A 57,671-nucleotide genomic window follows, 5' to 3' on the forward strand; every position below is an offset into this window, starting at 1 on the left:
AAGCGAAACCCATCACGCATCTGGCCCGCCGGAACGTGATGGGTTTCGCAAGTGCTCTACCCATCCTACGACCTCGCAGACACGCCTTCGCAGCCTCGCGGCGCGATTCGCCCGAGCTTTGCCTGATCACTCCACCCTCAAAAGCCAAGAGGGCGCAGGGAAGGCCGGGTGCTGACCTCGCACCCGCGGTCCGCTGCGCAAAAGGCACGCGCAGGAAGAACCGCACAGCAGCATACAGGTGGAGCCAATCACTCGGCCTTCCCTGCGCGATGGTCGGACGGCTTATGCCGTGCTCTCCCGGGAGCCGAGTTCCCTCTGGCCTCCCTCGCGCTCACGAAATTCGCCGGCGCCGCGCCGGTTGACGCAGATGCCGCCTCCGCAAGAACTTGGCCGTAGCAACGACGGCCGGGACCACACGGTTTTGCCGTACGCGCGGTCCGCCATGTTCGCCGCGGGATTCGACGACGTTGTGCACGTTGCCGCCGTCCCCTCGGCGAGACGAACCTGTCAGCGCCGTTCGTCCGCGCGAGGCCCGGGGCTCACGGAGAGCAATCCGCCCTACCCTCAAGCTCTCGCGCCCGACGCTGCCGCGTCCACCGCAAGCCCGGCTCGCGACAATGACGACCACATGATCGCCCCTCAAGGATGAGCCGGGATGGGCGATACGTACGCCATTTCCGAATTTCGGTAAAGCGGAATATTTTTGACGGAGTGGATTGACAGGCGGCGACACAGGCCGGCCCCGTAGCCCGGATGGAGCGGAGCGTAATCCGGGAATGCGCCGGCTGCCGGGCGAGCGGCCCCGGATTGCGCTCCGCTCCATCCGGGCTACGGCACAGCGGTTATGCTGCCATCCACGCATAAAAAAACACCCGGCGGTTTCCCGCCGGGTGTTCGCTACAGTCTGTCGACCGATCTTACCAGTTGCGCTGAGCGCGGAGGAGCAGGGTGACGGTGTCCTGATCCTTGAGCTCGTAAGTCGCAGCCGGCTTCGCAGTCGTGCCCGAGGGCGCGAGAGCAACAGCACCGGAGTACTTCTGGTCCAGATGGGTCCAGGTGAGGTCAGCCGAGAACGTCAGGTTCTTGACCGGAGTCCAGCGGGTGATGATACCCGCCTGGGCGACGGCGAAGTCGGGGTTACAGCCGGTGACACCAGCCAGGCCGCCGAAGACACCGCCGGCACCGCCTGCGCCGCAGATCGCGGTCTTGGCGAGCGAGCCGTACTGCGCCTGAGCGTAGGCACCGTAGATCGCCGTGTTCCAGTACGGATCCCAGTTGTGGGTGTAAGCGCCGCGGAAGCCCCAGGTCTTGACCGTCTCCTGCGAGCTGCCGGTGATGAACACCGTGTCAGGCGCGCTGGCGAAGCCGATGCTGCCGTAGGCACCCGCAAGACCCGAGCTGCCGAACATCGAGTAGGAGCTGCCCGCCAGGTTCTGGAAGTTGTAGCGGGTGGCACCGTCGGTGTAGACGCCCGAAATGTTGATCACGTCACCCGCACCGGTCGGGATGTTCTTGATCGACAGAGCGAGCTGAACCGCCCAACCCCACTTGTCGTCGGGGTGACCGGTCGCCTCGTTGGCGCCGTAGTAGGCAACGTGGTTGTCATGCGCAGCAACCGACGCCTGGAACAGACCCCAAGCCTGGTCGACACGAACCATGGCAACGAGGTTCGGCGAACGCGAGCCGCCGATGGCGTTGGAGCCGTAGGCGCCGCCAATGATGCCGGCCGCAGTCGCGCCCGTCATGTTGAGGTTGCCAGCCTGATAGTAGGCCGTCGCGTCTTCCGCCGAGAACGCCGCCGTCACGCCCTGACCGAAGTCAGCGGTGTAGGTGAACTGGGTGACACCGGTAACCGTGCCGCTGCCGCCGACGAGACCGTCGTAGTTGTTGCCGGGATAGTTGGTCCAGGGCGCGTCGAACTGCGACACGGCCTTACCCATCGTGAAGCCGGCGAACTGGATGAAGGCGTAGTACACGCCGAGCGAACCGCCCGAGGTGCCGCCGTCAGTCGGGTTGATCGACGAACCGACGAGCGACGGGGTCGCACCCGAGGTGTTGAGCGCCAGGGTGCTGCTGTAGGCGGTGGTGCCGGTCGCGCTGCCGGTGCCGGCGTAGTTGCCGGTGGTCCAGGAGAACACGCCGTCGAAGAAGGTACGGACGACGCCGTATTCCGTCGCGGTGCGCGTGTCGATGTTGAGATCTTCACGAGCGCGCATGGTGTAGTAGTTGGTCAGGCGGTTACGGGAACCGTTGTTGCTCGAGAACTGACCGTTGTAGACCGAGTTGGTGTTCAGCGCGACTTCAGCGCGCAGATAACCGCCCAGCTTGATGCAGGTGTCGGTGCCCGGGATGTAATAGAAGCCGGCGCCGTACAGCGAGCAGATCTTCACGTACTCGACCGCCTTGGCCTTCACGGGAAGGTCGGCAGCGAACGCACCGGAAGCGGCCATCAAGCCGGCTGCCGATCCGAGAAGAAGCGTCTTCGTAAACTTCATTAGTAAACCTCCAGGTCGGTTCAGGGGGCTCGGCTCCTCGCTGGAGGCCGCGTTACCCACATCAATTTCCGTTCAATTCAGGTCCGCACTGAAGGTCCGGACTGAAACGACAGTGAGGTGCCCCCCCTCCGTCGTGCTTCACGTATAGTTTATAAAAACAATCGTCTCAATTCATTGATGAGATGAAGCACTCGTTTCGAAGGAAGATGTTGCCGACGAGCAACAGCGCCTTTTGACGACTACTGAGTCATTGAAATCAAAAAGAAAAAGCCCTCAGGGGGCATCCCGAGGGCTTTCTTGGAGGTCTCACATTGCTAGCTGTCGATTTGGTCAAGAGCCGCAAACTTTGAGCCGCACGAGACATAACTCAATCAATTGATTTATGCAAGCGATAAACGATCGGATGATTTCTTAGGCACGATGTCGGCGCGAAATTGTTCTGCAACTTCCGCGCGCTATCAGCGAGACACCCGTCAAATATCCGGATAGAAGTACTACTTTGTCGCACCTACCTGATTTTTCCTTAGTGCTTGCTGATTCCGGGACCACATGAGCGAGAAGCGGCTCGATAGAGCGATTACGGACTTCATCTGGAACGTCGTCGAGATCCACTCCCAGCTGGAGGACATCCACACCAGCTGGGCGGCACTGTTGGGCATTACCGAGCCGCAGTGGCTGATCCTGATGGCCATCACGGAGCTGGACGAAGGACGCGGCGTCGCCGGAATCGACATCGCGAACAAGCTGCGGATCCACCCCGCGTTCGTGACCAACCAGACCAAGACCCTCGAGAAGGCCGGGTTCCTGTCGCGGCGACCGGCAGCAGACGATGCCCGTTTCGTCCTGATGGCTCTGACCGAAAAGGCGACGACGGAAATCGAGAAGCTTTCCAAGAGACGGCTCGCGCTGAACTCGACCATGTTCAACGAGCTCGACGAGAAGACCCTCGCCGATCTGAATGCCGCGCTCGCGACGATTGCCAAGAACGCCCGGCTCGCCGCACGATTGCTGGCTATCGACGTTTCGTGATCCGCAGGTCTGCCTGACACGGGCCAAGCGCGACGGATGATGAGAATCGTGCGCGCGCATCCGGAATGCGCTTCGGCACGATCTCCCGGGGTCTAGAGGTAAGTTATGGGATCGAGCCGATGGCCGGCACCGAGCTTGCTGTCGAGCCACTCGAAAATGAAATCATCCACCGCGATGAAGTTGTCGACTTCGCCCCTGGGGTAGGCGATGCGGTTCGGCACGACGACCGAGCAATCCGCTCCGGCCTGCCGATAACTGGCCTGCAGATCGAGTGCCTCTTGTTCCCGCACCATCGAGCGATCGCCAACGACGACGAGAAGCGGACAGGCGATCCGGCGCGGCGGCAACGGCGAATCCGCGGCGCTTGCGTCGTGGCCGGACTGGCCGGCGCCGGTCCACCAGCGAATCGCCGCCTGGCGCATGACCGGCGTTACAAGAGCGCCGTCGCACACGGCGGCCGATATCCGGCGATCCAGCAGCGCGAGGCTGGAGGCATGGCGGGCGCCCGTCCCCTCGCCGTAGATCGCGATCCGCTGCGAATCGACGTCCGGACGCGCATCCAGATAGTCCATCCAGCACTGAAGGATATGTTGCGGCTTTAGCAGCCGAGGCGCGGGCGATTTCTCGGCATCGACGAGCAGAAGCGACATCTTCCGGCGCAGCGAGGTGGGCAGAAGCCTGCTCATCAGCGAGGCCAGGGTGATGTTCTCGTCGGCGATGCAGATGACCGCAGGCGCGGAAGGGCCATGACGAAGCGCCGGCAGGAAGTAGCCGGTCAGCGCAGCATGATCGAAGCCTTCGAGCTCCACCCGCTCGATCGCCGGATCTGCCTCGTCCGAGAAGCTCCTCACACTAAGCTCAACCTTGTCCGCGAGGTCGCCAGTCGCAAGATCTCCCGGACAAGAAAGATTTCGTGCGACTTCGAATGCGGTCAGCGAACACATCCAGGCTTCGCGGGCAATCCGATCGGCACCGTTTGCACGCGCAAACTCGGCGGAGGTCCAATAATCTTCCGCGACCCTCAACCAGTCCGAAAGCCACAGCTGCCTGTGCGTCTCACGCGCAAGTTCCGCGACGGACAGGCTCTCGAAGAATTCGGACGCGCGCTTCCGCAAGCGTGCCAGACTTCCACCGGCGCCATCGCAGGAGCCGTGAGGCCAATGATCACCTTCCATTTCTTTCCCCGAACGGCGCTGTCAGCGATTGACCAGCACAGCGCCGTGCACGTCACTTCGCGTGGGCGGGGGCACCGGTGCAATCCGCATGTCGCCCCGACGAGCCGCCCTCAACATAGATTCCACGCCGGCTCCAGCTCAATCGTCACGTCTCAGCTCCGCTGCTGATACATAGTCTAAGGCCCCGCGCCACTCTGCCATTTCTGCGGCGCTGCGTTTGCAGTTTTTTGTTTCGATCAATGACCAAAGTTTGGATGCCGTTTCGATGACAGAACAGGCATAACCATCTCGATCCTCATCGTGATTTTCTTATGGCCGAGTGAAGCGCTCCGCCAATCACGATAGCGCCCAGTGATGCGGCTGATTGACGCTCGGCCGATGCAACCTGGCGAATTTCGGGAAAATTGGGAACACGACTCTCCGCTCATCGCCACAAGACTGGCGACGTGCGATCGCTTCCCCGGTGAGCGAGGAGAGATGTGACATACGACGTTCGAGGCGTTGCCGAATTAACTTGCATTAAGCAACGACAGCTTTCTCGAACCCTTGGCGGCTCAATTTGGCGTCACAATTGTGTCGCCAGCGGCGGAGCCGCTGCCCCCTGGCCCCGTCTCTTGTATGCATTATCCCAGTTGCCATCCGCGGCCACTTCGCCTTACATGCCCGCAACCCGCCCTGGAACCACGGCCGGGGCGCAAAAATCACCGACATCTCCAAGGGACGAAGCATGGCACGTAACATATTGATTCTAGGGGCTTCCTACGGTTCCCTGCTCGGCACGAAGCTGCTGATGGCCGGGCACAATGTGACCCTGGTCTGCCGTGCCAAGACCGCGGAGCTCATCAATCGCGACGGCACCGAGGTCCGCATCAAATTGCGTGACGAGGCGGTGCACCGGGCGATCTTCTCACGCAACCTGCCCGGCAAGCTCGACGCGGTGACGCCGGCCAATGTCGATCTATCGCGCTACGATATAGTTGGCCTTGCGATGCAGGAACCGCAGTACACCAACCACACCGTGCGCGTGCTCATGGTCAAGATCGCCGCAGCGAAGCTGCCGTGCCTGTCGATCATGAACATGCCGCCGCTGCCCTATCTGAAGCGGATTCCCGCCCTCGCCGACATGGACCTGGAGGAGGCCTATACTAATGCGCAGGTGTGGGAGCGATTCGAGCCGGGCCTCGTGACGCTGTGCTCGCCGGATCCGCAGGCCTTCCGCCCGCCGGAGGAAGCCGCGAACGTGCTTCATGTCGGGCTACCCACCAACTTCAAGGCATCGGCCTTCGCCGACGAGAAGCACAACAAGGTGTTGCGCGAGCTGGAGGCGGACATCGACGCCGTGACGCTCGACGGCCACGACGTGCCGGTGAAGCTGAAGGTGTTCGACTCGCTGTTCGTGCCGCTGGCGAAATGGTCGATGCTGCTCACCGGCAATTACCGCTGCATCACGCCGAACGAGCCGCAGTCGATCCGCGACGCCGTGCACGGCGATCTCGCGCGCTCGCAGACGATCTACGACCATGTCGACGCCATCGCCCGCCGCCTCGGCGCCGATCCGCAGGACCAGGTGCCGTTCGCGAAATACGCCAAGGCCGCCGAAAGCCTGCTGAAGCCGTCGTCGGCCGCGCGCGCGGTCGCGAGCGGCGCGCCCTTCATCGAGCGCGTCGATCTCCTGGTGAAGCTGATCTCGCATCAGCTCGGCGTGCCCAATCCCGAGATCGATCGCACGGTCGACACGGTGGATCAGAAGCTGAACGAGAAGATCGTGCAGGGCGGATCCGGCGCGCAGTAAGCGCGCCGCGCCAGACCGCGTGCCGGCGGTCACGCGCTGAGGAACGACTAAAGCCAGATCAGGCCGGTCACGGCGACGAGCGTGACCGCGCCGGCACGGGTGATCAGGTCCGGGCGCCCGAGCCGACGGGCGCCGCGGCCGAGCGCAGCCCCCAGCGTCACCCAGCTCGCTCCCGCCGTGACGATCAAAAGCGCGATCATGCCGAACCAGGGCAACAGCTCGAACAGTCCGGCCTGCAGCGGCAGCAGCAGGAAGGCGAACACCATCGCCTTGGGATTGAGCAGCGTGGCAAACAGCACCTGCCCGAACTGCACGGGCGCGCCGATGCGCAGCTCGTGCGCGCGGAAACGCCAGAGCACGACGGCAAGGCCAAGGATGTAGACGGTCACGGCCGCGCGGAGCACGACGGCCGCGACCGGGATATCGCTCAGGATCGGTCCGAGCGCCAGCCGCAGCAGGATGATCGCCAGCAAATAGCCGCACAGCTCCGCCGCCAGCAAATGCAGCGAGCGCGAGATGCCGACCCCCGCCCCCGATGTCGCGAGCAGCGTGTTGGTCGGGCCCGGCAAGGCCAGCATGAAGCAGGTGGCGGTGAAGAAGGCCAGAAAACTCATGCGCCGAGCTAGCAGGTCGCGACCGAACGCACCTTGATCTGCGTCATTGGACGCAAGCGGCGGGATCGCCGATGCCGGGCCTCACACGACACTGTTCCGGGTGTGGCGCAGACGTCACCGCAGCTCGATCACGCGATCGTGTCGCCGTCGCGCCGCTCCGGCGCGCAGCTGCAAATATCAACTGTGCGTGAGAGCAACGCACGTGATCGCGTCGCAAGACGGCTCAAAGCACGATGTTTCCGCACGAACGGAATGAAAGCGCGAAGAATCCTTCTCTCGCCGTGCGCGCAGACACCTTCCGCCGCCGCTACGTGATCCTTCATTTGCGCAAGGCCGCATGCACGCGTAGCGGGCGCATCGCCTTGCCTCGCGCAATGGCGTGAGCAAGATAGTTTTTCAGATCAGTTATTTACAACTGCTTTTTCAGGCATCGATCTGCGCTGCCTGGCGTTTGGGTTCCAGAAGAACAAGAGAAGAAGCAATGGACCAGGCGATGCTGAGCGTCGTCCGCGCGGTCGAGGCGGGTGCGACGACGATGAAGGGCGTCATCGACGCCACCGGCCTCTCCCGTCTCAAGATCGAACGCGCGCTGACCGCGCTGGAGAAGCAGAAGCTGCTGGTCCGCGACGGCCAGGGTTTTCGGGCCACCGGCCTGCCGAAGACGGCGCGGCCCGCCCGGGAATGCGGATCGTGCAATGCCTGCTGCGATATCCTCGAAGTCGCCGGCGTCGACAAGCCGGTGAACCAGCTCTGCCGGCATTGGCAGACAGGGACAGGATGCGCCATCTACGAGCGCCGCCCGCAGATGTGCCGGTCCTTTGTCTGCGCCTGGCTGCAGGGCCATCTCGACGACGACTGGTTCCCCGCGACATCGGGCATCGTGGTGCATTTCAGCCAGGATGCCGTCAACGTCACGGTCGACGACGATTGTCCCGATCGCTGGCGCGAGGAGCTGTACTTCAGCAAGCTCGCCGAATGGTCGCTGAACGGGATCAGGCGAATCGGAAATCGCGGCTACGCGACCCTGATCGTGTCCGGCAGCGAGCGGTTTTTGCTGCTCGGACGCACCGTTGTCCCCGAGCCGACGTCGTTCGGCACGGCGTTCCTGCCCCTCACCGCCGACACCTTCGCCTTCTGGCGGGCGAGATCGCCTGAACACCTGCAGCGCCTGCACGAGCGCATCGCCGAGATCGAGCGGATCCGGCAGGAATTCGGCTCCTGCACCATCCCTGCGAACGAGGACGACGATCCGCAGGCCCCCTACCGGCCCGCACTTCTACGGTTGTCCGGCCACGCCTGAACGCCGCCGTGGGCAACGCCGCCTGATTCGCGCCGGAGCGCTCGACGCGCCCCGGCCGGGTTGGTAAGCCCCTGTCCGCGAATGGAAGGGCTTGAGTCGAGGACATGACGGTTGCGATCGAGATGGGGCAGACCACGGCAGGCGCCGCGGCCGCCATGGACCTCGAGGAACTCCTGGCGACCCGTCTCCTGGTGCAGGGCAATTCCGGCTCCGGCAAGTCGCATCTGCTGCGGCGCCTGCTGGAGCAGAGCGCGCCCTGGGTGCAGCAGGCCATCATCGACCCCGAAGGCGACTTTGTCACGCTGGCCGAGCGGTTCGGCCATCTCGTGATCGACGCCGAGGATCACACCGAGCGCGGCCTGCAGGTCGCCGGCGAGCGCGCGCGGCTGCATCGCGTCTCCACCGTGCTCAATCTCGAAGGCCTCGACGCCGAGAACCAGATGCGGCGTGCCGCCGCCTTCCTCGGCGGGATGTTCGACGTCGACCGGGACCATTGGTATCCGATGCTGGTGGTGGTGGACGAGGCACAGCTGTTCGCGCCGGCGGTCGCCGGTGAAGTCTCGGACGAGGCGCGCAAGCTGTCGCTCGGCGCCATGACCAACTTGATGTGCCGCGGCCGCAAGCGCGGCCTTGCCGGCATCATCGCGACCCAGCGCCTTGCCAAGCTCGCCAAGAACGTCGCGGCGGAAGCCTCGAACTTCCTGATGGGCCGCACCTTCCTCGACATCGACATGGCGCGCGCCGCCGATCTGCTCGGCATGGAGCGGCGGCAGGCCGAAGCGTTCCGCGATCTCGAACGCGGCCAGTTCATGGCGCTCGGGCCTGCGTTGTCGCGCCGTCCGCTGCGCCTGAACATCGGCCCGACCGACACCTCCCCGCGCAACTCCACGCCGCGGCTGATGCCGATGCCGGAGGCGGCGACGGAAGAGATGCGCGCCGTGATCCTCGCCGCGCCGCCGCCCGACGCCAGCCGCCCGCAGCGCCGGCCAGCGCCGGACCTGCTCGAGCAGCTCCGCGCCGCGAAGGCCGCCGCGGTGCCGGAGGTTCGGCCCGAAGTGGTCGAGGTGCCGGTCAGCGCCGAGGAGCTCGCCGAGCGGCGCGAGCGCGTGGATCGCACCTTGCGCGCCGTGCTCGCCGAGCCCGACGCCGGCTTTCGCGCGATCGGCGTGCTGTATCAGGAATTCGTGGTCCGCTGCCGCATCGAAGGCCTCGGCTCCGCGGTGCCCGATCTCAACGAATTCCGCCGCATGCTGACGCATGCGCGCGCCGGGCTCGGCACGGAGCTCGCCGATGACGACGCCTGGCAGGAGGTGTCGCTGCGCGCCTCGATCCTGCCCGACGACATGCAGGGCGTGTTCATGATGATCGCGCGGGCGGCCAAGGAAGGCTGGCCCTGTCCCGGCGACGCCGCGATCGCCCGCGCCTACGGCTCGCACTCGCTGCGCCGCGCGCAACGGCTGCTCGGCTACATGGAGGAGCAGGGCCTGATCGTGGTCCAGCTCGACGGCGGCGGCCGCCGGTTCGTGACCCTGGTGGAGCTCGCCTGGGCGACCGCGCCGGGCGATCCCAATGGCGACGAGCAGCCGCCGGCCGAGCCGGTCGTGCGCGCGGCTTCGGCGTAATACGTCATGGCCGGGTCAAGCCCGGCCATGATTTGGAGAGGTCAGCGCACTGCGTCAGGCGGCTTCGGAGCCGCCGAGATAGGCGTCGCGTACCCTGGGATCGTCCTTCAGCGCGCGCGCCGGACCCGACAGCACGATCTTGCCGGTCTGCAGCACATAGGCCTCGTGCGCGATCTCGAGCGCGAGGCTGGCGTTCTGCTCGACCATGAACACCGAGACGCCCTCCTGGTTGATGGTGCGGATCAGCTCCAGCACCCGGTCGACATAGAGCGGCGACAGGCCCATGGTCGGCTCGTCCATCACGATCATCCGGGGACGGCTCATCAGCGCCCGCGCCATCGCCACCATCTGCTGCTCGCCGCCGGAGAGCGAGCCCGCGCGTTGCGACAGCCGCTGGCCGAGTTTTGGAAACAGCGTCAGCATCCTGTCGAGATCCTGCGCCACCGCCTCGCGGTCGCTGCGCACGAACGCGCCCATCAGGATGTTTTCGCGCACACTCATGTCCGCGAACAGGCGCCGCGCCTCCGGCACCGAGGCGATGCCGCGGCGGACGATCTGCGGCGTCGTCAGCCCCAGCAACGAAGCACCGTCGAACGTGACCTCGCCGGCACGCGGCTTCACCAGCCCCAAAATGATCTTCATCGTCGTCGACTTGCCGCTGGCATTGCCGCCGAGCAGGCAGACGATGTGGCCGCGCGCGACGGTGATCGACAGGTCGAAATGCACCTGGGCCTGGCCGTAGAAGGTGTTGACGCCGGACAGCGCCAGCAGCGGTTCGGGCGAAGAATTCGTCATGCCGCGCTCTCCTGCTCCGCCGTGCCTGACAGCCCGTGGCCGAGATAGGCCTCGATCACCTTGGGATCGGTCCGGACCTCTTCGCCCGGCCCTTCCGCAATCTTCTTGCCCTCGTCCATGACGATGACGCGGTCGGACAGGCGCATCACCATCTCCAGCTTGTGCTCGATCAGGAGGATGGTCAGCCCCTCGGCCTTCAGCTCGGCGACGAGCGCCTGCATCTCCGCCGTCTCGGTCGGGTTCATGCCGGCGGTGGGCTCGTCGAGCAGCAGGAGGCGCGGCTTGAGCGCGAGCGCGCGCGCGATCTCGACACGGCGGCGGTTGGCGTAGGACAGGCTGTAGGCCGGCTGGTCGATGCGCGGCAGCAGCCGCTCGCCGAAGCGGGCGAGGATAACTTTCACTTCCTGGCGCAGCCGCTCCTCCTCGGCCTTGACGCTCGAGGGGCGCAGCAGCGCGAGGCCCAATTCGAGCAGCGGGCCGATCACCGGCACGGCCGGCTTCACCGCCCGCAGCCGCGTGTGCGCGCCGATCAGGACGTTGTCCATCACGCTGAGATTGCCGAACACGCGGCCGAGCTGGAACGTGCGCGCGATGCCTTCGGCGGCAAGACGCTCCGGCGACAGGCCGGTGATGTCCTGACCCTCGAAGTGGACAGTGCCGGCATCGGGCCGGTCGAGCCCCGTCACGAGATTGAACAGCGTGGTCTTGCCGGCGCCGTTCGGGCCGATGATGCTGATGAGCTCGCCTTTGGCGAGATCGAGGTCGATGGCATCGACCGCGGTGAGGCCGCCGAAGCGGCGCGTCAGCCCGCGCAGCGACAGCATGGATGTGTGCTGCTCCGCCATCAGATCGTCCCCAGCAGGCCCTGCGGCCTGAACCGCACGAGCAGCAGCAGCACGATGCCGTAGATCAGGATGCGGTACTCGGCCGCGATCCGGAACACCTCGGGCAGGCCGACCAGCGCCACCGCCCCGACGATGGCGCCGACCACGTTGCCGAGGCCGCCGAGGATGACGACCGTCAGCGCCAGGATGGATTGTTGCGTGTTGAAGGTCTCGTGGTTGATGTAGGAATAGAGATGCGCGGCGATGCCGCCGCTGACGCCGGCCGCGAAGCCGCCGAAGATGAAGGCGAGCGACTTGTAGCGGTTCAGGCTGAGGCCATAGGCGCGCGCGGCGATGTCATCGTCGCGGATGGCGCGAAAGCTGCGGCCGAGATGCGATGTGAGCAGCCGCCCCTGCAGCAGCGCCAGCACGGCCATCACCGCAAAGCTGAACCAGTAGATCGAGGACGGGCTGATCAGATCATAGCCGAACAGCGACAGCGGCGGGATGCCGGAGATGCCGATCGGGCCGCGCGTCACGCTTTCCCAGTTCAGGATCACCAGCGACACGATCTCGCCGATCGCGAGCGTCGCGATCGAGACATAGTGCCCGCGCAGGCGGAACGAGGGCGAGATCAGCAGCGTGCCGAGCGCGGCGCTCATCAGGCCGCCGCCGATCACGGCAAGGCCGACCGGGACGTTGAGGGTCAGCGAGAGCAGCGCCGACGTATAGGCGCCGATCGCGAGCAGCGCGGCGTGCCCGAGCGAGACCTGCCCCATGGTGCCCGCGACCAGCGTCAGGCTGAGCGCGAGCATGCCGAGCAGCCAGGCATTGATCAGGGTCTGGAGCACGTAGAAGGACACCGGGAAGAACGGCAGGACCGCGAAGATCGCGGCGGCGACCGCAAGAGCCCAGCGCGGAATACGGACGGGGCGGCTCGGCGCAATAAAAGTGCCGGTGAGCGGCTCGGGCGGCGCCTGCCGCGCGCTGGCAAACAGGCCGTTCGGCCGCAGCACCAGCACGACGACCAGCAGCAGGAAGGCGAACAGATTGCGGTAGGAGGTACCGAACACGGCCACGCCGTAGCTCTCGACCAGACCCAGCAGCAGACTGCCGATCACCGCGCCGGGCACATTGCCGGCGCCACCGACGACTTCGGCGACGACGCCTTTCAGCGTCGCCTGCAGGCTCATCGCGGTGTCGATCTGGTTGTAGTACATGCCGACCAGCATGCCGGAGACGCCGCCGAGCGCAGCGGCAATGCCGAACACCGCCTGATTGACCCGGTTGACGTCGACGCCCATCTGCATGGCCGCGTCGCGGTCCTGCGACGCCGCTCGCACCGCCCAGCCGAGCTTGGAGTAGCGCAGGAACACGAACAGCAGCAGCGCGCTGGTGAGGCCGACGCCGGCGATCAGGAGATCGAGCGGACCTATCGTGCCGCCGCCGACCTGGAAGCGCACATCCGGCAACTGGCTCGGCAGCGCGCGCGGATTGGGCGAGAACGTCAGCATCACCAGCTGATCGAGCACGAAGCTGATGCCGATCGTTGCCAGCAGCGGTGCGATGCGCACCGAGTTCTGCAGCGGACGCAGGCCGAACCGCTCGATGATCAGGCCGACGATTGCGGCGGCGGCCGCCACCACGATGATGGTGAGCGGCAGCGGCGTATGCAACTGCACCACCGCGACCCAGCCGATATAGGCGCCGACCAGATAGATCGAGCCTTGCGCGAAGTTGATCAGCCGGCTGACGCCGAAGATCAGCGCAAGCCCGACCGCAACGAGCGCGTAGACGTTGCCGACGATCAGCCCGTTGATGGTGTAGTCGAGCCAGGAAGACACGCTTGAGCCCCGCGTCGAGAGGAAAGCGGCCGGAGCCCCCGCTCCGGCCGTCGGATCAGGTCGGCTTGCCGTCCCAGAGCGCGAACTGGCCCTTGCGCACGACCAGCTCGGCGTTCATGGCGCCCTTGACGCGGCGGGTCGCGACGTCGAACGTCGCGGTGCCGAAGATCACGCTCGGCACATCCTTGACCTTGGTAAAGGCCTCGCGGATCGCCTTGCGATCGATGCCGCCGATCCTCACCACCGCAGCCGCCATGTTCATGGCGTCGTAGGCGTAGGCATTGAAGGCGTCGGGCTCCAGCCCGTTGTACTTCTTCTTGAAGCCGGAGATGAACTTCTGCACCTCGGGCCGCGGATCTTCCGGGAAGTAGCGCGTGCCGACGTGAACGTCCTCGACGGCCTCGCCGCCGAGCTCCAGGAATTTCGGCGAGTAGACCGAGCTTGCGGCGCAGATCACCTGCTTGAGCCCGACCTGGCGTGCCTGGCGCGCAATCAGCGCGCCGTCGGAATAGTAGGAGATCAGGATCAGCCCGTCCGGATTGGCATCGCGGACGCGCACCAGCGTTGAGCGGAAGTCGCGCTCCTCTGCGATATAGCCCTCGGTGACCACGATCTCCGCGCCATATTCCTTCGCAGCGTTGACGAAATAATCGCGGCTGGTGCGGCCCCAATCGGTGTTCAGATGCAGCACCGCGAGCTTCTTCAGGCCGAGCCGCCTCACCGCATAGGACGCCAGCAGCGGCTGCTCGTCGGCCTGGCTGACCGAGGTGCTCCACATGAAGTCGCCGCCCTTGGTGAAATCAGGATGCGAGTTGGTGAAGCCGAACTGCACGAGGCCCGCGCGCTGGTAGATCGGCGAAGCCGCCATCGAGGCCGGACTGGAGAAGTCGCCGAGCTCCAGCACGATGCTGGGATTGGAGACGAACTTCTGCGCGATCGCCACCGACTGGCGCGGGTCGCTCTGGCTGTCCTCGAACTGGTAGGCGAGCTTGCGGCCGTTGATGCCGCCGGCCGCCTGGATCTCATCGAGCGCGAGATCAAAGCCCTGCTTCCACTGCGTGCCATATTGCGCATTCGGTCCCGTCAGGGGGCCGCTGACGCCGAGCAGGATCGGCTCGGAGGATTGGGCGAAGGCGCCGCGCGAAAAGGCCGCTCCCGCCATCATGGCGGCAAGCGAACCCTTGACCAGACTACGGCGATCGATGTTGCTCATGAAAGGCTCCATCCACTCAGGTGTTGAAACAAAGCAGCAAATCTTGTGCCGGTGAGAATGCCTATTTCGAGGGCTCGCCGAGCGACAGCATCAGCCGGTTCGCCCAGTTGAAGAACGAGGCGCCGTTGATGACGTCGACGATCTCGGCATCGTCGAGGCCGGCGCTCCGCAGCTCCTTGATGTTGTCGGGCCCGAAGGCGATCGGCGTCGCGGCCAACGCCACGGAGGCCTTGACCACGGCATTCCAGCGTTCGCCGAGATCGGCCTTGACGCCCTCGTCGAGCAGCTTCTGCACATCTTCGCGGCGCTTGGAATAGGTGCTGGCGAAGCGCGCATGCACGGAGGCGCAATAGATGCAGCCGTTGTAACGCGAGGTCGCGGCGGCGGCGAGCTCGCGCTCGGCGCGCGGCAGGCCGTCGACGACGTTGTAGAAGATGTCCTTGTCGGTCTTGGTGCGGGCTTCGAGCACTTCGGGGTCGCGCACGAGCAGGCGGAAATATTCCGACTTGGCGCGAGCGCGGTCGACGAGGCCATTGAAATGCCGTTCGGTCAGCTCGGCCTCGGGCAGCGGGTCGATCCACGAGACCCAGCCGAGCTCGTCCTGGGTGAAGACGACGGGCGGATTGATGGTGCTCATGATTGCTGCCTCCTAAGCGCTTGCCGCGGCGAGCGTGCGCAAGCCGCTGACGACGCGGACCTGGAACGACAGGAACGCCACGAGCTGGGAGAACGTGACGATGCCGGTGGCCGACCAACCGGAAGCCAGCAGCGCCTTCATGTCGGCGGATGCGGCGTCGCGCGGACGGAACACCAGCAGGTGCGCATGCTCGAGCGCCGCGACGAGCCTGGTGCCGAGAACGGATTTGCTCGCAGCACTGACGCGATAGATCAGGCCGGCGGTGTTTTCGACCGACAGCGGTCCAGCCGGAAAGGAGCCATACGGACCCGAGGTCCTGCCGCGCGCGATTTCCGCGTCGATCGCCTCAAGCAGAGCCGCACCACCCGAACTCGCCGCGAGCTTGTCGCGATAGAAGGACGCAACGGGCGACTCGCCATGGAGCCCGGTGACGAAGGCCGCGACCGCGGCGCGCTCGACCAGCGAAAAATCGCTCGCGTCGATCGGCTCGAACAAGGAGAGGTAGCTCTTCTGCGCGTTCTCGCGCGCTTGCAGGCGCCGCGCGCGGATGCCGTCCAGGGCCGAGCCCGGCGCGATGCCGGCAAGCGTGTCGATGATATCCTGTGTTGCCATCATTCAGCCTCGTGCAGTTTCATTCCGGCTAGCCCGCCAGCGCCACGGCCGGCGCCGTCCGCGTCCAACCCAGCGCCGGCGCGACCTTCTCCGCGACCAGATCGATCGAGCGCAGGACATAGGGATGCGGCGCATCGACCGAATGGACCTGGAAGACGAGATCGGTCACCCGCTCCAGCGTCGCATCGGTGCGGAGCGAGGCGATCACCTCGTCCGCCGCGCCCACATGGGTGTCGAACGCGACGATCATCTCCTCCAGCGTCTCGCCGGGCGGCAGGTGACCGCCCTTCATGAATTGCGGCAGCGCGCGCCGCAGTCCAATGTCGGCAAGACGCAATGCCTCGCGATGGTCGTCGGCGACGAAGACGCTGCGCGAGGCCATGATGCGCGGCTCGCAGCCCGGCGGCAGCGCTTCGAGATAGGCGTCGATGATCGGGTTCTGGATCTCGGCGAGCGTCGCCGTCGGCGCGTCCTTGGCGCGCGGCTGGGTGCGCGAGAGCAGGAGGCCATCGCCGGCCTTGCCGGCGCGGGCGCCGCCCGCGACGGAGAACGTCGCCTGCCAGATGCGCTTGTCCAGTTGCGGCCGCTGCGGATAGAGCGTGTCGCCACCGTCGAGCTGCTTGCCGGTCAGCGCCTTGCGGACGATGTCCAGATTGCGGGCAAAGATCTCGTTGCGCTGGGCGCCGTCGAGGCCGAAGGCGGCGAAGGCCGACGGATTTCCGCCGGTGCCGACACCGAGCTCGAACCGGCCGTTGCAGAGCAGATCGAGCACCGCGGCGTCCTCGGCCACCCTCACCGCACTCTCCAGCGGCAGCGTCACGATGCCGGTGCCGAGGCGGATGCGCGAGGTCTGGGCGGCGACATAGCCCAGGAAGGTGAAGGGCGACGGCAGGCCGCCCTCGCGCTCATGGAAATGATGCTGCGCGATCCAGGCGGAATCGAGCCCGGCCTTCTCGGCGCGCACGATCTGCTCTGCGGCGAAGCGATAGCGGTCCGCCGGCGGCGCCTCGTCGAGAAGCCGCGTGAAGAAGCCCAGGCGTTTCAGGTTTGCAAAGCGTTTCATACGACCCCTGTCGGGCAAGGATGGCCACGTCCCCGATGATGTCGGTTGCCGCAGCTCCAGACAAGCGGGCATTGCGCAAGGCTCATGCGCTCGGCTGCCCGCCGGATCGCCCTGGACGTCTGGCGGGCAGGCTGCCTACCAGCTCGGCAGCACCGCGCCCTTGAACTTGGTCAGGACGAACTCCTTGACCTCCGGCGTGTGGTAGCTGTCGACCAGGATCTTGACCCAGGGCTTGTCCTTGTCGGCGGTGCGCACCGCGATCAGGTTGACGTAGGGGCCCTTCGGGTCCTCGCGCAGGATCGGGTCCTTGACCGGGTCGAGGCCCGCCTGGGTTGCATAGTTGGTGTTGATCGCCGCTGCGTCGACATCATCGAGCGCGCGCGGAGCCTGCGCCGCATCGACCTCGATGAACTTCAGCTTCTTGGGATTCTCGGTGATGTCGAGCACCGTCGGCTTGAAGCCGGTGCCGTCCTTCAGCTTGATCACGCCCTTGTCGCGCAGCAGCAGCAGAACGCGCCCGCCGTTGGTCGGATCGTTGGGGATCGAGACCTTGCCGCCTTCGGGGATATCGGCAAAGGCCTTGTGCTTCTTCGAATAGACGCCGATCGGGAAGTTCACGGTCAGGCCGACGGCCTCGATCTTGTAGCCGCGGTCGGCCTTCTGGTTGTCGAGGTAAGGCTGGTTCTGGAACGAATTGGCCTGGATCTCGCCGGCGTCGAGTGCGGCGTTCGGCACCACGTAGTCGGAGAACTCGAGGAGCTGAATGTCGAGCCCCTGCTTGGCGGCGATCGGCTTCACCGCTTCCAGGATCTGCGCGTGCGGCCCGGGGGTCACGCCGATCTTGATGGTCTCGGCCGCGGCTGCGGCGGACCATGCGGCGAGCACGGCCGAGAGGATCAGGGGGAGGCGAAACGACATCTTGGTCTCCACGGGTCTGCAGCGATGAATGGAACCGTATTCGCTTCTCTGCCGGGCGAAATCAATGAAATGGAAATCCATATTGGCTGCCGGGGCAAGCGAGCCTTTCTCCGTTCGGCGTGAAACGGGAAACGAATTCGCGGGGAAGGCGGCGCCACGGGCAAGCGTGAGGTGTATCACGGCACAGCGGCGCACCGGGAGGGAAATTGGCGTCACCATCAGCCAGGAGAGCCGCCATGACCGCCCTCGCCGCGCCGAAGCTCGCAGCCCGGAACCGCCTCGAATGCTTTGCGCTCTACGCCTTGTTCCAGGGCGTACCGCTCTACTCCAGCGTCGTGCTGATGATGAAGCTCGTGGCGGCCTCCGAGATCGTTGGGGAACGCTATGGCGCCACCATCTTCATCGTGCTGGCGGCGGCCTTCCACGGGCTGGCGATGATCTGGCTCGCGCCGAAATTCCCGCGCTTCTTCCAGCACAACAACGCGCCCGCCTTCGGCGATGCCACGTTGTCCTTCACCGGAAAGGTCTCGCGCTGGCTGGCTGAGCCGAAGACGGCGGTGGAGCTGCTGACGAATGTGATGCTGATGTCGGTGCTGGCGATCGGCGTCGCCAGCATCAGGTGATTACTCGGTCCGCCAGGTCGACGGCGACAGCATGATCAGGACGCAGATCGCGGCATAGGCGGCCAGCGACAACGTGACCATCGTGGCGAGCCCCGCCATGCCCGCGCCGAAGCTCGCCACCGCGATCCAGCCACCGCCCGCCGCGATCAGGATGCGTACGAAGGAGGACGCGAGCGGGCCCATGGCGCGGCCGGTGCCTTGCACGGCGAAGGAGGAGACAAAACCGAAGCCGAGCGCAGCATAGGCCGGCGCGACGATGCGCAAATAGGTCATGCCCTCGCCCACCACCTCGACATCGTGGCTGAACAGATTGAGCCAGGCGGTCGGAAAGATCGCGACGAAGAGCCCGATCGCCCCGGTCATGACCATGCCGACGACACCGCTGATCCAGCCGATCTTCCGCGCCCGCGCCGTCTGCCCGGCGCCCATGTTGACGCCGACCATGGTCAGCGTCGCCGTGCTGATGCCGAACAGCAAGGGGATCATGATGTAGTCGAGCCGTGAGGCGATGCCGTAGCCGGCAAGCGCGGCGGTGCCGAACAGGCCGACCGCGCCGGTGACGAGGATGACGGTGAGATTGGTGACCACCGCGTTGAGCGCGGTGGGAATGCCGACCTTGAGCATGTCTGCGAAGATTTTTGCGCGCAGCGGCATGATGTGCAGCCGCAGGCCGGTCGCGCCCGACGCCATGTAGCGCAGCAGGAACAGCATCGCCGCGCCGTAATAGAGGCCGAAGGCGACACCGGCGCCGCCGATGCCGAGCCGCGGGATCGGTCCGAACCCGAAGATCAGCGCGGGCGAGACCGGGATGGTCACGATCGCGCCGACCAGCGTCACCAGCGCGGGCACCCTGACATTTCCGGAGCCGCGCAGCGCCGCTGCCTGGAGGTTGACGATCCACACCGGAATAGCGCCGGCGAACAAATAGTTCGAATAGGTGGTCGCGGCCGCGAGCGCGCCGTCGGTGCCGCCGAGAGCGCGATAGAGATGCGGGCCGCCGAAAATCACGCTCAGCGTAAAGACGCCGCCGGCGATGATCGCCAGCACCACGGCGTGAAGCAGCGCCGCCTCGGCATCGTCCCGGCGGCCGGCCCCCACCGCGCGCGCCACCGAGGACGCGACGCCGGAGCCGAACCCGCCATTCGACATCATGGTCATCAGCATGAAGATCGGGAACACCAGCGCGGCGCCCGCCAGCGCATCGGTGCCGAGAAAGCCGACGTAATAGGCCTCGGCGATGTTGACCGCGGTTTGCGCCACCAGGACCGTGACCGTCGGGGCCGCGAGCCGAAGCAATGTCGGCAGGATCGGTGCGGTCAGCAGCGCAGCCCGCCTCTGTTCGGCCGCGCTCGGGGCCGCCGGCACCGCCGGGCGGAGCGGCGCGGCTGGGCGGGCCATGATTTGCGCGGCGGACGGAGCCGGTGCGGTAGCATCTTCGACTGACATGGGTGCGGTCCTGTGGTTCCCCGAAGGCATTGCCCAAAGACCGCCCTCTTTGTATTATGACCATAATGTATTATTATGGTCGTAATGCAATAGGCCCCTGCTCACGATTTTGTTGGGGGCCTCGGACCGACCGGCACGGAGGCGGAATTGGCGCGCTATGACAAGGGACACCGGGACACGACGCGGCGGCAGATTCTCGACGTCGCCTCCGCGCAGTTCCGCGAGAGCGGCATCGCCGCCGTCGGCCTTGCCGGCATCATGTCGGCGGCCGGCCTGACCAACGGCGCCTTCTACACGCATTTCGAATCCAAGGAGGATCTGGTGCGCGCGGTGCTGCTGGATGCGCTGGAACGGCGCGAGCAGCGGCACAAGGACAATCTCGAGAACGGCGTCGCGCTGGAGACCACGATCCGCGACTATCTCTCGCCGCGCCATCGCGACCATGCGGCGACCGGTTGCCCGACCGCAGCGCTGGCGTCGGAGATCGCGCGGCATCCCAAATCGACGCGCGAGGCCTTCACCGGAAAGATGTCCGACATTCTCGCGCTGATGGCGGCGCAGATGCCGAGCGGATCGGCTGCGGAACGCCGGCGGCGCGCGCTGTCCGCCTATGCGACCATGGTCGGCGCGCTGCAATTGTCGCGCGCCGTGAGCGACAGGCAATTGTCGGAGGAGATTCTGGAGAACGCGGTCGAGGCTGCGCTCACGCTTGCGAAGGGGCCGTGACGCGTACGGGCTCAACGGCCCCGGACATCTCGAGGCTGTCCAAGCGTGGCCATTTCAAGTGTGGCCATTTCCAGGCCACGGCAATGAATCTGTCGCCGGAGCAACACTCCGAAACTTGAAGCGTTCGCGCCGGCCGGGCTAGCGTTGCCTCGCGGCCTTACAACTTCCCCAAGTTCGTCTAGATCGCACTGGACCGCCGTCTGAAGGTTTCGGCCGGCGGTCCAGTCCAGCCGCCGGGTATCGTTTGAGCATGATCTCTTCGGAAAACCGCGGGGCACTTTTCCGGATCATGCTTTAGACGATGCCGTTCTGCCGAAGCGCCGCGATCGCGGCGCCGTCATAGCCGAGTTCGGCGAGGACGCGATCGGTATGCTCGCCGAGCGTCGGCGGGCGCGACGCGATTTCACCTGGCGTTTCCGACAGCCGCACGGCGGCGCGCGTCACCGGCGCAGGCTTGGGCAGGCCCGGATAGTCGATGTCCTGCATGAAGCCGGCGGCGCGGATATGCGGATGATCGAGCGCCTGTTGCGGGCTCAGCACGGGCCCGGTCGGGATCATCGCCTTGCCCAGCGTGTCGACGGCTTCCTGCGTGGTGCGCTCGGCGCACCAGCGCGCCATCCGCTCGCTGATGACGGGGCCGTTGTTGCCGCGGCTGATGTCGTCGGCGAAGCGCGGATCGTTCAGCCACTGCTCTTCCTCACCCATCAGCCTGGCCCAGCGCTTGAACAGCGGATGGCCCGTGACCTGGCACAGCACCCAGCCGTCCTTGGTGCGGTAGATGTCGGCGGGCGCAGCGGTCTGGCCGAGATTGCCGGTCGGCACGCGGTTGACGTTGATCACGGCCTGCTCGATCAACGTGGCATTGGTGAAGGACAAAGCGGTTGCAAGCAGCGCGCCCTCGACGATCTGCCCGCGACCGGACTTGCCGCGCTCGATCAGCGCGGCGAGCGTTCCGAACGCGCAGTGCAGCGCCGTTCCGAAATCGACCCAGTTCACGGCGGCGCGGTAAGGCGGGTCGCCGGCGCCCGTCATGTAGACCGAGCCCGACATGACCTGGCCGACGCCGTCGAAGCCGACGCGGTCGGACCAGGGCCCGGGCCCGCCGAAGGCGGTTGCGGTCGTCAGGATGATGTCCGGCTTGATCGCCTTCAGGGAGTCATAGTCGAGCTTCATCGCGCGCAGGGTCTGCGGCGGCAGATTGGCGACGACGACGTCCGCGGTCGCGATCAGGCGGCGCATCACCTCCTGGCCTTCCGGCGTCATCGGATCGAGCGTGATGCACTTCTTGTTGCGGTTGACCTGGAGAAACAGCGCGCCTTCGCCGCCCTCGCCCACCGGCGCCACGAACCGGTCCTCGCTGCCGTCGCGCTTCTCCATGCGAATGACCTCGGCGCCGAATTCGGCCAGCAGGGTCGCGCAATAGGGCCCCGCGATGTAGCGCCCGAAATCGAGGACGCGCACGCCTTCCAGAACTCCCCCCATAGGTCCTTCCCTTGATGTCTTTGGCCCAGATTACAGGGACTGGTTGCCGCGGCAAGGTGGCGATAAGGCGTCATGCCCGCCCTCAAGATGTGATCGTCGAACTTGTTTCGGCGGACGGAAATTCTGCTCTAGTATGGTTCGTCCGTCCCCCAAGCGAGAAGCGCACAGCCATGCCGCAACAATTCGATCGATCCGCAGAAGATCTCGGCAACGCGATTCATTTCGAGCACGTCAACATCCAGGTCCCGGACCAGCGCCTGGCGACATTATTCTACGTCACGGGACTTGGGCTGACCCGGGATCCCTACCTGATGGTGTCCGACACCAACATGTGGATCAACGCCGGACGGAGCCAGTTTCACCTGCCGAGCGGCAGGCCGCAGGTGCTGCGCGGCCATACCGGCCTCGTCATCGAAGGCCGCGAGGCGCTGCTGACGCGACTGGCGTCGGTCGCGAAAAAGCTCGAAGGCACGGCCTTCACCTTCGCCGAGCACAACGACCATGTCGAAGCCGTCTGCCCGTGGGGCAACCGCATGCGCGTGTACGAGCCGGACGCGGCGCGCTTCGGCCGCATCACGCTCGGCATTCCCTATGTCGAGTTCGACGTGCCCATGGGAACGGCGCCGGCGATCTGCGCCTTCTATCCGGAGATCATGGGCATGCCTTCAGGCATGCGGAACGGCGACGGCACCGTTGCGGTGGTGCAGACGGGCCGCGACCAGCACCTGCTGTTTCGCGAGACCGACCGGCCGCAGGGCGACTATGACGGGCACCACGTGCAGATGTACATCACCGATTTCTCCGGCCCGTACCGCAAGCTGCTCGCGCGCAATCTGGTCTCGCGCGAGGACAATCAATATCAGTACCGGTTCTGCGACATCGTCGATCTCGACAGCGGCAAGCCGCTGTTCACGGTCGAGCACGAGGTGCGCAGCGCGACCCATCCGATGTTCATGCGGCCGATGGTCAACCGCAATCCCATCGTCAACAACCGCAACTATGCGTATGGCCACGATCAGACATCGTGGGCGATGGGGCCGGATCAGTACGACTGATAGTGCGTTGCGGAATTCCGATCCGGCCGCAGCTCACGGAACGTCACCGGTTGCTTGCAACGCACCCGGCATGCGCCGCGCCTCGCGGGGCGCCATGCGGCGATGGACCACGACCGAGACCAGCCACGCGATCACGAACAGCGCGATCACGGCGAAGCCGACATGGGCGAGCGAGTCGTTGAGGGCCTCGACCAACGACCACGGCCCGCCCGACAGGCCGAACCGGTCCGCGACCAGGCCCAGCGCCTCGATGCCGCCGATCAGCAGCGCGACCGCGACGGAGGCGCCGGTGATGGTGAGGTTGTACCAGAGCTTGCGATAGGGATCGACGAAGGCCCAGCGATAGGCGCTGACCATCAGCGCGGAATCGGCGGTGTCGACCAGCGCCATGCCGGCGGCGAACAGCGCGGGGAAGACCAGCACATGCAGAAGCGAGACGCCGCGCGCGGCTTCGGTGGCGGAAATGCCGAGCAGGCCGATCTCGGTCGCTGTGTCGAAGCCGAGCCCGAACAGCAGCCCGAGCGGATACATGTGCCAGGGTTTTGTGACCAGGCGGAACATCGGACCTAGCAGGCGCGCCATGAAGCCGCGCGAAGCGAGCAGCGCCTCGAGCTGCGCGGCGTCATGGATGCCTCGCTCGCGCACCTCGCGCAGGATCCGCCACAGGCCGACGAAGATGGCGAGGTTGATGGCCGCGATCACCAGCAGGAACAGCGCCGACACCGAGGTGCCGATCAGGGAGCCGATCTCCTTGAGCAGGCTGTCGCCGCCGAGGGTGACGACGCCGAGCGCGAGCAGCATGGTCGCGACCAGCACGACGGTGGAATGTCCCAGCGCGAAATAGAGGCCGACGCTGCGCGGCGTATCGCCCGCCTGCATCAGCTTGCGCACGACATTGTCGATTGCGGCGATATGGTCGGCATCGACGGCGTGGCGCAGGCCGAACACCCAGGCCAGCAGCGCCGTCGCCATCACGGTCGGCCGGTCGCCGAACGCTGCGAAGGCGAAGGCCCACGCCGCGACGTTGGCGGCGATCAACCCCCCGAACAGCACGACCGAGCCGGGCTCGAACGCCTGCCCTTCGACTTCATCTGATCGAACCACGCATCCCTCCGAGTATGAGGATCATAACAATCCATCATACTGGCGGGCAAGAGCCGGGCCATGTTCGGAAGACACGGCCGATCGCCAGGGAACGCGCATCTTGTGCGGCGGCGAATTGTCCGTACTCAGGAAGCCCCTTGCTTGGCCGGGCTTGCGAGCGTGTCGTAGCGATCGCGCAGCTCGACGCGCCGCTTGGCGGAAGCGGCCTCGGCGACGGCGAGAGTCGCGATCAGGCTGCGTGCGCCGTCCTCGACCGGCTGCAGGGACTGCGCCTTGCCGCGGATGATGTCGCGGAAATGATCGAGCTGGGCGACATAGGGATCGAGCGAATTGGCATGAATGCGCTGCGCCTGGATCGGCTCGTTCCAGCTCTGCACGTCGCCTGTTTGCGACCATTGCACGAGTGCCGGAAACTCTATCGAACCGCGGCGGCCGAGGAAGCGGTAGCTGCTCTCGCCGCTGAACGGAAATTCGGGGGCTTCGCCGAGCCCCTGCTCGGACGTCCAGGGCGAGACGGCGCTGTCGCTGATGAAGAAGGTGCCGAGCGCGCCGCTGTCGAACTCGATCAGCGCCGCGGCGGTGTCCTCGACCGCAAAGCCGCGCTGGCGGTTCGACGCGATCGCTTCCACCGCGACGATCTCGCCCACGGTGAAGCGCAGGAAATCGATCTCATGGATGAGGTTGATCAGGATCGGGCCGCCGCCGGCCTGCGAGCGCCAGGGCGCAATCTCGAAATAAGCGGCGGGCTTGTGCGTGGCCCAGATCGCCGACACCCCCACGACATCGCCGATCCGCCGTTCTCCCAGCACCGCGCGAAGCGTCCTGACCTGCTGATGGTGGCGGCGGTGATGGCCGACCAGCGACTGGATGCCCGCCTTGCGCACCTCGGCGATCAGGTCCGCCGCCGTGTCGAGCGCATCGGTGACCGGCTTCTCGATCAGGATGTGAATGCCGCGCCGCGCGCAGGCGATGCCCTGTTCGGCATGAAGCTGGTTGGGCGAGGCGATGATCACGGCTTCCGGCCGCGCCTCGTCGAGCAGTTTCCGGTAGTCGGCGAAGACAGGGGTCTTGGGATGATCGGCGGCGGCCCGCTCGACGTTCACGTCCGCGATGCCCACGAGGTCATAGTCGGTTCGCCCGGCCAGCTTGGCGAGATGCTTTCGCCCGATCAGTCCCGCGCCGATGACGCCGATGGTGATGTTCTTCATCTCAGGCATTCCGTGTCAGGATTGCGCCGCCGGCCGGGCGGCGATGGCGTGGCCGCGAGGTTCCGCGCGGCCGATGATCGAGCAGGCGCGAGGCCGAGATCAAGCACGACTGATGGTGCGGTTGAATAATCGCAATTTTCCCCGGGGATAACCACTATCAAGCGCCGGCCTGCACGTATCCGCCATTTCGCCGCAGGCTTCCTCCTTGACTCCACGACATCAGACGTCCTGATCTACAGTGCACGCAACTTGCATGCTGTGACGGCGTTTCCGTGTGAAAGTGGAGGTCCCGATGAACGAGCACGACATCCGCAACCTGGTGGCGGAGGTGAAGGACGGCACGCTGTCGCGGCGCGCGTTCATCCGGACCATGGCCGCGGTCGGGATCGCTGGCCCGGTCGCGAGCCAGATCCTGCTCTGGAACGACGTGGCCATGGCGGATGCCACGCTTGCCTACAAGCCGACCAAGGCCGGCGGCGGCGGTACGCTCAAGATGCTGCTCTGGCAGGCGCCCACGCTGCTCAATCCGCATTTTGCACTCGGCACCAAGGACCAGATCGCCTCGCGCATGTTCTTCGAGCCGCTCGCCGGCTGGGACAAGGAGGGCAACCTCATCCCCTGCCTCGCGGCCGAGGTTCCAACCAAGGCGAACGGCGGCCTCGCGGCCGACGGCATGAGCGTGATCTGGAAGCTGAAGCAGGGCGTCAGGTGGCATGACGGCAAGCCCTTCACCGCCGACGACGTCGTCTTCACCTGGCAGTACGCCGCGGATCTCGCAACGGCGGCCTACACCACGGGCTCCTACAAGGACCTCCAAGTCGAGAAGATCGACGATCACGCCGTCAAGGTGATCTTCAAGGCACCGACCCCGTTCTGGGCCGACCCGTTCGTCGGCTCGGTCGGCCAGATCCTGCCGAAGCATCATTTCGGCGACTATGTCGGCGCAAAGTCACGCGAAGCTCCCGGCAACCTGAAGCCGGTCGGCACCGGCCCCTACAAATTCGTCGAGTTCAAGCCGGGCGACCTGATCAAGGCCGAACGCAACACCGACTACCACATCAAGAACCAGCCGCATTTCGACATGATCGAGGTCAAGGGCGGCGGCGACGCGGTCTCTGCGGCGCGCGCCGTGCTGCAGACCGGCGAATACGACTTCGCCTGGAACATGCAGGTGGAAGAAGAGGTCCTCAAGCGCATGGAGGCGGGCGGCAAGGGCAAGCTCGACATCACGCCTTCCGGAAATGTCGAGTTCATCATCCTCAACACGACGGACCCCTGGACCGAGGTCGACGGCGAGCGTTCGAGCGTCAAGACCAGGCACCCGACGCTGTCCGATCCCGCCGTTCGCCGCGCGATCAATCTCCTGATCGACCGCGATTCGATCCAGAAGTTCATCTACGGACGGGGCGCCATCGCAACCGCGAGCTTCGTCAACGCGCCGAAACAGTTCAAGTCCCCCAAGCTGAAATACGAGTTCGACATCGACAAGGCCAACAAGATCCTCGACGAGGCCGGCTGGACCAGGAATGGGGAGGGCTTCCGCGAGAAGGACGGCAAGAAGCTCAAATACGTGTTCCAGACCTCGACCAACGCCCCGCGGCAGAAGACGCAGGCGATCATCAAGCAGGCCTGCCAGAAGGCCGGCATCGACATCGAGATCAAGGCGGTCACCGCATCGGTGTTCTTCTCCTCCGACGTCGGCAATCCCGACACCTATTCGAAGTTCTACGCCGACATGGAGATGTACAACACGACGCAGCCGCAGCCCGATCCGGAGCGTCTATTGAACCAGTGCGTGTCCTGGGAGATCGCGACCAAGGACAACAAATGGCTCGGCCGCAACAATTCGCGCTATTCCGATCCCGAAGCCGACAAGGCCTACAAGGCCGCCCAGAACGAACTCGACCCGGTCAAGCGCGCCGCGCTGCTGATCAAGGTCGACGAGACCTTCTGTGGGGCCAACGTGTTCCTGCCGCTGCTGTCGCGCCACATCGTCAACGCGAGCGTCAACAACCTGATGATCGATATCTCGGGCTGGGACACCATCACGTGGAATCTGGCGAGCTGGTATCGGGTCTGAGGAACGGCGCGATCAACGCTTGCTCATCATTGATCCCGAAGGGTGGACGGCGGCCGTCCGGCCCCTTTCAAGTCTGCGAGACCGTTTCCCCTGGGAAGCGGTCCATCGATGCATAGTGCGCGGCGCCTGCGGCGACGATCCGGCAGAAATTCAGAGTGAAGCGGCCGTAGAGGGCGCCTGACCCGGGTTCCGAGGATGCGAAGCGGTAGGAGGTGCCGAGACCGCGGGCGATCTCGAACACGCCCATGACCTCGTAGTGCGTCAGTGCCGAGTGTATGCCGAGCAGCGACAGCAGCAGGGCTGGAATTCCGACGCTGATCACGACGCCCTCGCCTCGGGGCGCGGCAGCGGCAGGAACTGCGCGAGATGGGCGCTCCTCCACTGATAGGGTGTGTCGCCGGCGAAGCGCTTGAACACCGTCGTGAAGTGAGCCTGGGTCTGGAACCCGACGGTCAGGGCGACGTCGACGAGCGAGGCATCGGCCCGCTGCAGCAATTCTTGGGCACGCTCGATCCGCCGCTTCAGCAGATAGTCGTGCGGCCGCATGCCGACGGCAGCCCGGAACTGGGCTGCGAAGTGCATCCGGCTGAGGCCGGCGACGGCGGCCAGATGCTGCAGGGTGACCTTGGCGTCGAGATTGTCGTCAATGTACTGCATGACGCGCTTGAGGCGCCATTTCTGCAGCGACCGCACCGTCCGGCCGATCTGCCCTTCGCGATCGCCCTCGACCGGCTCGAACTCGCCCGCGCCGGCCACCGCCCGGCGGCTGGCCTTGCGGGTCAGCATGGCCAGACGCAGCGCGTCGACAAGGATGGCGGAATGGGGATGGTGCATGGCCTTGGTGGCCGCGAGCGCATCCGAGAGGCGCCGCATCACGGGGTCCGTGACGTCCTCGGCATCCGACGCCTGGTCGGACTTGGCGGACGCGCAGGCAAGACGCTTCGCGGACACCCTGAAGCTCGGCTCGATATCGGCAGATCCGCGCACGTCCCGCACGGGCGGCTCGATCGCCAGCGCGACATCCAGATGTACCAGGGAGACCGTGACGGCCTCCTCGCCGGAGCGCGACGATCGTCGCGATGACCGCAGCTGCGGGCCGTCGATCGACGCGGCGTCGATTGCGGCGGCAACATGATCGTTGACGTTTTGCGGGTATGACATCAGCAGCGACATCGTCGAACCTCCTTGTCCCAGTTCGCACCGGCTGTGCCTGATCGGCATGTCCGAATGCGATGGGAGCAGAGTAATTCGGCGGTCCGTACGCTCCATTCTACGCGCGGGTGCGCGCATAAGGTCTCGGGTTAACCGAGTCATACCTAGGTATTATCGCAACGCCGCCGCCGGTCCGGAGCGTGAGCGGGACGCCTTGCCCGCGCGCACGAAGGCGTGAGTACGACGTCACGGCAGCCTGCGGTAAGTTGACGCGCCGAGAGCGGCGAAATCACCGAATTGCCCCGTTCGGCCGGAGAATCCAGTGGTCGGCCTCGCGCCGAATTCAACTTCCCACGAGTTCTTCCACGAGAGCACGAAAATCACCGGGGCGCATATTGTGGACGCGATGAAATCGCGGCATCAACACCGCTGCGATGAGACGAAACACCGCCTGCGACGATGACTAATCTTGATCGGCCCACGGGCTCATCCATGGGCCGCGCCGGCTTGCGGTTCTGGGCCGCCGTCCTCGCCTTCGCGGTCTTCATGGTCGACGTGCTGACGCCGCTCGAGGGCGCGGTCGCGGTGCTGTATGTCGTCGCGATCCTGCTTGCGGCGAGGACGAACCGGCGCAACGACATCGTCGTCGCCGCAACCGGCTGCATCGTCCTGACCGTGGTCGCCTATCTGACGTCGCACGATCTGCAGACGATCGCCTCGCCTGCCCTTCGCGCACTGGTGAGCCTTGCTGCCATCGGAATCACGACGCTGCTGGTACTGCAGAACCACGCGGCCACGACGCGCCTTGCGGCGCAGGCGCGTCTGCTCAACCTCTCGCATGACATGATCTTCGTCAGGGATCGCGGCGGCGTGATCACGTTCTGGAACAAGACCGCGGAACAAACCTACGGCTGGTCGGCCGACGAGGCGGTCGGGCAACTCGCCGACGGGCTGCTGCGAACCAGCTATTCCGAAGGGCGGGAGGCCATCGAAGCCGGCCTGCTCGAAACCGGGCGATGGGAAGGCAGGGTGGAGCAGCGGACGAAGGCCGGCGCCGTGCTCACCGTGGATGCCCGGTGGGCCCTCCAGCACAACCATCTCGGCAAGCCGGTCGGGGTGCTCGAAACCCACACCGACGTCACCGACCGTGTCGCAGCACACAACGCGCTGGTGCAGAGCGAGCAGCGATATCGCCGCATGTTCGACGCCAGCCGGATCGGCGTCGTCGAGGAAGACTGGAGCGGACTGCGGGCCGCGCTGGATGCGCTGCCGGCGCAAGGGACGGAGCTGCGCGATTATATGGCGCGGAATCCCGATTTCGTCCGCCAGGCCCGCGGCCTCGCCAGGATCACCGACGTCAACCCGGCGCTGCAGAAGATGGCGGGAGCGGCAAGCGCTGCGGCCTTCATCGAGAACGTGGACAAGCTGCTGGGCGAGAACGACCGCAGTTTCCTCGACGCGCTGGTCGCCTTCGCGCAAGGCGAGCGCTTCCACGAAGGCGAGACCGAGCTGGTGCGTCTCGACGGACGCAAGGTGCCCGTGCTGTTCACGATCACCTTTTCGCCGCGGTCCGACGAAGACCATGACGTGCTCGTCTTCGTTATCGACATCACCGAGCGCAGGCAGGCGCAGGATGCGCTGCTCGCGGCGCAGGCCGAGCTCGCCCATGCGGCGCGCGTCGCCACCCTCGGCGAGCTCAGCGCGTCGATCGCGCACGAGGTGAACCAGCCCCTGGCCGCGATCGTCACCAGCGGCGAAGCCGGTCTGCGCTGGCTGCGGCGCGACATCCCCGATCTCAAGGAGGTTGCGACGACGATCGGCCATGTCGTTGCCCAGGGCCGCCGCGCCAGCGAGATCGTGACCCGCATCCGCACTTTCCTGAAGAAGGCCCCGCCCCAGCAGGGCGTACTGCACATCGGCGAGATCATCGAGGAGGCGACCGAACTGGTGGCGCGCGAGCTCGCCAGGGACGACGTCGCCCTCGTCGTCGAGATGGAGCCCGACCTGCCGCCGGTTCGCGGCGACCGGGTTCAGCTGCAGCAGGTGCTGGTCAACCTTCTGATCAATGCCGGCCAGGCCATGTCGGGCCGGCCCGGCTCCCGCACCATCACGCTGCGCGCCGCCGTGGACGGCGAAATGCTCGGGATCACGGTGCAGGACAGCGGCCCGGGCATCCAGGCGGATGACCTGCCGCGCCTGTTCGACCCCTTCTTCACGACGAAGGATGGCGGAATGGGCATGGGACTTGCGATCTGCCGAACGACGGTGGAAGCTCACGGCGGCCGGTTGTCGGTGGCGAGCACCCCGGGCTCGGGAGCGACATTCCACCTGACACTGCCACACAGCCAAGAACGCGCTTTGCCATGACACGACCAAACCAGGCCCAACCGCCGGCCCGATCCTCCAGCGCGACTGTCATCATCGTCGATGACGATGCCGGCATCCGCACGTCGCTCGACAGCCTGTTCCGGTCCGTCGGCCTCGAGACGCGGCTGTTCGGCTCGCCGGCCGAGCTGCTCGGCGGCTCGCTGCCCGACGGCCCCGGCTGCATCGTGCTGGACGTCCGACTTCCGGGCGTGAGCGGGCTCGATCTGCAGGGCCAGCTCGTCCGGCAGGGCATCAGCTATCCGATCATCTTCATGACCGGCCACGGCGACATTCCGATGTCGGTGCGCGCCATGAAGGCCGGCGCCGTCGATTTCCTCTCCAAGCCGTTCCGCGACCAGGACATGCTCGATGCCGTCGCCGCGGCGCTCGAGCGCGATACGCTGCACCGCGCCGAAGCCGCGACCAAGGACGACATCCGGGCCCAGTACGAGACCCTGACGGCGCGCGAGCGCGAGGTGATGGGCCATGTCACCGCCGGGCTGATGAACAAGCAGGTCGCCGCCCTGATCGGCCTCAGCGAGATCACGGTCAAGATCCACCGCGGCAACGTCATGCGCAAGATGGGGGTCCGGTCGCTGGCCGACCTCGTTCGCAAGGCCGAGGCGCTCGGGGTCTCCCAAACCCGAAGGACTACGGACCAAACCTGAGTATAATTTCGGCGGGCCCGCCCCCGGGTGCATATGGCATCATCGGCCGCGCAAACAGGAGATGTCCTCCCTGCCTTGCGGAACACCGCGGTCAGGATTGTGCGCGAATGGCCCAGAACCCCGTGATTGCGATCGTGGACGACGACGAAGGCGTTCGCACCTCGCTTGCGAGCCTGGTCCGCTCCCTCGGCTACGAGGCCCAGGCCTACGAGTCCGGCGTCGACTTCCTGCAGCATGCGCCGGGTGACGATCCGGCATGCATGATCGCCGACATCCAGATGCCCGTGATCACCGGCGATGAATTGCAGGCACAGCTGATCGCCTCCGGCCGCCGCTTCCCGATCATCTTCATGACCGCATTTCCAAGCGAAATCGTGCGCCAGCGCGTGATGGCAGCCGGTGCGCATTGCTATCTCGGCAAGCCCTCCAGCGGCGACGAGATCATCCGCTATCTCGAGGCCGCGCTGGCCGGCCACGGCCCGTCCTGATCCCTCCGCCCCGCCGCTCGCGCGACAACTTCGTGCCCAACCAGCCGTGCATTCCGGCAACGGGGTTGGTGGACCGGAAATACCGACAGCCCAGGCAAACCTCATAGTCGGCGTCGATTTTATCGACATCGGGGGCGGCACGCCCTGCCGAAACGGATGAGGCACGATTGCCAGTGAACGCCGCCAGTACCGCCGCGCCGCGCCCGCTGGTCTTTGCCGGATTCCCCGCGAGCTCCTGGGCCTTCGCGTTGCGCATATGGCTGGCGATGCTTCTGGCGCTCTATGTCAGCTTCTGGCTCGAGCTGGACTCGCCGTCGTCCTCCGCTCTCACCGTGAGTGTCCTTGCCCTGCCGACGCGGGCCCAGGGCATGGAGAAGGCCGGATACCGGCTGCTGGCGACCGTCATCGGCGTTATGGCATCGATCGCGATCGCGGGCACGTTTTCCCAGACCGACGGTCTCCTGCTCGCCGTGCTCGGCATCTGTGTCGGGCTTTGCACCTATGTCGCCGGGATGCTGGACGGCAACCGCGCCTATGCGGCGGCACTGTGCTGCATCACCGTCGCCCTGGTCGCCATCCAGCAAATCGACACGCCGCTGCAGGTGTTCCAGGCCGGCGTCGCGCGCGGCGCCGCTATCGGCATCGGCGTCATTGCCGTGGCGCTCGTGAACGAGGTTCTGGCCGCGCCGAACTACCATCCGGTGCTCGCCAATCGCATCGAGACGCTGCACCGCCGGGTCACGGACCTCGCACAAGGTGCCGAGCCTGCCTCGGCGCCGGCTGCCGCGAGCCTGTTGCACGATATCGCGGCACTGCGTCCGGAGATTCGCACCCTGGCGACGGAAGCGAGCATCGGGGCGGCAAGAACCGAGGCTGCGCGCTCCGCGCTGGTCGAGATCGTCAATGCGCTCTCACTCGGCCGCATGCTTGCCGCACTCCCCGCCGTCTCCCCGGATACAGCCGGGCTGGTCGCGACGGCCCGATCCTGGCTTCGTACTGAAATCGGCCGAACGAACGCGGCGGTCCGCGACAGCCTCGATGCGCTCCACGAAGGGACGCGGCCGTCTCATGCATGGCATGCGCCGCTCTATCGTTCGCGCCGCATCGCGACGGAAGCCGCCGCACGGGCCGGGATCTCGTTCACGCTGATCGCGCTCTTCTTCGTGCTGACGGGGTGGCCGGCCACCGACCTATGCCTGTCGCTGGTCGCGGTGATCCTCGCCCTGGGCTCGACGACGCCCGCTCCACGCAGCTTCACGCTGGTGGCAGTGATGGCATTGCCGATCGCCTCCGTGTTGGCGGGCGTCCTGAAATATCTCGTGTTCAACGGTGTGTCCGAGTTCCAGCTGCTGGCGATCGGCCTTGCGCCCGTCGTCATCGGCCTCGCGCTGCTGATCACGCTGCCGAACCCGATGCTGTCGTCGCTCGGCCGCCTCGTCCTGGTGTTCACGATCGCCGTCCTCGCACCGACCAATCCGCAGAGCTACGACCCCGAGGTTTTTCTGGTGACGAGCTTCTTCGCCTGCCTGTCGGCGGTGCTCTCCTTCGCGGCGCAGATGCTGCTGCCGCCGCTCCCGGGCGAGCGGAAGATCCGGTTCCTGCTGGGGGAGGCGCGGCGCGAGCTGGACCACCTCGGGAGCGGACGAACCCGACACCTCGCGCCGGAAGAAGCTGCGTTTCGCGACGCGGCGAGGATCGAGCAGGTCCTGACCGCAAATGGCGCCGCGCCTCTCGATGGCAAGATCTCGGCCGAAGCGATGCGTTATTTCGACCAGGCTGAAGCCTTGCGGCGTTGCCACGCCGAGCTGGACCGGCTGCAACGCGGTCCGCTCGCCGGCGTGGCGCAGCAGGCAGAAGGGGCTCTCGCGCAGCGGAACGGCGGCGCCATCCTGGCGGCCGCCCAGGCGCTGCGCCTGGCAGCGGCGCGAAGCAGACTGTCCGCCGATGCGGCGATCGCCATGCTGATTCCGGCGAGCCGCGCATTCGCGCCGCCACAGGCTTCGGGCCGGGGCGAACAGCCATGACGAACACCTATCGGGAGCTCGTCATTGGCGGCGTGCTCATCGCTCCGATCGTCGCCTATGCGGCAATCGCGCTGATCGCGTTTCTGCTGCTCCGCCCGCTGCTGCGCTTGATCGGATTCGCAAGATTGTTCAGCAACCCGTCGCTGGCCGAGCTCAGTCTCTACGTCGCGATGTTCGGCCTGCTCGCATTGTTGATCTAGGGAGAAAAAATCATGGACGCCGCCCTGCCCCGGGACGCCGCCCTCCGCAGCGAACCGTCGACCGAAATCCAGGCCGATGCCGCCGATGGCGAGAACGGCCAGCGCATGCCCGAGACCGTGGCGCGCGACACCGGCAATCGCGTGACGGACAACATCAGGCCCCAGGGACCGGCCACATATTCCTCAAGGCCGCTGCGCGAGGTGCTCACCCGTTTCATCGGCGCGGCCGGCAAGCATCTTGCGACCCTCGGCATCGCCCTGATCGCGGTACTGATCGCGGTTGCGACCTGGCAACATTACGTCACCGCGCCCTGGACGCGGAACGGCAGCGTGCGCGTGCAGGTCGCCAACGTCGCGCCGCAGGTCGCGGGCAAGATCGTGGAGCTGCGCGTGGCCGACAACCAGTTCGTCCACAAGGGCGACGTCCTCTACGTGATTGATCCGTTCGACTTCGAGGTTGCCGTCCGCGTCGACAAGGCACAGGTCGAGCAGCGGGCCGCGGACGTCGTGGTGAAGCAGGCCGAGTTCGACCGGCGCCAGCACCTGTCCGATCTTGCGACGACACCCGAAGAGCAGCAGATCTTTGCGGGCAATGCGGCGCAGGCGAAGGCCGCCTATGAGGCGGCGACGCATCAGCTCGCGCAAGCGGAACTCAACCTGAAGCGCACCAGCGTGGTCAGTCCGGTGGACGGCTACGTCACCAACCTGCTGCTGCGCGCGGGCGACTATGCCGTCACCGGCGTCAGCAACCTCTCCATCATCGACTCCAACAGCTTCTGGATCGACGGTTATTTCGAGGAGACCAAGATGGCGCGCGTCTGCGTCGGCGATCGTGCCGAAGCGCAGCTGGTCGGTTATCCCAGGCCGATCCTCGGACATGTGAAGACCGTGACGCGCGGCATCAGCGTGTCGAACGCTGCGGCCGGCACGCAGGGCCTGCCCAATGTCGACCCGATCTATACCTGGGTGCGGCTGGCGCAGCGCGTGCCGGTGCGCCTCGCCATCGACACCGTCCCGCCCGATGTGCCGCTCGTCTCCGGCATGACCGCGACGGTGACGATCCGGCAGCCGTCCGTGGTGGGTGGCCAGACCTTGTTCGACCGGTTCCGCGCCATCTTCGTCGATCCCGTCTCCGATCTGTTCGGCGTGGGACGTCCGCCCCGTCCGGATTGCCTGCAGGCGTCGTCGCAACAGCGCCCGGAAGTTGAAACGCTTCCCTATACACGCGAGCCCGCGGTTCCGCCGGCAGAGAAGATCGCTCCCGGCCTCACGCCCGGCATCGATGCCTCGCCGCGACTTCCCTGAAGCAGGCCGATCCACCTGACCGGGGCGAGACGCATCTCGCGTCTCGCCACACTGCGTCGCCCGCGAACACGCGCGCTCGCTCCAAGTGCTTGATCGCCTTGGTCCAATCGAAGCGATTGCGACAGGCGGTCGCACCGTGCTGCACTTGCAACATCTAACACCCTTTAAGCATCCGTAACGAGCCTTGCGACGGCTTCAGACTTATCGTTCGAGCATCAGCCAATTGCATTCTGCACGCCAATGACGGCAGCAGAATCCAGGATACGGGACGAACGATGTTCACTGATCTGCAAGCGGCCGGCGCCTGGTCGCCCTCTCAACCCACCCGTCACGAAGTCGACGCCCCGAGGGAAGCGCGCGCACTTCCCTGCGAGCGAAGATGGCGCCAGCACGGCCAGATTGCCGGCACTGCCGCCGAGGACATCACGATGTCGCGCTGGATCTGCACGCAAACAGGCATACGGCAGGACGAAGCGACGACACCTGCCGACCGGTACTTCCTCGCCATCGCCTTGACCACGACCCGCCTCAAGCTGAGCAGGGGCCGGCATGTCATCTTCGACGGCATCATGCCGGCAGGAACGCTGTATGTCGGTGCGCCGTCGCAGCAGCTCAGTGCGCGGTTCTGCGCGCCTTACGACTTTCTGCACTTCCACCCCTCGGCCAGCATCTATTTTCCATGCGCCCGGCCCGAAGCTGATCCTGCCCCGTCCGAGTTCCTCAACGACCTCATCCTGCTCCGCGACCCCTTCGCCGAGCAGCTCGCGAAGGCGCTCACCGAACACCGCCAACTGGCCGATCGGGAATTTGCCCGCTGCATCGGCCGGACTCTGGCGATGCACGTTGCCCGGCACGAGCGTCCGCACACGAAGGTCAATGCCCTGGCGAAATGGCGACTGCGGCGCGTCGAGGACTATGTCGGGTCACATTTCGAGCGCTGCATCAGCCTGTCCCAATTGGCCAAGGTCGCGGGACTGTCGCGGATGCACTTCGCGGCGCAGTTTCGCGTCGCGACCGGCTACCGGCCGCGCGAGTACCTGCTGCACGAGCGCGTCGAGCGCGCGAAATCGTTGCTGGCGGGCTCGGACACGCCGCTGGCCGAGGTGGCGCTGGCCGTCGGCTTCTGCACGCAGGCGCATTTCTCGACAGTCTTCAAGCGGGTGACGGGCGACACGCCGGCGCGCTGGCGGAGCGCCATGCGGAACGCGTCAGCTTCGTCCGCCGTCGCCGACGGCGATCGCCACGTCGAGACGCAAGGCCTGTCCCGCGTGTTGGGCGCGGACCTCTCGTGAATCATGCGAAATGAGAAACAGCAGGGCTTCGTGAAATACTCCTGCTGCGGGATCGGCGATGGTGTGCGTGTTACGTGACTGAGACCCCCAAGTCACGGCTCGAGCCTTCCTCCTCCCTGGGCATACGAGCATTTCAGGGGCCGTCCTTCCCCAAGGGACGGCCCCTTTTTTTTCGACAGCAACGACGCAATCGACCGTATCGTCGCCTTGGGATCCAGCCAGCGCTAGGAGCTGAGATGACCCGCGAGCCAGGCGCGGACGCCCTGAAGACTTCTGAAATCGTCCAGGGTGTGCGCGGGAAGCTTGGGTGCGACGTGGGCGGCCATGCCGCTCAGTGCAGGTCCCGGACCAAGCTCGAGAAACCCGGTTGCATCCGCCTCGACACAGGCTTGCAGGCAATCGGCCCATTGCACGGTCTGTGAGACCTGTGCGGCAAGCTTGTCGAGACCGGTCTCGCGCGAGAGGACAGGAGCCGCATCGATTCCACTCAGAATGCGCGCACCGCTCCGCGGCGGGAGCGACACCGGCACCTGGTTCAAGACTTCGCGAAATGCGACAGACGCTGCAGCGAGCCGCGGCGTGTGCGAGGCAACCTCGACCGGCAGGGCGACGATCCTTGCGGCGTGCATCGCGCGCACGTCTGCCGAGATCCTGTCCAGCGCCTCACGGCCACCACCGACGACGAAGGCATCGCCGGGATTGACGATGGCGATCGCGGCGCCGTAGCGCGCGCAAAGGCGCGTCACCTGCTCCCGCACAAGGCCGCGGACGAAGATCAGCCCGTCGCCTGTATGCGTCGCCGCGTCCATGATCTCCGCGCGGCGCGCGACGAGGTCGAGCGCGTCGATTGCGTCGAACAGGCCGCCGACGCCCCAGGCCGCGACCTCGCCGACGCTGTAGCCGGCAACGATGACACCATCTGGAACGACATCGCCGAGCGCGGCCGCAGCGGCGAGCGCCTGAAGCGTGCACAGGATCTGGCCGGCGCGGTTGCGATGCAGGGCCTCGTCCGGTTCTGCGCGGACGAACTCGCGCGGATCCTTGCCGAGCAATGTCGCGGCATGCGCAAACAGGGGCGCGGCTTCCGGCGCATCGCCGGTGAGCGCGAACATCTCCCGGTGCTGCCTGCCCTGTCCCGAGCACAGAATCGCGAGCGTCATGGTCGCGGCCTAACCAGGAAAGAGCGTCGCGATCGCAATCGCGAGCGGCACGATGCTGAAGCCGGTGCTGGCGATGACCATGGAGCCGATCGTCGCCGAGTCCAGCCGGTAGTTGACGGCAAACAGGATGCCGAAGAAGCCCGAGGGCAAGGCCGCGAGGAGGATGGCCGTCCTCGCGACATCGGGCGTCAGGTGAAAGGCGTAGACGATCGCGACGGCCAGCAGCGGACGCATGACGTCGGCGGCTGCCGTTGCGGCAACCACCCGCCAATCGAGGCGAAGCGACTGGGCCGACAGGACGAGACCGGTCAGGAACAGCGCGACGCCCGCAGCCGCGTTCCCGATCAGGGTGAGACAGGCATCGACAAGCGCATTGAGGTGCAGGTCGAACAGCGAGACGGCGACGCCGAGCGCGGGCGCCCACACCACCGGCTTGACGAGCGCGCGACGCACCGCCGTCAGAACCGGCTGCGACGGCGCATCAGCGCCGCGGAGCTTGGCAACGCTCATCTCCACGATCACGAGAGTCAACGGACTGACCAGGATCGAGCCGGTGGCGAGCGCGACGGCGACCGGGACGACGCCGGCCGGCCCGAGCACGGTCGACAGGATCGGCAGGCCGACGCCGGCAAGATTTGGAAAACCGACCGTCAGCGCCTGCACCGAGGCGTCGGACTTCGTCACCGCAAAGAAGCTGCGCTCGAACCAGTACCAGCCGAGATAGATGACCAGCATCGTGACGCCGAACACCAGGAACACTGGAGCCTGCCCGGTGATCCCCTCGCGCGGGGCCGATGCAGTCGCGGCGAACAGCGAAGCCGGCAGCGCGAAATCCATCACGAGGGCATTGAAACCTTCGACGTGGTTGTTGTCGACGATGCGGGCCTTGCCCGCAACGAACCCCAGCAGCAGGACGAAGAAGACCGGCACCAGCGCCATCAGGATCACGCTGGATGTCATGGGCCCGGACTTTCACAGGCATCGACGAAGAGCGTCATCGCCAGCAAATCGGCCGATCCGCCCGGACTGAGACGACGGGCCACGAAGCCGTCATGGATCGCCTGCGCGCGGGCGCGCCAGCCGGATGCGCGGACACCGCCCGCAGCGATGAAGCCGCGCGCGGTATCACGCGCAAAGCAAAGGCCATCGAGCCCACCGCGATGCAGGAGGTTGGTGTCTTCGACGGAGGCGATCAGGGCGAAGCACGCCTCGACCCGTGCGGCTTCCGCATCTTCCGGCGCGACGGACGCCGCGCGCCGCAAGGCCGGCAGACCGATCCGGTAGACGCTGGGAAATCCGCTCGCGGCTTCAAGGCGTGCACCGCCGGCACGAAACCGCCGACGGGCCGCGCTGCCATGGCTGTGCAGCAGCACCGGACCGTCGAGGATGCTCTCGCCCCACAGGCGCATCACGACACCGCCAAGGGAAAGTTTGGGATCGGCCAGCCCGCCGGCTCGCGCACCGGCGGCCGCGCACAACAGGCCGAGCCCGAAGATCGCGCCGCGATGCGTGTTGACGCCCGAGGTCGCCGCGAGCATCGCGCGCTCCGCCTCGAGGCCAATGATCCGCAGCCGGCCCATGCCGGAGCCGAGCGCACCCGCATCCGCGAGACTCTGGAGATAAGGGGCGATGGAAGCGGCGCTGCGGCGGAACGTGCCGGCGTCCATGTCGTCGTGACTGCCATTGTCGATATGGCTCACGAGCCCCGGCTTCGGCCAGGTTTCCAGCTCCTCGACGAGGCAGCCGGCGGCGACGGCGCCGATCGTGGAGACGTCTCGCGCAATGCCCGGCCCGCGCTGAACGGGCCGTTCGAACCTTCGTGCAACCGCGGCGGTCATGATCCCTTCGCTCCCGCAATGAACCGATCCCGGTCGAGCAGGACCACGCTCTCGATGCTCTTGACCAGCAGCTCGCTCGCGCCGCCGTGGAATTCGCGCCAGTTCACCGCGGCACCGTCGGCACCCATCAGCTCGCCATCGAGCCGCATCGGCGCATCGCGCTCGATCGCGGCGAGGTCCATGACGAGACGATCCAGATCGGTGTCGGGGCGGGTCTCGAACAACAGGTCGAGATCCGAGCCCGCGGTGACGTAGCCGAGCCCGGTCAGCGCCTCCCATGCGAGGCTGCCGAACACGCGCACATGCACCGAATGGCGAAGCGCGAGCTCGTCGATCCGGTCGAGCGTCGGCCGCCACCACAGCGGAGCGGACACACGCGCCTGTCTCAGCGACGGCGGCCGCGCAACCCTGGCGATGTCGTCGAGGTCGGCGAGAAGGGAAAGCCGCTTCTTGCCGGCGGAGGGAGGCAACGGCAGGCCCAACGCGAGGCCGGTTGCCTCGGATGGCAGCGCACGCCGCCTGACCGTCGGCCAACCCAGCTCCGCCCAGTGCAGCACGAGGGGATCGCAGGCGAGATCGCCATGCGGATCAAGCATCGCGCGCCATCCTTCCGGACGGACAAAGACGAGGTCGTGACGGCCGGCGGGCCGCTCAACGTGCTTGCATGGCGAGGTCACGAACGCGCTCCGCGATATCGGCGGCCTTCAGCCGGCCACCACGCGCCTTGCCGAGCGCATCCCGCCCGTCGCGCACTGCCGGTATGTCGGCCAATAGCGCCTCGAGCTGATCGGCGAGTGAGCCGTCCTGGCTCCATGTCATGTGGACGGCGCCCATCTGCGCGAGATTGGACAAGCCCGGAGCGAACACCGGCGTCGACTTCGCCTTCTCTTCCAGCGCTTCCATCGACAGCTTGGTGACCTTCGCCATCGACGGCAGGTCCATCACCGCGGGATCGGCGCCGGGCAGTCCGGCCAGGACGCGGGTCGCAAGCCCCGTCGCCAGCAGCGCGCCCGCGGCCGAGTGACCGTAGAGCAGGCCGATGGTCGGACGGCCGTTCGTGTCCGCGTGGATCAGCACCTTGGCGAGATGCGCGAGGAATTCGTTGAGCCCGAGCAACTCGTCGCGCTTGCTCATGCGTTGGCTGTCGCTGTCGACCAGCACCAGGATCGGGCCGCTGTCGCGGCCGATCGACCTCAGGACATGGCCGGACAACCGGATCGCCTCGTCGACGCCCAGCGCGGTGCGGCCCGCGACACCGACGACGAGCATGTTGCCGCCGGATCGCAGCGTCGCCGAGCCGAGCAGGACGCCCTTGTCGTTCCTGACCTCATGCCCGTCGGGGAAGAGCGAAGAAAGAATCTCATCGAGCGTCACGGCTGGTCCTCCCGATCCTGTCGGCGAGCGCAATGAACTGATCGGCCGGCAGCTCCGGAACCGTCTCGGCCTGCGGGATGCCTTCCGCCGTCCAGATGTCGACGGCATCCTGACAGGCGCCGTAACGGCGCAACCGGTCGGCAAGCCGCTCCTGCTCGGCCGTGAGTTTGTCGAGGCCGAAAGGTCCGACCAGACCGATCAGCGCCAGCGCGGCCTCGCGGAAATCCTGCACATTGTCATCGGCAAAGACGTCAGCGGCGCCGAGCAGCCGGCGATGCTTGCCGCCCATGGTGCGCCAGACCAGCGCGCGGTCGCGGGAGTCGAACTCCTCGACGCCGCGATTGGTCTCGATCACTTCGGGGCCCGACACCGCGATGCGCCCGGGCTCCGAGACGGCGAGTGCCGAGCAGCAGCCTGCGATCAGGCCGCCGCCGCCATAGCATCCGGACCTGCCGCCGATCAGGCCGATCACCTTGACGCCGGCGGCACGCGCTTCCATCACCGCGCGCATGATCTCGGCGATGGCGAGCTCGCCGGCATTGGCCTCCTGTAGCCGCACACCGCCGGTGTCGAACAGGATCAGGACGGGGATCGTGCCGATCTCGCGCGCGGCGCGGAGCAGCCCGGTCAGCTTGGCGCCGTGCACCTCGCCGAAGGCGCCGCCCATGAAGCGGCCCTCCTGTGCGGCGACGAACACCGGCGATCCGTCGAGGCGGCCGTGACCAACGACGATGCCGTCGTCGAACTGCTCGGGCAGATCGAAAATCTTCAAATGAGGACTGACCTCGCGCTGCTCGGGGCCGATGAACTCGACGAAGCTGCCGGCATCGAGCAGCAGCTCCAGCCGCGTGCGGGCCGACGCCTCGTAGAAGCTGGTGCTGCGGGCTCGCTCGGCCGGTGTGATCTCCTTGAGCGGCGCGGTCATTGGCCGTTCTCCGCGATCAATCGTACCGCCTGCGCCAGCCGCAGCGAGACCGTATCGGGGCGCGCGCCGCCGTCGTTGATCGAGAATCTCAGTCCGCCCGGCGAATGGCGCTCGACGAAATCGCCGATCACCGCGGTCCACACCTCGCCGAAGCCGACCGCCGCGGTCTTGATGTCGATGGCGCATTCGGTATCCGGCAGGACGCGCTCGACCAGGACTTCCAGATTGCCCGAGGCGACCACGCCGACGATGGCGCTCGTCCTGCTGCCGCCCGCCCGCGCGCTGACGCTGTGCTCAAACCTGAGATCTTCCATGGCCCGTCCTCACCAGTTCCTGAATTTCGACGGCGGCGAATAGAGTCCGCCCGACCAGCGCACGAGATCCTTAATCGAGCGCGCCGCGAGCATGCTGCGGTCCGCATCGAGCGGATTGATGCCGAGATCCTCTGGCCGGCGGATCACACCGCGCTCGCGCAGTCGCGCGACCATGCCGTGGTCCCGCCGGCGGCCAACATCGGTGTAGCCCGCAACGCCGCGGATGGCCTGCTCGCGCTCCTGCGCCGTGCGGCACAGCAGCAGGTTGGCCACGCCCTCCTCGGTGACGATGTGCGTGACGTCGTCGCCATAGATCATGATCGGCGCGAGATCGAGGTTCAGCTTCTCCGCGAGCTCGATAGCGTCGAGCTTCTCGACGAACAGCGGCACGTTCTTGTCCCCGAAGGTCTCGCCGATCTGCACGACCAGCTTGCGGCCGCGGCGCATCAAGGCAGAGCCGTCGGGATCGGCCTCGGCTCCCGCCTTCAGCCAGGGCTCGCTCGGATGACGCCGCCCGCGGGCATCCGCTCCCATGTTCGGCGCGCCGCCGAACCCGGCGATGCGGGACGCCGTGACGGTCGACGAATTCCCCTGCAGGTCGATCTGCAGGGTGGAGCCGATGAACATGTCGCAGGCATAGAGACCGGCGGTCTGGCAGAACGCGCGATTGGAGCGCAGCGAGCCGTCGGGGCCTGTGAAATACACATCGGACCGGGCGCGGATGTAGTCATCCATGCCGACCTCCGAGCCGAACGAATGGATCTGCCGCACCCAGCCGGACTCGATCGCCGGAATCAGCGCCGGATGCGGGTTCAATGCGAAATGGGTCGCGATCTGGCCCTTCAGCCCCAACCGCTCGCCGAAGGTCGGCAGCAGAAGCTCGATCGCGGCCGTGCTGAAGCCGATGCCGTGATTGAGCCGCTGCACGGCGTAGGGCGCATAGATCCCCTTGATCGCGAGCATCGCGGTCAGGATCTGGCCCTCGGTGATCGCGGCCGGATCGCGCGTGAACAGCGGCTCGACGAAGAATGGCTTGTCGGACTTGACGATGAAGTGGACGCGGTCCGCCGGGATATCGACGCGCGGCACCGTGTCGACGATCTCGTTGACCTGGGCGATCACGACGCCGTCCTTGAACGCCGTCGCCTCCACCACGGTCGGCGTGTCCTCGGTGTTCGGGCCGGTGTAGAGATTGCCCTCGCGGTCGGCGCTGACGGCGGCGATCAAGGCAACGTGCGGCGTCAGGTCGATGAAGTAGCGGGCGAACAGTTCGAGATAGGTGTGGACCGCGCCGAGCTCGATCTTGCCGCCGAACAGCATGCGGGCGATGCGCGCCGATTGCGGCCCGGAATAGGCATAGTCGAGGCGCTTGGCGACGCCGCGGTCGAACAGGTCCAGGTGCTCGGGAAGCACGACACCCGACTGCACCATGTGCAGATCGCTGACTTTCGCGAGATCGACGGCGAGAAGCGCGCGGCTGAGCAGATCGGCCTGCTTCTGGTTGTCGCCCTCGAGGCAAACCCGGTCGCCCGGCCTGATCACGGCCTCCAGCAGGTGCGTGGCGTCCTGCGCCTCCACGAGCTTGCCGCGCGCGAAGCCGGCGCCGGCCGCGATCCGCGCATCGCGCGCGGCACGGTTGTTCTGCCAGCCGGTCATGGCTTCCGCTCCTTCGCGGCGTTAGCTCCGCTCCAGAGCGACCCGGGATTGGCACGATCGGGATAGAGCTCCAGCATGGCCTCGTAGAGCTCGCGCGGCGATGCGGTGGCCTGGTCAAGGCGGTTGAAGTCGAGCAGATATTGCCGGGTTTCCGCGATGTTGCGCGGATCGTCGTCGTTGTCCGGCTTCTTGTGCCCGGCGATCACGAAACGCGGCTTCAGCGCCTCGAGCCGGTCGAGCGCGGCGATCCACTCCAGCCGGCTCGCGGTATCGGTCTCGGCAAGATAGGGATGGATGCCGTTGTAGACGGTATCGCCGGCAACGATCAGGTCGAGAGACGGAACGTGCAGCGCGGTGGACCTGGCCGTATCGGTCCGGCCCATGTCGATGACGGCGAGCGTGTGTCCTTCCAGCGTGAGCTCTCCGGCCAGCGGCTCGGCCGCGACCAGGCGCTCCGCGATCTCGCCCGGGAAGCGCTTGCGCCAGAAGCCATCGAGCGAGGCCGGCGAAAGCTGGGCCTTCATCTCGCCGACGACGTCGGGAACGGCCACCGCCCTGGCATTCGGAAAGCGGTCGAGCAACGGCACGAGACCGAAGAAATGATCGCCGTGGCCATGCGTGACATAGATCGTCGTGAGATTACGCCCGTGCGAGACGACCCAGTCCAGCAGCGTCTTCGACTGGCTTGCGGTGAGGAACGTATCGACGAGGATCGCATCCCGCTCGCCGTAGATCAGCGTCGACGAATTGGCGACCCACATCAGGTCCGGATTGCCGGACGGCAGCTCGCGGCTCAGTCCGGCCCGCTTCACCGTCATCACCTTCCAGGTCAGGACGGCACTGGTGGTCTCGATCACGCTCATGGAATGCTCCGGGGTGGGCAGTCAGGCCGGCGGGAGTGCTGTCTCTCCCGCCGACCGTCCTTCTGCCGGTCGTGCGTCAGGACCGGCAGAAGGGATTTCAGCGCGTGGCCGGCTGCTGGATGCTGCGGGCAGCACGGGTGATCACGGCCGCCACTTCCTTCGGATGCGACTCGTAGACGGAGTGGCTGGCGCCCGGGATTACGGTCGTCTGGCTCTTGGCACGCTCGTAGTACCAGCGTTCGAGATCGGGATTGATGATCTGGTCGCTGCCGGCAACGACGCCCCAGCTCGGCTTGGTCTTCCACGCCGCCGCGGTGAGCGGCGTGCTGAACACCTGCGTCGCGGCCAGGACCTGGGAGCGCGCAACGAACTCGGCCCGCTCGCGCGGCAGATCGGGCGCGAACAGTTTCGGGAATTGCACGGGATCGAGATAGGTGAACTTGTCGGGCGTGACCTTGATGACGCCTTCGGTCTTGCCGAGCACGCTCGGCGTCTTCTTGCCCAGTGCCGATTCATCCTCGCCGACGTCGGGGGCGTGTGCGGCGACATAGACGAGACCGACGACGTTCGGGTGGACGCCGGCTTCGGTGATGATCGAGCCGCCATAGCTGTGACCGACGAGGAGCGTCGGGCCGTCCTGGAGATCGAGGATCCGCTTCGCCGCCGTGACGTCGTCGGCAAACGAGGTCTCGGGCTCCTGCACCATCGTCACGCGGAAGCCTTCCTTGGTCAGGATCTCGTAGACGGGCTTCCAGCCCGACGCATCGACCCAGGCGCCGTGCACGAGGACGATGTTCTTCAGGGGTTCGGCGCGCGCCGGGGTGACGGTCGCGAACAGGGAAAGAGCGGCAGCGAAGGCGAGGCCAGCGTTGAGGGGTTTCATGTCGGGATCACTCCGGGTTGGAATGACGCGACACTAGGTTCGACGCCTCGTTGCGTATTTCGGCAAACAACGGCCATTGCCACTTCGCACGCCGGCGGGTGCCGGCCTGCAAATTCCACTCCAGCTCGCGCTCGCTTTGTCTGATGGCACGCCTCCGTGCGCATGCCGGGCAGCCGGCGTTCGTAAGCGAAAGACGGCTCGTGTTGGTCCTGTCATGTCGCAACAGACATTCAATCACCGACAGGAGAGGATCGACAATGACATCGAATTCACTCATCCGGATTGCCGCGGCCACTATAATCCTCGTGAGTGCGGCATCCCCGGTTGATGCGGCGTCCTGCAAGGCTTCGATCTGGCGTGTCCAGGCACAGCTGGACGCTGCGATCGAAAAGAATGCCGGCGCACATGGCTGGGGCACCGAAAGCCTCGCCGCACTTCGCAATCATCAACCCACGCCGCGATCGCTGGCGCGGGCGGAAGGCGCGAGCGGTGCGCAGTTTGTGCTGGCGCTCGATGCTCTCGATCGCGCGCGCGCCGCGAACCGTTCCAGCGACATCGCCGGATGCCGCCGGGAGCTGTCCGAGGCCACAACGCTGCTTCAGAAGCATCCGCAATGAGGGGATGCCGTTCCGATCGTGCGGCCAGACAGCGGGACGTGCGTTCAGGGAATACCGCCTCGCCGGGCGCTCCCTATCGTCCCGCGCAAATGAAGACTCCGGAGCGAGCCATGCGAGTACAGCTCTCATCGAACAAATCTGGATCCCGCCGGTTCGCATCGGTGCATCTGCGCGCGGCATTCGCGGCCGGCCTGATGTGCCTGGTACCGGCCGTGGCATATGCGCAAATGGCGCTACCGACGACCCAGCTTCCCGCGCAGGCCCCCGTGGGCATGACCGCGACTTCGCCGCTCAACCTCGGCTCGACGCGACCTGAAGGCATTCCGCTGGGCTCAACCGAGATCGCAACGCCCGGCGTATCCCCGATCAATCCCATGCAAGACATGACCAACTGCCCCACATCGGGGAATGCCGGATCATCGGGCGCCCTGTTCGACGGCGGCGGCCTCTCCGGAAGCTCGTCATCCGGCTGCCCTAACGGCACGACGACGTCCTCGGCCCTGCTTCCCCAGACATCGACCGTGGGACGCGTCGGAATTCCGCTCGGATCCACCGAAATCGGCGGCGCAGGCATCAGCCCGTCCGTGCCGGTGCCCGGTCCCATGTCCCTGAGCGGCACGACGCCCATCGACGGCTCCGGCAATCCCTGAGATCAACAAGGACCCTCACCGTGAAGCGGAACCTCACCATTGCATGCGCGGCGCTCGCCGCAATCCTGATCGGCGGAAGTCTCTGGTTCTTCGGCACCGACCGCAAGCCGGTCGTCGCGGCCGCGCCGGTGCCGGTCGTCGTGCCTGTGGTCGCCGCCACCGTCACCGGCAAGGACGTCCCGATCTATCTGCGCGGCATCGGCACGGTGATCGCCTACAACACCGACGTCGTGCGCAGCCAGATCCAGGGCCAGATCGTCAAGATCGCCTTCACCGAAGGACAGACCGTCAAGACCGGAGACCTGCTCGCCCAGATCGATCCGCGGCCTTACGAAGCACAGATCGAGCAGCTGACCGCCAATCGCGACCGCGACCAGGCGCAGCTCGCGAATGCCGAGGCCAATCTTGCGCGCTACAATCAGCTTGGCGACAAGGGTTATGCGACCCCGCAACTGATCGAGACGCAGACGGCGCAGGTGGCGCAGCTCAAGGCCGCCGTGAAGGCGGACCAGGCCCAGATCGACGAGGCCAACGTCCAGCTCAGCTACACGCGCCTGACATCGGCGATCCCCGGCATCACCGGCGTACGCCAGATCGACGTCGGCAACGTGATCCATCCGACCGACCCCAACGGTCTCGTCGTCGTCACCCAGATCGAGCCGATCTCGATGCTGTTCACCCTGCCGCAGACCGACCTGCCGGTGATCCAGGAGCACGCCGCAAAGGGCGAGCTGAAGGTCATCGCCTACAGCCAGGACAACAAGGTGAAGCTCGACGAGGGCACGCTGCTACTGGTCAACAACGAGATCGCGGGCACGACCGGCACCGTCCAGCTCAAGGCGGTGTTCCCGAACCATGAGCATCGGCTGTGGCCGGGCCAGCTGGTGAACGCGCGCCTGCTACTCCAGATTCAGAAGGGCGCGCTCACCGTCGCCGGCTCGGCCGTGCAGCAGGGACCGAACGGCAGCTATGTCTATGTCGTGACCGATGGCCAGACGGCGGCCTTGCGTCCCGTGCACGTCGCGCAGATCAGCGACGGCCAGGCCCTGATCGACCAGGGGCTGAAATCCGGCGAGGTCGTCGTGGTGGACGGCCAGTACCGTCTGACGGAAGGAAGCCGTGTCCGCGAGCTGCATGGCAAGGCCGCACAGGAAGCGGATCTGCAGAGCGCCGTGCAGGATGCGATCCCGTGAACCTCTCCGCTCCCTTCATCCTGCGGCCGATCGCAACCGCGCTGCTGATGGCCGGCCTGTTGCTGTGCGGTCTTGCGGCCTATCCGCTGCTGCCGGTCGGCGCGCTGCCGAACGTCAACTACCCGACGATCCAGATCTCGGCGCAATTGCCCGGCGCCGATCCCGGCACCATCGCCTCGTCGCTCGCCACGCCGCTCGAGCAGCAGCTCAGCCAGATTCCAGGCGTCACGCAGCTCACTTCGTCGAGCGCGCTCGGCGTCGCCCAGCTCACGGTGCAGTTCGAGCTATCGCGCACGGTGGACAGCGCAGCGGTGGACGTGCTGGCCGCGATCAATGCCGCGAGCCCGTTCCTGCCGCCGAACATCCCCTACCCGCCGACGATCAGGAAGGTGAATCCGGCGGAGACGCCGATCATGCTGATCGCGCTGACGTCGGACTCGCTGCCGCTGACCACGGTGGATGCCTATGCCGAGAACATCCTGCTGCCGAAGATCTCGCAGGTGCCCGGGGTCGGCCTCGTCGGCATCGGCGGCCAGCAGAAACCGGCGATCCGTGTCCGCGTCAATCCGCAGGCGCTCGCCGCCCGCGGCATCGGCCTCGAGGACGTCCGCAACGTCATCGCCGGCGCCAATGTCGACCTGCCCAAGGGCACGCTCAACAGTCCGCGCGTCACCTACACGCTGAACACCAACGACCAGCTGCTCAAGCCCTCCGCCTATGACGACCTCATCATCGCCTATCGCAACGGCTCGCCGGTGCGGATACGCGACGTCGGCATGGCGATCGAGGGACCCGAGAACGACCTCCTGGCCGGCTGGTACGGCAAGGATCCCGCCATCATCCTGGCGGTCCAGCGCGTTCCCGGCGCCAACGTGATCGAGACCGTCGACCGCATCAAGACGCTGCTGCCTCAGCTCCAGGCCTCGGTTCCTCCGGCGATCAAGGTGACGATCGCCGCCGATCGCACCGCCACCATCCGCGCCGCGGTCTCCGACGTTCAATTCACGCTGATGCTGACGGTCGCCCTGGTGGTGATGGTCATCTTCCTGTTCCTGCGGAATTTCTGGGCCACCATCATTCCGGCGATCACGGTTCCGCTGGCGCTGGTCGGCACGTTCGCGGTGCTCTACGTGCTCGGCTACAGCCTGGACAACCTCTCGCTGATGGCGCTGTCGATTGCGGTCGGGTTCGTGGTCGACGATGCCGTCGTCGTGATCGAGAACATCGTGCGCCATCTCGAGCAGGGCATGACGCCCATGGAGGCTGCGCTCAAGGGCTCCAGTGAAATCGGCTTCACCATCGTCTCCATCACGTTGTCGCTGATCGCGGTGTTCATCCCGCTGTTCCTGATGGGCGGCTATGTCGGCAAGCTGTTCCAGGAATTCGCCGTCACGATCACCGCCTCGCTGCTGCTGTCGCTGATCATCTCGCTCACGCTGACGCCGATGATGTGCGCGCGGCTGCTGAAGGACGATTCGCACAAGAAGCACGGCCGGCTCTATCTCGTCTTCGAACGCGGCTTCGATGGCCTGCTGGCGGTCTATGCAAAGGGCCTTCACGTCGTGCTGCGCCATCGCTTCGTGACGCTGCTCGTGATGCTCTCGACCGTGGCGCTGACCGGCTATCTCTATGTGATCATTCCCAAGGGCTTCTTCCCGCAGCAGGACACCGGACAGATCGTCGGCATCACCGAGGCCGCGCAGGACATCTCCTTCCCCGCCATGTCCGAGCGCCAGCAGGCCATCGTCGACATCCTCTCGAAGGACCCCGCGGTGCAGTCGGTGGCGAGCTATATCGGCCCCGGCGGCCCGACCGCGACGCTCAACCAGGGACGCATCTTCATCGTCCTGAAGCCGAAGCCCGAGCGCAAGGCCAGCGCCGATCAGGTGATCGAGCGGCTGGGGCCCCGGCTCGCCCATATCCAGGGCATCAGGCTCTACATGCAGGCCGCGCAGGACATCACGATCGGCGCACGCCTGTCGAAGACGCAGTATCAGTACACGCTGACCGATGCCGATTCCAACGAGCTCACGCATTGGTCGGCGATCTTCCTGGAGAAGCTCCGCGCGCTCGACCTCATCACCGACGTCGCCAGCGACCAGGCCAATGCCGGCCCGCGGCTGGAGGTCACGGTCAACCGCGAGGTCGCCTCAAGCTTCGGCATCCTGCCGACGACGATCGACAACGCCCTCGACGACGCGTTCGGCCAGCGCATCGTCTCGACCATGTTCACCTCGCTGAACCAGTACCATGTCGTGATGGAGGTCGACCCGCGTTTCCAGTACGGGCCCGAGGCACTCAAGGACATCTACCTGAACTCGTCTACCGGCCAGCAGGTCCCTCTCAGCACGCTGGTCCACGCCGTCATCAAGCCTGCGCCCATCCTGATCAACCACCAGAGCCTGTTTCCCTCGGTCACGATCTCGTTCAACCTGCGTCCCGGCGTTGCGCTCGGCAATGCGGTCGAGGCGATCCAGAAGATCGAGAAGGACACCGGCAAGCCCGCCTCGCTCACGGCCTCGTTCCAGGGCAATGCGCAGGCGTTCCAATCCTCCCTGCGCGGCACACCGCTACTGATCGGGGCGGCGCTGATCGTGATCTACATCATCCTCGGCGTGCTCTATGAGAGCCTGATCCACCCCATCACCATCCTGTCGACGCTGCCCTCGGCCGGCATCGGCGCGCTGCTGCTGCTGCTGGCGGTCCACATGGATCTCAGCGTGATCGCGATCATCGGCATCATCCTGCTGATCGGCATCGTCAAGAAGAACGGCATCATGCTGGTCGACTTCGCCCTTGAGGTGGAGCGCCAGCACGGGCTCAGCCCGGAAGAGGCGATCTACCAGGCCTGCACGCTGCGCTTCCGCCCGATCCTGATGACGACGATGGCCGCGCTGCTCGGCGGCGTGCCGCTGATGATCGGCTCCGGCACCGGCGCCGAGCTGCGCCAGCCGCTCGGCTATACGATCGTCGGCGGCCTGATGCTGTCGCAGGTCCTGACGCTCTACACCACGCCCGTCGTCTATCTCTATCTCGACCGGCTCGGCAACTGGCTCACCGGACGCAAGCCGGGGGCCAAGACATCCACCCCACCCACGACCGAGGCAGAGACGGGACTGAGCCATGAATCGACTTGAGCAGGTGACCGCCGGCATGACGGCGGAGAAGCTGGTCACCGTCACACCGGAGATGACGGTCGGCCATGCCGTGCCGGGCATGCCCGAAGTCTACGGCACGCCGACGATGATCCTGCACATGGAGATGGCCGCGGGATCGGCGGTCCAACCGTTCCTGCCGAAAGGCCATGTCAGCGTCGGGATGATGGTCAATATCCGCCATCTGGCGGCAACCCCGGTCGGCCGCACGGTGCGGGCGATCGCCCGGGTCGTCGCAGTCGAGGCCCGGAGCATCCTGTTCGAGGTCGAGGCCTGGGACGGCGACCGCAAGATCGGCGACGGCACCCATCGGCGCGGCGTGGTCGATGTCGCCGAGTTCGAGCGGCGGTTCGGCGTGACGAGGCCCGTGGCCGAGATGGCCTAAAGTCGTACGCGGCTTGACCGTACCTTCGTGCGTTTTGGCAAGACCCCTGCGAAAACGCAAAAGACCGCCTTTCGGCGGCGCGGTAGACCTTCCGCATGACAGTCGAACGCCTGGATGGCTCCAACCCAGTACAGCCCCGGCGATGGTGGCACCGCGTGCGGCCGATCCAGACGATTAGGGATCGCATTCTGCTGTGGGCCTGGGGCAGCCTGGTTTTGACCCTGCTGTCCTTTGCCTGCTCCCTGCTCGGGGACAATTTCACGACAATCGCCTTCGCCGCCTTCCTGGCCTCTTCGCTGACGCTCGTCGGCGCGATCATGGATATCACGGCCCTGAAGAGGGCCCACGTCGAGCTGGAGCGGAGCGAGCAGCGTTACCGCCATCTGTTCACCCGCATGCCGATCGCGCTCCGGCAGCTCGACGCCAGCAGGCTCCTCGTGCTTTTTCGAAAATTGAAAGCCGAGGGCGTCAAGGACCTCGGCCCCTATTTAGACAGCCATCCCGAATTCCTTCGGACCTGCATGGACGCGCTCGCGTTCCAGGAGGCCAATGAGCGGGCCATCCAGATGTTCGGAGGCGAAGCCGGCGAGCATGTCGAACGTTCCATGGCCAAGGCCTGGAAGGAGCGGCCCGATACGTTCCGGCGGGCGATGGAGTCCCGTTATCGCGGCGAGACGAACTTCGAGGAAGAGACCAGGATGGTCACCTGGGACGGCCGCGTCGTCGACGTGCTGTTCACGACCGCCCGCGTCGGCCCCATCAACGATCTCGAGGTCAGCCTGGTCGGCACCATCGACATCTCGCAGCGGATTCGCGCCCAGCAGGAGCTGCAGCGGGTTCAGGCCGAGTTCGCGCATGCCGCACGCGTCTCGATGCTCGGCGAGCTCACCGCCTCGATCGCGCACGAGGTCAACCAGCCCCTCGCCGCCATCGCCACCAACGGCGCCGCCGGGCTGCGCTGGCTGAACAGGCCGGTGCCCGACATCGGCGAGATCCGCAAGACCATCGAAAACATCGTCGTCGATACCCAACGCGCCGCCAGGATCGTGGCGCGTGTTCGCGGCATGGCCTCGCGGCAGGTCCCCGAGCATGCATCCCTATGTTTTGACGAGATCGTTCGTGAAGCGCTCCTGTTCCTGCGGCACGAGCTCGAATCCCGCGGCGTGGCGATCCTGCATCGGCCTTGCCCGGCTACGCCACAAGTGGTCGGCGACCGCACCCAGCTGCAGCAGATCATCGTCAATCTCGCCATCAACGCCGCGCAGGCGATGACGCAGGCGGCGCACGACGACCGCAGGATCGTCATCAGCACGGTCACGCAGGACGCATCCACGCTGTGCTGCTCCGTCGAGGACAACGGCCCCGGCATCGCCGCCGAACATGCCGGCCGGCTGTTTGAAAGCTTCTTCACGACCAAGGAGAGCGGCATGGGCATGGGTCTCCCCATCTGCCGCTCGATCGTCGAGGCACATGGAGGCCGGATCGGCGCCGAGTGCAGCGCCGCGCATGGCGGCGCCCGCTTCTGGTTCACCTTGCCGAAGTCCGTGGCGGCGGAATCGCCGCGGCCGGATCTCGGTGTCGAGGCCTGACCGCTCCCTCTGTGCGGCTACGCCAATGGCTCCGGGCCGGCCGAACGCACCAGGCGGATCGGCACGCCCTTGTATGAGGGCGTGAAGCTGAGGGGATCGCGGGCATAGAGCGGCACCAGCGGATTGGTCTCCGGATAGTATGCCGCACAGCAGCCGGTCGGGAAGGAATAGGCCACCACGCGAAAATTGCGCACGATCCGCTCGGCGCCGTCGGTCGAGGCGGTGACGAGGTCAACGCGATCGCCGTCGGCAAGTCCCCGCCGCTTCAGCTCGTAGTCGTTGAGGAACACCACATCGCGCTGGCCGAACACGCCGCGGTAGCGGTCGGACATCGAGTAGAGCGTGGTGTTGTACTGGTCGTGACTGCGGATGGTGGTGAGCCACAGGAAATCGTCATCGCTCTGCGGCGGGTCCTCGCCGCAGCCCGGGAAGACCAGGAAGTTGGCCTTGCCCGACGGCGTCGCCCAGATGCGTTCGCGCGCCGTCGAGGTGAGATGGAAGCCGCCGGGAACGCGGATGCGGGCATTGTAGCCCTGGAAGATCGGGAAGACGGCCTCGATGGCGTCGCGGATGCGGTCGTAATCGGCAACGAAGCCGTTCCAGTCGACCACCGTGCGCGCGCCCAGCGTCGCCTTGGCGACGCCGGCAATGATCGCGACCTCGCTGAGCAGATGCTCCGATGCCGGTTTGTTGCGGCCGCCGGAGGCATGCACCATCGACATCGAGTCCTCCACCGTGACCGACTGCGGCCCCGAGGCCTGCACGTCGATCTCGGTGCGGCCGAGACACGGCAGGATCAGCGCGGCGCGGCCGTGGATCAGGTGGCTGCGGTTGAGCTTGGTCGAGACGTGGACGGTCAGATCGAGCTTGGCGAGGGCCGCCTGCGTCGCCTGCCAGTCCGGAATGGCGGCGGCGAAATTGCCGCCCATCGCGAAGAAGGCCTTCACCTCGCCGCGGATCATGGCTTCGAGCGCGGTCACCACGTTGTGCCCGGGCGCGGACGGAGGCTTGAAGCCGAAGTGCTGCTCGAGGCGCTCGAGGAAGTCCGCCTTGGGAACTTCCGTGATCCCGACGGTGCGATCGCCCTGCACGTTGGAATGACCGCGAACCGGGCAGACGCCGGCGCCTTCGCGCCCGACATTGCCCCGCAACAGCGCGAGGTTGGCGATCTGCTGCACGTTATTCGCGCCGCGCCAATGCTGCGTGATACCCATGCCGTAGACCAGGATGGCGCGCTCGGCCTTCATATAGGCACCGGCGGCATATTCCATGTCCTCGCGCGTCAGGCCTGACTGGCGTTCGATGTCGGGCCATTGCGTGCGCTTGAGATCGTCGATCAGCGCCTCGATGCCGGCCGTGTGTCCGCGGATGAAGTCCCAGTCCAGGATCTCCGGCTGCTCGGCGGCACGGGCGGCCTCGTCGGTCTCCACCAGGATCTTCATGATTCCCTTGAGGACGGCGACGTCGCCACCGACCCGCACCTGGAAGAGTTTCGAGCTGATCGTCGTCGACGACAGCGTGATCATCTCGACCGGGCTCTGCGGCGCCTGGAAACGCTCGAGCGCGCGCTCGCGGAACGGGTTGAAGGAGATGATGGAAGCGCCGCGGCGCGCCGCATTGCGCAGGCTGGTCATCATGCGCGGGCTGTTGGTGCCCGGGTTCTGGCCGAAGATGAAGATGCAATCGGCCTTGTCGAAATCCTCCAGCAGCACGGTGCCCTTGCCGACCCCGAGCGACTGCGGCAGGCCGACGCTGGTCGCCTCGTGGCACATGTTCGAGCAGTCGGGGAAATTGTTGGTGCCGTATTCGCGCACGAACAGCTGGTACAGGAACGCCGCCTCGTTCGACGTGCGTCCGGACGTGTAGAACTCCGCCATATCGGGGTTCGGCAACGCCGCAAGCTCGCGCCCGATCATGTCGAACGCTTCGCTCCATTGCACCGGGAGATAGCGGTCGGATGCGGCATCATAGGCCATCGGGTGCGTGAGCCGCCCGACCATTTCGAGATCGTAGTCGCTCCAGCCCGCAAGCTCGGTGACGGTATGCTGGGCGAAGAATTCAGGCGTGCAGCGCTTCGACGTCGCCTCCCAGGCGATCGCCTTGCCGCCGTTCTCGCAGAACTCGAACGAGGAGGTGTGCTTCGGATCGGGCCAGGCGCAGCCGGGGCAATCGAAGCCCTCCGGCTGGTTCATCCGGCGCAGCGTCGCCGCGCCCTTCAGCGGCACGCGCTGCACCAGCAGCGCCTCGCTAAGCGCCTTGAGCGCACCCCAGCCGCCGGCCGGCTCACGGTAGGGACGAACCGATTTCGTGGTCATTTCAATGTCTCTCGATCCTGCAATTCGCCGGCCAGCTTGGGATCGCGCAGGCAGGGCCGTCTTCTCAAAACGAAACGCAATTTCTCAAATGCACCGGTTCGCTCTCCCCTGCCCTGCCCTAGCAGCCAGTGCATTCCGGCAAAAAGAGCGCTGTTCCCGGAAGCTGAAACCCCAGCCGGAAACTAGGTTTGGAGGTTGGAGCCCCATTGCAATGGAGGGCTTTCGACCATTTTCAGGAGCGACCCAAGATGTTTTCAAGACGTGATCTGCTGGCCATGTCCGCGGCAGGGGCCGCCATGGTCGGCTCCAGTGCGCAAGCCGCAACCTTCGGCAATCCGGACGAGCCGCCGCAGGGCGCCGTGAATGCCAAAAGCCCGAGCAGCCTGAGCGATCCCGGTCCGCAGAATCCGGCGCTGGCCAAGCAATTCCCCTCCGCGCAAACGCCGCCGGCCACCGATGTCGGCGGGCTGCCGATGGATTGGGCCTCGTTCAACAACGCCCCCCGACGCATCCAGGACGGCGGCTGGGCGCGCCAGGTCACCGTCGAGGACTTCGCGATCTCGAAGGAAATCTCCGGCGTCAACATGCGCCTGTCCGCGGGCGGCATCCGCGAGCTGCATTGGCACCAGGCCGCCGAATGGGCGATCATGACCTACGGCTCCTGCCGCATCACCGTGTTCGACACGCAGGGACGCCCCTATGTCGGCGACCTCAAGGCCGGCGACCTCTGGTATTTTCCGGCGGGCGCGCCGCACTCGCTGCAGGGCCTCGGTCCCGACGGCTGCGAATTCGTGATCTGCTTCGACGACGGCCACGCCAACGAGTTCAACACGCTGCTGGTGACGGACTGGCTCGCCCATACGCCGCCCGAGGTGCTGGCGAAGAACTTCGGTGTGCCGGTCGACGCCTTCGCCAAGATCCCGCTGCACAATCGCTGGATCTTCCAGGGCACCGTGCCCGGCGATCTCGCCGCCGACCGCGCCGCAGTGGCAAAGCATGCAGAGGCACCGCCCTATCCGTTCATCCATTCGCTCGGCAGTTCGGCCCCGGTCAAGGAGAGCGCCGCCGGCAGCATCCGCGTTGCCGACAGCAGCAACTTCAAGGTCGCCACCACCGTCGCGGCGGCCCTGGTGACGATGCCGCCGGGCGCGGTGCGCGAGATGCACTGGCATCCGAACGCCGACGAGTGGCAGTACTACATCAAGGGCAAGGCACGGATGACGGTGTTCGACACCGGCCCCAACGCACTGACGACGGATTTCTCGGCCGGCGACATCGGCTATGTCCGCCGCAATCTCGGCCATTATGTCGAGAATACCGGCGACACCGAGCTGCAGTTCATCGGCGTGTTCCGTGCGCCGCACTACGAGGAGGTCTCGCTCTCCAACTGGCTGACGCATACCCCGCCGAAGCTGGTCGCCCAGCACTTCAACATCGACGAGAAGGTGATCGCGCAATGGCCGGACAACGGTCCCGGGCTCATGCCGAAATCCTGAACCCAAGCACTCTGAACGAAAAAGGCGCCGGAAACGGCGCCTTTTCTCTTGCTTGTCTGCAGGGCCGCGGCCCAGCTTGAGCCGTGCGGCCGTTAGTAGTGATCG

At 66.1% G+C, this 57,671-nt stretch carries 51 protein-coding genes (1 of these 51 running past the window's edge); 22 read left to right on the forward strand and 29 right to left on the reverse strand.

What is annotated here, in order from left to right; translation table 11 throughout:
* Positions 1-917: 917 nt before the first annotated feature.
* On the reverse strand, positions 918-2,495 hold the full coding sequence (locus JQ617_RS34925) for a porin (RefSeq protein WP_212030332.1): 1,578 nt from the start codon (positions 2,493-2,495) through the stop codon (positions 918-920).
* A 549-nt stretch (positions 2,496-3,044) separates the two neighbouring features.
* Here JQ617_RS34925 and JQ617_RS34930 point away from each other — a divergent pair.
* Positions 3,045-3,524 (forward strand): MarR family winged helix-turn-helix transcriptional regulator, encoded by a 480-nt coding sequence (locus tag JQ617_RS34930; protein WP_212030333.1) that lies wholly within the window; start codon positions 3,045-3,047, stop codon positions 3,522-3,524.
* 92 nt (positions 3,525-3,616) lie between these two features.
* On the opposite strand, the gene JQ617_RS34935 is transcribed toward JQ617_RS34930, so the two are convergent.
* Complete coding sequence (locus JQ617_RS34935) at positions 3,617-4,699, reverse strand: alpha/beta hydrolase family protein (RefSeq protein WP_212030334.1); 1,083 nt, start codon at positions 4,697-4,699, stop codon at positions 3,617-3,619.
* Between the two features lie 727 nt (positions 4,700-5,426).
* Here JQ617_RS34935 and JQ617_RS34940 point away from each other — a divergent pair.
* Complete coding sequence (locus JQ617_RS34940; protein ID WP_212030335.1) at positions 5,427-6,491, forward strand: ketopantoate reductase family protein; 1,065 nt, start codon at positions 5,427-5,429, stop codon at positions 6,489-6,491.
* A gap of 47 nt (positions 6,492-6,538) precedes the next feature.
* On the opposite strand, the gene JQ617_RS34945 is transcribed toward JQ617_RS34940, so the two are convergent.
* Positions 6,539-7,105: a hypothetical protein gene (locus JQ617_RS34945; RefSeq protein WP_212030336.1), complete on the reverse strand. Its 567-nt coding sequence runs from the start codon at positions 7,103-7,105 to the stop codon at positions 6,539-6,541.
* Positions 7,106-7,586: 481 nt separating this feature from the next.
* Between JQ617_RS34945 and JQ617_RS34950 the strand changes: the two genes are divergently transcribed.
* Together JQ617_RS34950 and JQ617_RS34955 are read left to right on the forward strand one after the other, a co-directional pair.
* Positions 7,587-8,405, forward strand: a complete 819-nt coding sequence (locus JQ617_RS34950; protein WP_212030337.1) for a CxxCxxCC domain-containing protein — start codon at positions 7,587-7,589, stop codon at positions 8,403-8,405.
* Positions 8,406-8,509: 104 nt separating this feature from the next.
* Positions 8,510-10,027 carry a helicase HerA domain-containing protein gene (locus tag JQ617_RS34955; RefSeq protein WP_212030338.1) on the forward strand — a complete coding sequence of 506 codons (1,518 nt, stop codon included), beginning with the start codon at positions 8,510-8,512 and terminating at the stop codon, positions 10,025-10,027.
* Positions 10,028-10,081: 54 nt separating this feature from the next.
* Here JQ617_RS34955 and JQ617_RS34960 read toward each other — a convergent pair whose 3' ends face one another.
* From JQ617_RS34960 to JQ617_RS34995, 8 genes are all read right to left on the reverse strand, one after another.
* Entirely contained in the window at positions 10,082-10,822 is a 741-nt protein-coding gene (locus JQ617_RS34960) for an ABC transporter ATP-binding protein (protein WP_212030339.1), read from the reverse strand.
* Positions 10,819-11,667 carry an ABC transporter ATP-binding protein gene (locus tag JQ617_RS34965; RefSeq protein WP_212030340.1) on the reverse strand — a complete coding sequence of 283 codons (849 nt, stop codon included), beginning with the start codon at positions 11,665-11,667 and terminating at the stop codon, positions 10,819-10,821. The genes JQ617_RS34960 and JQ617_RS34965 overlap by 4 nt, the downstream gene beginning before the upstream one ends.
* On the reverse strand, positions 11,667-13,490 hold the full coding sequence (locus JQ617_RS34970; RefSeq protein WP_212030341.1) for an ABC transporter permease: 1,824 nt from the start codon (positions 13,488-13,490) through the stop codon (positions 11,667-11,669). Before JQ617_RS34970 ends, JQ617_RS34965 begins: the two co-directional genes overlap by 1 nt.
* Positions 13,491-13,545: 55 nt before the next feature.
* Positions 13,546-14,703: an ABC transporter substrate-binding protein gene (locus JQ617_RS34975; protein ID WP_212030342.1), complete on the reverse strand. Its 1,158-nt coding sequence runs from the start codon at positions 14,701-14,703 to the stop codon at positions 13,546-13,548.
* Between the two features lie 61 nt (positions 14,704-14,764).
* Positions 14,765-15,340, reverse strand: a complete 576-nt coding sequence (locus tag JQ617_RS34980) for an alkylhydroperoxidase domain protein (protein WP_212030343.1) — start codon at positions 15,338-15,340, stop codon at positions 14,765-14,767.
* A 12-nt stretch (positions 15,341-15,352) separates the two neighbouring features.
* Positions 15,353-15,952, reverse strand: coding sequence for a CMD domain protein (locus JQ617_RS34985; protein ID WP_212030463.1), 600 nt, complete (start codon positions 15,950-15,952; stop codon positions 15,353-15,355).
* A gap of 28 nt (positions 15,953-15,980) precedes the next feature.
* The gene (locus JQ617_RS34990; RefSeq protein ID WP_212030344.1) at positions 15,981-17,015 is read right to left on the reverse strand and encodes a putative FMN-dependent luciferase-like monooxygenase; all 1,035 of its coding nucleotides are present in this window, start codon (positions 17,013-17,015) and stop codon (positions 15,981-15,983) included.
* A 135-nt stretch (positions 17,016-17,150) separates the two neighbouring features.
* Positions 17,151-17,933: a MetQ/NlpA family ABC transporter substrate-binding protein gene (locus JQ617_RS34995; RefSeq protein WP_212030345.1), complete on the reverse strand. Its 783-nt coding sequence runs from the start codon at positions 17,931-17,933 to the stop codon at positions 17,151-17,153.
* A 236-nt stretch (positions 17,934-18,169) separates the two neighbouring features.
* On the opposite strand from JQ617_RS34995, the gene JQ617_RS35000 reads away from it, so the two are divergent.
* On the forward strand, positions 18,170-18,556 hold the full coding sequence (locus tag JQ617_RS35000; RefSeq protein WP_212030346.1) for a hypothetical protein: 387 nt from the start codon (positions 18,170-18,172) through the stop codon (positions 18,554-18,556).
* Here the strand turns inward: JQ617_RS35000 and JQ617_RS35005 are convergent, their stop codons facing one another.
* Positions 18,557-20,002 carry an MATE family efflux transporter gene (locus JQ617_RS35005; RefSeq protein WP_212030347.1) on the reverse strand — a complete coding sequence of 482 codons (1,446 nt, stop codon included), beginning with the start codon at positions 20,000-20,002 and terminating at the stop codon, positions 18,557-18,559.
* A gap of 147 nt (positions 20,003-20,149) precedes the next feature.
* Here JQ617_RS35005 and JQ617_RS35010 point away from each other — a divergent pair, with 147 nt between their 5' ends.
* Positions 20,150-20,728, forward strand: a complete 579-nt coding sequence (locus tag JQ617_RS35010) for a TetR family transcriptional regulator (protein ID WP_212030348.1) — start codon at positions 20,150-20,152, stop codon at positions 20,726-20,728.
* 294 nt (positions 20,729-21,022) lie between these two features.
* On the opposite strand, the gene JQ617_RS35015 is transcribed toward JQ617_RS35010, so the two are convergent.
* Entirely contained in the window at positions 21,023-22,210 is a 1,188-nt protein-coding gene (locus JQ617_RS35015) for a CaiB/BaiF CoA transferase family protein (RefSeq protein ID WP_212030349.1), read from the reverse strand.
* Between the two features lie 170 nt (positions 22,211-22,380).
* On the opposite strand from JQ617_RS35015, the gene JQ617_RS35020 reads away from it, so the two are divergent.
* Positions 22,381-23,265: a VOC family protein gene (locus JQ617_RS35020; protein ID WP_212030350.1), complete on the forward strand. Its 885-nt coding sequence runs from the start codon at positions 22,381-22,383 to the stop codon at positions 23,263-23,265.
* Positions 23,266-23,298: 33 nt separating this feature from the next.
* On the opposite strand, the gene JQ617_RS35025 is transcribed toward JQ617_RS35020, so the two are convergent.
* Together JQ617_RS35025 and JQ617_RS35030 are read right to left on the reverse strand one after the other, a co-directional pair.
* Positions 23,299-24,369 (reverse strand): HoxN/HupN/NixA family nickel/cobalt transporter, encoded by a 1,071-nt coding sequence (locus JQ617_RS35025; protein ID WP_212030351.1) that lies wholly within the window; start codon positions 24,367-24,369, stop codon positions 23,299-23,301.
* Between the two features lie 125 nt (positions 24,370-24,494).
* Positions 24,495-25,577 carry a Gfo/Idh/MocA family protein gene (locus tag JQ617_RS35030; protein WP_212030352.1) on the reverse strand — a complete coding sequence of 361 codons (1,083 nt, stop codon included), beginning with the start codon at positions 25,575-25,577 and terminating at the stop codon, positions 24,495-24,497.
* Between the two features lie 292 nt (positions 25,578-25,869).
* Here JQ617_RS35030 and JQ617_RS35035 point away from each other — a divergent pair, with 292 nt between their 5' ends.
* A complete protein-coding gene (locus JQ617_RS35035; protein ID WP_212030353.1) occupies positions 25,870-27,657 on the forward strand; it encodes a peptide ABC transporter substrate-binding protein in 1,788 nt (595 codons plus the stop codon).
* A 67-nt stretch (positions 27,658-27,724) separates the two neighbouring features.
* Here JQ617_RS35035 and JQ617_RS35040 read toward each other — a convergent pair whose 3' ends face one another.
* Both JQ617_RS35040 and JQ617_RS35045 read right to left on the reverse strand, forming a co-directional pair.
* Entirely contained in the window at positions 27,725-27,979 is a 255-nt protein-coding gene (locus tag JQ617_RS35040) for a hypothetical protein (RefSeq protein ID WP_212030354.1), read from the reverse strand.
* Complete coding sequence (locus JQ617_RS35045; protein ID WP_212030355.1) at positions 27,976-28,830, reverse strand: helix-turn-helix domain-containing protein; 855 nt, start codon at positions 28,828-28,830, stop codon at positions 27,976-27,978. Before JQ617_RS35045 ends, JQ617_RS35040 begins: the two co-directional genes overlap by 4 nt.
* A gap of 438 nt (positions 28,831-29,268) precedes the next feature.
* Here JQ617_RS35045 and JQ617_RS35050 point away from each other — a divergent pair, with 438 nt between their 5' ends.
* From JQ617_RS35050 to JQ617_RS35080, 7 genes are all read left to right on the forward strand, one after another.
* On the forward strand, positions 29,269-31,176 hold the full coding sequence (locus JQ617_RS35050) for a PAS domain-containing sensor histidine kinase (RefSeq protein ID WP_212030356.1): 1,908 nt from the start codon (positions 29,269-29,271) through the stop codon (positions 31,174-31,176).
* The gene (locus JQ617_RS35055) at positions 31,173-31,844 is read left to right on the forward strand and encodes a response regulator transcription factor (protein WP_212030357.1); all 672 of its coding nucleotides are present in this window, start codon (positions 31,173-31,175) and stop codon (positions 31,842-31,844) included. The genes JQ617_RS35050 and JQ617_RS35055 overlap by 4 nt, the downstream gene beginning before the upstream one ends.
* A gap of 107 nt (positions 31,845-31,951) precedes the next feature.
* Positions 31,952-32,332: a response regulator transcription factor gene (locus tag JQ617_RS35060; protein ID WP_212030358.1), complete on the forward strand. Its 381-nt coding sequence runs from the start codon at positions 31,952-31,954 to the stop codon at positions 32,330-32,332.
* A 167-nt stretch (positions 32,333-32,499) separates the two neighbouring features.
* Complete coding sequence (locus JQ617_RS35065; protein WP_212030359.1) at positions 32,500-34,356, forward strand: FUSC family protein; 1,857 nt, start codon at positions 32,500-32,502, stop codon at positions 34,354-34,356.
* Entirely contained in the window at positions 34,353-34,556 is a 204-nt protein-coding gene (locus JQ617_RS35070) for a DUF1656 domain-containing protein (RefSeq protein ID WP_212030360.1), read from the forward strand. Before JQ617_RS35065 ends, JQ617_RS35070 begins: the two co-directional genes overlap by 4 nt.
* Before the next feature lie 12 nt (positions 34,557-34,568).
* Positions 34,569-35,861, forward strand: coding sequence for an HlyD family secretion protein (locus tag JQ617_RS35075; RefSeq protein WP_212030361.1), 1,293 nt, complete (start codon positions 34,569-34,571; stop codon positions 35,859-35,861).
* 275 nt (positions 35,862-36,136) lie between these two features.
* A complete protein-coding gene (locus tag JQ617_RS35080; protein WP_212030362.1) occupies positions 36,137-37,153 on the forward strand; it encodes a helix-turn-helix domain-containing protein in 1,017 nt (338 codons plus the stop codon).
* Positions 37,154-37,377: 224 nt separating this feature from the next.
* Here JQ617_RS35080 and JQ617_RS35085 read toward each other — a convergent pair whose 3' ends face one another.
* The 10 genes from JQ617_RS35085 to JQ617_RS35130 form a co-directional block, all read right to left on the reverse strand.
* Positions 37,378-38,313, reverse strand: coding sequence for an acyltransferase domain-containing protein (locus JQ617_RS35085; RefSeq protein ID WP_212030363.1), 936 nt, complete (start codon positions 38,311-38,313; stop codon positions 37,378-37,380).
* A gap of 9 nt (positions 38,314-38,322) precedes the next feature.
* Positions 38,323-39,273, reverse strand: coding sequence for an AEC family transporter (locus JQ617_RS35090; protein WP_212030364.1), 951 nt, complete (start codon positions 39,271-39,273; stop codon positions 38,323-38,325).
* Positions 39,270-40,151, reverse strand: coding sequence for a triphosphoribosyl-dephospho-CoA synthase MdcB (gene mdcB / locus JQ617_RS35095; protein WP_212030365.1), 882 nt, complete (start codon positions 40,149-40,151; stop codon positions 39,270-39,272). Before mdcB ends, JQ617_RS35090 begins: the two co-directional genes overlap by 4 nt.
* Positions 40,148-40,828 carry a malonate decarboxylase holo-[acyl-carrier-protein] synthase gene (gene mdcG, locus JQ617_RS35100; protein ID WP_212030366.1) on the reverse strand — a complete coding sequence of 227 codons (681 nt, stop codon included), beginning with the start codon at positions 40,826-40,828 and terminating at the stop codon, positions 40,148-40,150. Before mdcG ends, mdcB begins: the two co-directional genes overlap by 4 nt.
* The gene (gene mdcE / locus JQ617_RS35105; protein ID WP_212030367.1) at positions 40,803-41,525 is read right to left on the reverse strand and encodes a biotin-independent malonate decarboxylase subunit gamma; all 723 of its coding nucleotides are present in this window, start codon (positions 41,523-41,525) and stop codon (positions 40,803-40,805) included. Before mdcE ends, mdcG begins: the two co-directional genes overlap by 26 nt.
* A complete protein-coding gene (locus tag JQ617_RS35110; protein WP_212030368.1) occupies positions 41,512-42,450 on the reverse strand; it encodes a biotin-independent malonate decarboxylase subunit beta in 939 nt (312 codons plus the stop codon). Before JQ617_RS35110 ends, mdcE begins: the two co-directional genes overlap by 14 nt.
* A complete protein-coding gene (gene mdcC, locus JQ617_RS35115) occupies positions 42,447-42,764 on the reverse strand; it encodes a malonate decarboxylase acyl carrier protein (RefSeq protein ID WP_212030369.1) in 318 nt (105 codons plus the stop codon). The genes JQ617_RS35110 and mdcC overlap by 4 nt, the downstream gene beginning before the upstream one ends.
* Before the next feature lie 9 nt (positions 42,765-42,773).
* A complete protein-coding gene (mdcA, locus tag JQ617_RS35120) occupies positions 42,774-44,420 on the reverse strand; it encodes a malonate decarboxylase subunit alpha (RefSeq protein WP_212030370.1) in 1,647 nt (548 codons plus the stop codon).
* Positions 44,417-45,283: an MBL fold metallo-hydrolase gene (locus JQ617_RS35125; protein WP_212030371.1), complete on the reverse strand. Its 867-nt coding sequence runs from the start codon at positions 45,281-45,283 to the stop codon at positions 44,417-44,419. Before JQ617_RS35125 ends, mdcA begins: the two co-directional genes overlap by 4 nt.
* 97 nt (positions 45,284-45,380) lie before the next feature.
* On the reverse strand, positions 45,381-46,166 hold the full coding sequence (locus JQ617_RS35130; protein ID WP_063690184.1) for an alpha/beta hydrolase: 786 nt from the start codon (positions 46,164-46,166) through the stop codon (positions 45,381-45,383).
* Between the two features lie 257 nt (positions 46,167-46,423).
* On the opposite strand from JQ617_RS35130, the gene JQ617_RS35135 reads away from it, so the two are divergent.
* From JQ617_RS35135 to JQ617_RS35160, 6 genes are all read left to right on the forward strand, one after another.
* Positions 46,424-46,783, forward strand: coding sequence for a hypothetical protein (locus JQ617_RS35135; protein ID WP_212030372.1), 360 nt, complete (start codon positions 46,424-46,426; stop codon positions 46,781-46,783).
* Positions 46,784-46,893: 110 nt separating this feature from the next.
* Entirely contained in the window at positions 46,894-47,433 is a 540-nt protein-coding gene (locus tag JQ617_RS35140) for a hypothetical protein (RefSeq protein ID WP_212030373.1), read from the forward strand.
* 20 nt (positions 47,434-47,453) lie between these two features.
* A complete protein-coding gene (locus JQ617_RS35145) occupies positions 47,454-48,626 on the forward strand; it encodes an efflux RND transporter periplasmic adaptor subunit (RefSeq protein WP_212030374.1) in 1,173 nt (390 codons plus the stop codon).
* Positions 48,623-51,763, forward strand: a complete 3,141-nt coding sequence (locus JQ617_RS35150) for an efflux RND transporter permease subunit (RefSeq protein WP_212030375.1) — start codon at positions 48,623-48,625, stop codon at positions 51,761-51,763. The genes JQ617_RS35145 and JQ617_RS35150 overlap by 4 nt, the downstream gene beginning before the upstream one ends.
* On the forward strand, positions 51,750-52,166 hold the full coding sequence (locus tag JQ617_RS35155) for a thioesterase family protein (protein WP_212030376.1): 417 nt from the start codon (positions 51,750-51,752) through the stop codon (positions 52,164-52,166). Before JQ617_RS35150 ends, JQ617_RS35155 begins: the two co-directional genes overlap by 14 nt.
* Before the next feature lie 95 nt (positions 52,167-52,261).
* A complete protein-coding gene (locus JQ617_RS35160; protein ID WP_212030377.1) occupies positions 52,262-53,755 on the forward strand; it encodes a sensor histidine kinase in 1,494 nt (497 codons plus the stop codon).
* Between the two features lie 17 nt (positions 53,756-53,772).
* On the opposite strand, the gene JQ617_RS35165 is transcribed toward JQ617_RS35160, so the two are convergent.
* Positions 53,773-56,070, reverse strand: coding sequence for an FdhF/YdeP family oxidoreductase (locus JQ617_RS35165; protein ID WP_212030378.1), 2,298 nt, complete (start codon positions 56,068-56,070; stop codon positions 53,773-53,775).
* 248 nt (positions 56,071-56,318) lie between these two features.
* On the opposite strand from JQ617_RS35165, the gene JQ617_RS35170 reads away from it, so the two are divergent.
* A complete protein-coding gene (locus JQ617_RS35170) occupies positions 56,319-57,566 on the forward strand; it encodes an oxalate decarboxylase family bicupin (protein ID WP_212030379.1) in 1,248 nt (415 codons plus the stop codon).
* Between the two features lie 92 nt (positions 57,567-57,658).
* Here JQ617_RS35170 and cydB read toward each other — a convergent pair whose 3' ends face one another.
* Positions 57,659-57,671 carry the final stretch of a cytochrome d ubiquinol oxidase subunit II gene (gene cydB, locus JQ617_RS35175; protein ID WP_212030380.1) on the reverse strand. Its footprint extends 974 nt past the window's final position, so only the last 13 of its 987 coding nucleotides appear in the window; its start codon lies off the right edge, out of view; its stop codon occupies positions 57,659-57,661.

The sequence above is a fragment of the Bradyrhizobium sp. KB893862 SZCCT0404 genome, assembly GCF_018130885.1.
GTDB classification, from domain to species: domain Bacteria; phylum Pseudomonadota; class Alphaproteobacteria; order Rhizobiales; family Xanthobacteraceae; genus Bradyrhizobium; species Bradyrhizobium stylosanthis.

Excerpts from the sequence above, each read along its gene's own strand:
- JQ617_RS34925 (WP_212030332.1), bottom strand. The coding sequence starts at position 2,495 with ATGAAGTTTACGAAGACGCTTCTTCTCGGATCGGCAGCCGGCTTGATG.
- JQ617_RS34930 (WP_212030333.1), top strand. The coding sequence starts at position 3,045 with ATGAGCGAGAAGCGGCTCGATAGAGCGATTACGGACTTCATCTGGAAC.
- JQ617_RS34935 (WP_212030334.1), bottom strand. The coding sequence starts at position 4,699 with ATGGAAGGTGATCATTGGCCTCACGGCTCCTGCGATGGCGCCGGTGGA.
- JQ617_RS34940 (WP_212030335.1), top strand. The coding sequence starts at position 5,427 with ATGGCACGTAACATATTGATTCTAGGGGCTTCCTACGGTTCCCTGCTC.
- JQ617_RS34945 (WP_212030336.1), bottom strand. The coding sequence starts at position 7,105 with ATGAGTTTTCTGGCCTTCTTCACCGCCACCTGCTTCATGCTGGCCTTG.
- JQ617_RS34950 (WP_212030337.1), top strand. The coding sequence starts at position 7,587 with ATGGACCAGGCGATGCTGAGCGTCGTCCGCGCGGTCGAGGCGGGTGCG.
- JQ617_RS34955 (WP_212030338.1), top strand. The coding sequence starts at position 8,510 with ATGACGGTTGCGATCGAGATGGGGCAGACCACGGCAGGCGCCGCGGCC.
- JQ617_RS34960 (WP_212030339.1), bottom strand. The coding sequence starts at position 10,822 with ATGACGAATTCTTCGCCCGAACCGCTGCTGGCGCTGTCCGGCGTCAAC.
- JQ617_RS34965 (WP_212030340.1), bottom strand. The coding sequence starts at position 11,667 with ATGGCGGAGCAGCACACATCCATGCTGTCGCTGCGCGGGCTGACGCGC.
- JQ617_RS34975 (WP_212030342.1), bottom strand. The coding sequence starts at position 14,703 with ATGAGCAACATCGATCGCCGTAGTCTGGTCAAGGGTTCGCTTGCCGCC.
- JQ617_RS34980 (WP_212030343.1), bottom strand. The coding sequence starts at position 15,340 with ATGAGCACCATCAATCCGCCCGTCGTCTTCACCCAGGACGAGCTCGGC.
- JQ617_RS34985 (WP_212030463.1), bottom strand. The coding sequence starts at position 15,952 with ATGGCAACACAGGATATCATCGACACGCTTGCCGGCATCGCGCCGGGC.
- JQ617_RS34990 (WP_212030344.1), bottom strand. The coding sequence starts at position 17,015 with ATGAAACGCTTTGCAAACCTGAAACGCCTGGGCTTCTTCACGCGGCTT.
- JQ617_RS34995 (WP_212030345.1), bottom strand. The coding sequence starts at position 17,933 with ATGTCGTTTCGCCTCCCCCTGATCCTCTCGGCCGTGCTCGCCGCATGG.
- JQ617_RS35000 (WP_212030346.1), top strand. The coding sequence starts at position 18,170 with ATGACCGCCCTCGCCGCGCCGAAGCTCGCAGCCCGGAACCGCCTCGAA.
- JQ617_RS35005 (WP_212030347.1), bottom strand. The coding sequence starts at position 20,002 with ATGTCAGTCGAAGATGCTACCGCACCGGCTCCGTCCGCCGCGCAAATC.
- JQ617_RS35015 (WP_212030349.1), bottom strand. The coding sequence starts at position 22,210 with ATGGGGGGAGTTCTGGAAGGCGTGCGCGTCCTCGATTTCGGGCGCTAC.
- JQ617_RS35020 (WP_212030350.1), top strand. The coding sequence starts at position 22,381 with ATGCCGCAACAATTCGATCGATCCGCAGAAGATCTCGGCAACGCGATT.
- JQ617_RS35030 (WP_212030352.1), bottom strand. The coding sequence starts at position 25,577 with ATGAAGAACATCACCATCGGCGTCATCGGCGCGGGACTGATCGGGCGA.
- JQ617_RS35035 (WP_212030353.1), top strand. The coding sequence starts at position 25,870 with ATGAACGAGCACGACATCCGCAACCTGGTGGCGGAGGTGAAGGACGGC.
- JQ617_RS35045 (WP_212030355.1), bottom strand. The coding sequence starts at position 28,830 with ATGTCGCTGCTGATGTCATACCCGCAAAACGTCAACGATCATGTTGCC.
- JQ617_RS35050 (WP_212030356.1), top strand. The coding sequence starts at position 29,269 with ATGACTAATCTTGATCGGCCCACGGGCTCATCCATGGGCCGCGCCGGC.
- JQ617_RS35055 (WP_212030357.1), top strand. The coding sequence starts at position 31,173 with ATGACACGACCAAACCAGGCCCAACCGCCGGCCCGATCCTCCAGCGCG.
- JQ617_RS35060 (WP_212030358.1), top strand. The coding sequence starts at position 31,952 with ATGGCCCAGAACCCCGTGATTGCGATCGTGGACGACGACGAAGGCGTT.
- JQ617_RS35070 (WP_212030360.1), top strand. The coding sequence starts at position 34,353 with ATGACGAACACCTATCGGGAGCTCGTCATTGGCGGCGTGCTCATCGCT.
- JQ617_RS35075 (WP_212030361.1), top strand. The coding sequence starts at position 34,569 with ATGGACGCCGCCCTGCCCCGGGACGCCGCCCTCCGCAGCGAACCGTCG.
- JQ617_RS35080 (WP_212030362.1), top strand. The coding sequence starts at position 36,137 with ATGTTCACTGATCTGCAAGCGGCCGGCGCCTGGTCGCCCTCTCAACCC.
- JQ617_RS35085 (WP_212030363.1), bottom strand. The coding sequence starts at position 38,313 with ATGACGCTCGCGATTCTGTGCTCGGGACAGGGCAGGCAGCACCGGGAG.
- JQ617_RS35090 (WP_212030364.1), bottom strand. The coding sequence starts at position 39,273 with ATGACATCCAGCGTGATCCTGATGGCGCTGGTGCCGGTCTTCTTCGTC.
- mdcB (WP_212030365.1), bottom strand. The coding sequence starts at position 40,151 with ATGACCGCCGCGGTTGCACGAAGGTTCGAACGGCCCGTTCAGCGCGGG.
- JQ617_RS35110 (WP_212030368.1), bottom strand. The coding sequence starts at position 42,450 with ATGACCGCGCCGCTCAAGGAGATCACACCGGCCGAGCGAGCCCGCAGC.
- mdcC (WP_212030369.1), bottom strand. The coding sequence starts at position 42,764 with ATGGAAGATCTCAGGTTTGAGCACAGCGTCAGCGCGCGGGCGGGCGGC.
- mdcA (WP_212030370.1), bottom strand. The coding sequence starts at position 44,420 with ATGACCGGCTGGCAGAACAACCGTGCCGCGCGCGATGCGCGGATCGCG.
- JQ617_RS35125 (WP_212030371.1), bottom strand. The coding sequence starts at position 45,283 with ATGAGCGTGATCGAGACCACCAGTGCCGTCCTGACCTGGAAGGTGATG.
- JQ617_RS35130 (WP_063690184.1), bottom strand. The coding sequence starts at position 46,166 with ATGAAACCCCTCAACGCTGGCCTCGCCTTCGCTGCCGCTCTTTCCCTG.
- JQ617_RS35135 (WP_212030372.1), top strand. The coding sequence starts at position 46,424 with ATGACATCGAATTCACTCATCCGGATTGCCGCGGCCACTATAATCCTC.
- JQ617_RS35140 (WP_212030373.1), top strand. The coding sequence starts at position 46,894 with ATGCGAGTACAGCTCTCATCGAACAAATCTGGATCCCGCCGGTTCGCA.
- JQ617_RS35155 (WP_212030376.1), top strand. The coding sequence starts at position 51,750 with ATGAATCGACTTGAGCAGGTGACCGCCGGCATGACGGCGGAGAAGCTG.
- JQ617_RS35160 (WP_212030377.1), top strand. The coding sequence starts at position 52,262 with ATGACAGTCGAACGCCTGGATGGCTCCAACCCAGTACAGCCCCGGCGA.
- JQ617_RS35165 (WP_212030378.1), bottom strand. The coding sequence starts at position 56,070 with ATGACCACGAAATCGGTTCGTCCCTACCGTGAGCCGGCCGGCGGCTGG.
- JQ617_RS35170 (WP_212030379.1), top strand. The coding sequence starts at position 56,319 with ATGTTTTCAAGACGTGATCTGCTGGCCATGTCCGCGGCAGGGGCCGCC.